This window comes from Streptomyces sp. NPDC093568, assembly GCF_044764945.1.
Lineage (GTDB): Bacteria > Actinomycetota > Actinomycetes > Streptomycetales > Streptomycetaceae > Streptomyces.
Genome location: NZ_JBIWJD010000008.1, coordinates 55,259 through 109,947, shown reverse-complemented (window position 1 = coordinate 109,947; position 54,689 = coordinate 55,259). Strand labels below are relative to the sequence as shown.

Here is a 54,689-nt window from a genome sequence, read left to right as displayed (position 1 = left end):
CCACCGCCGTCCTGCTCGGCTTCCCCGAGACGGACCCGGACGTCGTGGACGCCGTGGTGCTCGGCCACGACCCCCCGCTCGTCGTCGGCCCCCACGGCGTACGGCCGCTGCCGCCCGCCCACGGTCTCCCGCTCGGCATGGGCGAACTCGACCCCGAGGACGGGCCGGCGCCGGTGCTGAGGGCGCCGCTGCGTCCCGGCGAGACCCTGCTGCTGACCACGGACGGAGTGACCGAGGCCCGGGACGGCGCCGGCGACTTCTATCCGCTGGCCGCCGACGTCGCCGCGGCCCTCGCCGCCGACCCGGGCCTCGCCCGGCCCCGCCGGCTGGTCGCCTTCGTACGGGAGCGCACGCTGCGGCACAGCGGAGGGCATCTCGCCGACGACACCACGGTGTTCGCGGTACGGCGCACGCCCGGACCCGGACCGGGCGGCCCGGGCGGAGATGTGGGGAATGGGGATAGAAGCGGACGTTTGCAGGCCTGAGATCCCCCCTTTGCACCCGCAGCGGTTACGGTGCTGCCGTACGTGATCGACGGGGGATGGGGAGGGACCGATGCCCGGAACCGTGCTGCTGCTCGCCGCCTCACCGGCGGGCAAGGGCTGTCTGGTGGACGCCGCCTCCGTGCTTCCCGTCCTCGCCGCCGTGCCGCCCCCGGTGCTCGCGGGCACCGACACCGCGAACGTCGTCGAACTCGCCGACCCCCTGGAGCCGCAGGCCGTCCTGACCCGGCTGCGCGCCGCCGCGGCCGCCCCGGGACCGCTCACGGTCTTCGTCACCGGCCAGCTCCAGCTGGACCGCCGCCAGCACCTGCCCCATCTCGCGCTGGCCCGCTCGACGCCGGCGAGCGTCCGATACACCGGCTTCCCCTGGCACTGGTTCCGGGAGGAACTGCGCCTGCGCACCCCGGACTCGACCTCCCTCGTCGTCGATCTGCACGCCGACGCGGAGAGCTGGGAGTGGCTGCTCGCCCACCCTCTCGACTCGGGCCGCGGCAGTGCGGTGTACGGCCGCATCGCCCCGCCGCCGAACCGCCGTGCGGTGGCGGGCCCGGCGTACATGAAGGCGGTGGCGACCCTGCTGCGCAGCGGTCACCGCCCGCCCCTGGACCAGCTCCATCAGCAGGCGCTGGCCCGTATCTCACCGGAGAGCGGCGTGGGCACGGACATCGTGCTGACGGCGCAGGCGCCCGCGCAGGCGATCGTGCCCGGCCACCGCCCCGGTCCCGGGCGGGCCCCGGTGCCGAGCGACCGCCCCGGTCCGGTGCCGGCCCCGGTGCCGAGCGACCGCCCCGGTCCCGCGCCGGCCCCGATGCCGAGCCACCGCCCCGGTCCCGGGCGGGCCCCGGTGCCGAGCCCCGACCCGGGCTGCCTGCCCAGCGCCCCGCCGACCCTCGTGCTGACCCCCGTGGCGAGCCCGCCGCCCCGCCCCGCCCAGAAGCCCGCCCCCGTCGAGCCGCACGCCGCGATCACCGCCGCCGTGCAGGCCGGGCAGCACGACGACGCGGACGCGCTGGCCGCGCGGGAGGAGCACGGTGCCATGCGGGCGCACGGGCCCGCCTCGTCCGAGGCGCTGCACTGGAGCGAGGTGCGGGCCGACCTCGCGATGCTGGCCGGGGACCCGGTGCGCAGCTGCCGGACCTGGCTGACGGTCGCCTCGGCCCGGCTCGGCGCGGGGCAGGCCCCGGACAGCCCGGCGGTGGAGGACGCGGTCGACCGCGCCCACCACCAGTGGGGTCAGATCCGCGACGCGGAGCCGGCGCGCGAACTGGGCTCCGCTCTCGCGGAGTTGCGGAGCAGGGTTCCGGGGCGCCGCAGGGGCGCCCTGGAGAACGTGCACCGCAGACTGCGGGAGTTGCAGGTCAGCGGGTGAACGTGAAGTACTTCCACGCCCCGTACGTCGTCGCGTTGACATTGTCGCCCGACGCCGTGTCGATGTAGGACGAGCGGATCCGGAAGCGGACGCCCGTCGGCGGGTTGTCGTCGAGCAGGACGGAGTCCTTGCCGTACTGGTCGAGACCGAAGTACTCCGAGGCGGTCGTGTGCCAGGCACCGCTGTAGAACTGCTGGATCTGGAACTGGTACTTGCGGCCCGAGTACATCGTCATCGCCGTGTTGTAGACCGGGTCCTTGGACTGGCGGAAGTAGTAGTACTTCTCGTTCCAGGCGGTGGCCGTCTTGTAGGCGCCGTTCAGCGAGGACGAGACGCTCACCTTGGTGTAGACGGTGTTGGTCGTCGTCTTCGCCGCGTACCGCGTGTCACCGGTGAACTTGGCGCTGATCTTGGCGTCCCGGGTCAGGCGGACCGTCGCCGTCAGATTGCCGTTCGAGTCGACCGTGCCCTTCTTGACCAGGGCGTTGGGCTTGTCGGAGCCGTAGGGGTCGGCCCAGATCTCCACCGTGCGGTTCTTGTAGGTGGTGCCCAGGTGCGCGGTGAAGGTGACGCTGCTGTTGTAGCCGTACACCTTGAGGTTGTTGTTCAGCGTCAGCGTGGTCGCGGACTTGGCGACCGTCACCGAACCGGTCGCGGTGGCGCCCGCGTGGTCCGCGTCGCCGGCGTACGTGACGGTGTACGTCACCTTGCCGCCGGCCTGCGGGGTGTCCGCGAAGGAGTACGAGCCGTCGGCCGCGACCGTCGCCGTGCCCAGCGTCCTGCCCGCGGGGGACTCGTCGTCGGTCCGGGTGACGGAGACCTTGGTGCCGGCCGGGAACGCGGCCGGGGAGGTCAGCGTGCCGGTGAGGGTGAGGGGCTTGGCGCGGGGCGCTGTCGCGGGGACGTTCGCCGTGAGGGTGACAGGGGTCTTGGTCGGGGCGTCGAAGACGCGCAGCGAGTACGCGTCGCTGTTGTTCACCGACACCGCGAACAGCTTGCTCTCGTCCGGCGCCCACGCCAGGCCGCGTGCGGCGAGGGTGTCCGAGCCGCTGCTGCTGCCGGTGTTGGGGAAGTCGTACTGCTTCAGCGGGGTCGACACGCCCTGCTTGAAGACGTGCACGTCCGGGTCGTACCAGGAGCTGGTGCCCGCCGCGACGTCGCCGTTCGGGGCGATGTCCACCGCGTTCGGGTAGGTGTTGGTGACGTACTTGCCGTCCGCCGACAGGTCGGACAGCTTGTAGACCGCCTGGTAGTACGGGGCGCCGCTGGCGGTGACGACATCCTTGCCGTCGGGCGTGACCGCGAGGTCGGCGAGGTTGCCGCCGCCGGTGTTCCCCGGGTCGAAGGCGTACGCGGTGCGGCTCGCGGTGCCCGCCGAGACGTCGTACACGGCGAGGACGACCGGGCTCTGACCCGGCGCGCCCGCGACCAGGGTGCCCGGCGCGCCCGCGGAGGCGTCCAGGATCGGGGCGTCGTAGAAGGTGCGGCCGGTGTCCTGGCCGAGGGCGAGGACCGGGTCGGTGCCGCTCAGGTCGAGCGAGCCGATGTTGCCGTCGCCGCCGGAGCCGTAGCTGAACCAGAGCTTGCCGCCGGTGAGGGCCACGTACTTGGGTGCGGCCATGCCCGTGGACCAGCGGTGGGCCTCGGTCGCGGTCACGGTGTCGATGGCCACGATCGCGTCGGCGTCGCCCACCGCCGCGTAGACGGTGCCCGAGTCGGGGGAGAGCTCCAGGCCGCGGACACCGGGCAGCGAGCCGACGGTGCCGACGACGGCGCCGGCGTAGTCCGTGACGACGACCTGGCCGGCGGTCGGGTCGCTGATGAAGACCCGCTGGTGGGCCCCGTCGACGACGACGTCGCCGGTCGACTTCAGGGGCAGGGTGGTGCTGGAGTCGGCGGCCGCCGACCCGGCGCCGGTCGCGACCAGGGCGACCGAGCCGAAGAGGACCGCGAGTGCCGTCGCGGCCGGGAGAGTGCGTCTGCGCACGGTTTTTCGAACCCCCCGGAACGAAAAAGAGAGAGGGGCGGACGCGGCAGGAAAGGGGGCACGCGTCTCGCCGTAAGTGATCGAAGGGTAGGTCATGGCACTGACAGCCCGGTCAAAGGGGCCGTAAGAGACGGGTGAGAACGCGTGGCCGTGGGACACGCCGGGCCGGGACCCGGAACGCGCCGACCTGATCGGCCGTCACCCGTCCGGCCCGGCGCGCTGGTGGAGGTGCTGACGGGGTGGTGCCTTAGGAGGACGTGCCGATCTTGACCGCGTCCCCGACAGCAGCGCAGGAGGCCCGCGATGCCCCTTTCCCCGGCCCGTGCCGTCATCGTCGCGGCGCTCTCGGCAGGTGCCCTGCTGAGCGCGCCCGCCTGCTCCGTCGTCGGGCCGGACGGCGCGGTCCGCGCCGGGCGCGCCCCGGTCTCCCCCGGCACCGCCACCGGGCCGCGTTCGCCCGCGGCCGCCCCGACGCTGACCGAGGTCCAGGCGCACGCCGCCCTGATCACCGAGGCCGACCTCGGTGAACCCTGGGTGCCCACCGAGGGGTTCGCCACCTGGCGGGAGACCATGCTCAAGGCGAGCGCCAAGTCGCCCGAGTGCCGCCGGCTGCTCGACGCCCTCTACGAGGAGGACCTGTTCGGGCCGGACGCGAGCACCCGCGCGTCGATCGGGCTGGACGACGAGTGGGACGGGGCCCAGCTGCGCTACCAGATCGTGGCCCACCGGCCCGAGGAGGTGGACCGGAGGCTGGCGTGGCTCGGTGCCATGCCGGACGGGTGCGGCCGGTTCACCGCGACCGCGCGCGGCGGGCGGATGGCCGTGGAGGTCACGGAGAGCGAACTGCCCGAGGTCGGGGACGCCCGGCAGGGCCTGCGGATCGTCCTCACCGGCCTCTCCGAGTACGGCGACGCGCCCACCCTCACCCTCGACGTCGCCGCCGTCCGCGTCGGCGACGACACGATCACCGTCACCAACGGCGGACTCGGCGAGGTACCGGCCGAGGCCACCTGGACGGCCGTCGAACTGGGCGCGCACCGCCTGGAAGAGGTCAGGAAGCAGGGCCGCCAGTCGGTGTGACCGACGGGCCGGTCAGGCCCCTCCGGTCATGCCCCCGCGGCCATGGCCTCGACGGCGTCCTTGGCCTCCTTCAGGTCCGCCCCGGTGATCTCGCGGTAGACCTTGATGGCCTGGATCTTCTTGTCGTCCCGCAGCAGCGCGACGACCTCCGCCATCCGGGGGTCGTCCACCCGCAGCCCCAAGTGGTCGATGATCAGGTCGAGTTTGCGCTCGACCCGGGCGACGCGCCGGGCCGTGCGGGAGACCCGGCTGTCGATGGTGAAGACGACGACGAGCGCGACCAGGGCGAGGAAGAGACCTATGGAATCCATGGGCGACGATCCTACGGGCGGGTGTCATGCTCCTGGTCGAAGCGCAGCCGGTGGGCCACCACGTCCCCGGCCACGTCGAGCGCGGTACGCCCCTGCGCGAACGCGTGCGCCCGCAGCCGGGCCAGCGCCTCGTCCGTGCCGACGCCCAGCTGGGCCATGATCATGCCGGTGGCCTGGTACACCTGGTCGTGGTCGGAGGCCAGACCGTTCAGCCACCCCTCGTCGCCGGGGTCGCCCGTCTCCTCCGCGTGCGGCAGCTCCATCAGGGCGACGGTCATCAGCCCGGCCACCAGCCGGGCCGTGCGCAGGTCCCGGTCGGTGAGGTCGCCGGGCCGGTCGCGGTACAGATCGAGGGTGCCCACGCACACCGCCTCGCTGCCGAGCGGCACCGAGTACACCGCGCGTACCCCGGCGGCCGTCGCCTCCTGGGCGAAGACCGGCCAGCGCAGGACGTCCTGCCCGCCCGTCAGGTCGCGGGCGAAAACCGGGGTGCCGCTCTCCGCGGCCGACTGGCAGGGACCGTCGCCCAACGTGGCCTGGATCTCGGTCACGAAGGCGGCCTGCGCGCTGCTCGCGCCGAGCTGGACGGGCAGGCCCTCGCTGTGCAGCGACACGCTCGCGCCGGACACCGGCAGCAACTCCACGGCGACCTCGCACAGCCGCGCCGGGATCTCGCCGGGCGCGGCACCGCGGACGCCTTCGGCGAGTGCGTCGGCGGCACCCGCCCGTTCCCGTCCGGGCTCACCGAGATGATCGTCTCTGGGCTGCACGGCAGCCTCCTCAATCCTCCTCGTCCTGGGCGTGACCGGCCTGGTCCGGGGCCCGGTGGCCACTCACAACCCGCCCCGAACGACGCCCGACTACCCATGGCCCGCCCGGCGAAACCCGCTCGTCAGGGTGGCTGCGGAGCCGCTGGGCCGTGTCCGCGAAGTCCCGCCTGCGCCGGGCGGACGACGCGACTTTGCGGACTCGGCCTAGAGCTTCTCGTACGGATTCGCCGGCTGCGCGATCCGCCGCACCGACCCGGCGTCCAGTACGGGCGGCCAGGATCCGTCCGTGCCGGGCTTCCCCTCGGGGTGCCAGCCTCCCGTGACGGTGACCCAGGTGTCGACGGGCGGGGCGTCCGCGCCGCGGACTTCGACCTTGCCGGTGGCGGCGTCGGCGGCGCAGCAGGCGATGAGGAGGCGGGTGACGTACCAGGTGCCGTCGTCGTCCCGGGTGACGAAGCCGGTCAGCCGGACGCTGCGGCCCGACAGCGACCGCCCGCTGTCGTAGACCGCCCGCGAGCTGAACTCGGCGAGCGTCAGCTCCACCGGGTTCCCGGCCGGCAGCGCGGGAAAGTGCCCGATGCCCTGCGCCGCGCGTTGCGCCGCCTCGCGCTCGGCGCTGTAGGAGCCGAGGGCCGGGGGCGGGAAGAGGAGGAGGGCGAGGGCGGGGAGGGTGAGGAGCCAGGCGACGCGGGGGCTATGGTGACCGCCGTGCTGATCGTGGGTGTGGGAATCGTCGCCGTACTCGTCGTGCTCACCGTGCTCGCGTTGCTGATCGCGGCCGGAGTGTTCGCCGTGCTCTGCGTGCTCGCCCTGCTCGGCGTGCGGGTCCTGTTCCGGTCGCCCGACAAGCGCCGCGGCCACCGCCAGCAGCACCAGCAGGAACCCGGACACCACCAGGTATGGCCGTAGTCCCGCCTGCACGTACCGCAGATACAGCTCGCTGAACAGCGAGATCCGCAGGACCGCCGCGCCCGTCAGGAGCAGCAGAACCGCCGGTCCGTACCGCCTCACAGCAGCCACCACCCCACCAGCACGCTGCTCACCACGGCCACCACCCAGGTCGCGGACGAGAACCGCACGGCGAAGGACCGCCCGAAGGTGCCCGCCTGGAGGGCGATCAGCTTCAGGTCCACCATCGGGCCGACCACCAAGAACGCCAGCCGGGCCGTCGGCGAGAAGCCGCTCAGCGAGGCGGCGACGAAGGCGTCCGCCTCGCTGCACACGCACAGCACCACCGCGAGCAGCGCCAGGAGCAGCACCGACAGCCAGGGCGAGCCGGTGAACAGGTCGAGCACCGAGCGGGGCACGGCGATGTTGAAGGTCGCCGCGGCCGCCGCGCCGAGCACGAGGAAGCCGCCCGCGTGCAGGAAGTCGTGCTGCAGCCCGGCGGTGAAGGCACGCGGGCCGAAGGCGGAAGGTCCGGTGTGCCGCCCCGGCATCCGCAGCCACTCCGCGCGGCCGAACCGGGCCCACAGCCAGCCCATCACCACGGCCGTCGCCAGCGAGGCGACCAGCCGGCCGAGGACCATCTCCGGCTGCCCGGGGAAGGCGACGGACGTGGCCACCAGGACGACCGGGTTGATGGCCGGTGCGGACAGGAGGAAGGCGAGCGCGGCGGCCGGGGCCACCCCGCGCCGCATCAGGCTCCCGGCCACCGGCACGGACGCGCACTCGCACCCCGGCAGGACGACCCCTGCGGCCCCCGCCACGGGCACCGCGAGGGCCTGGTTGCGCGGCAGCAGGCGGCTGAAGACCCGCTCCGGCACGAAGGCCCCGATCGCCGCCGACACGACGGTGCCGAGCAGCAGGAACGGCACGCCCTGCACCGCGATGGCCGTGAACACGGTCCACCACGCGGCGACGGGCGGGGTGTAGAGGTCGAGCGCCAGCATCGGGCCCAGGACCGAGGCGACGGTGGCGATGGTGAGGAGGGCGGCACCGCCGAGCACGGCGTACACGAGCGCGCGTACGACGAGCCGCAGCCCGTCGACCGCGGTCCGCTGGTTGTCCACCGTGCCCGTCCCCACCTGTCCGATTCCTCGGCGAAGGCTAACCGGTGGGAGCTGTGGACCGCCTTGGGTTCCTCACAGAGGGGGCTGTGCGGGCGCCGGACCGAGGGTGGTGGTGCCGGGAGCCGTGCGGTGGCCCAGGCCCGTGCGGTACGCGTCCAGCGCGGCCTCCACCCGGCCGGTACGGCGCAGCAGGTCGCCGAGGAGGCGGCACAGGTCGGCCAGGTCACCGGCCGCGCCCGCGCGCTCCAGCAGGCTCAGGGCGCGGACGTAGTGCTCCTCGGCGGTCTCGGTGTCGCGGGCGTCCTCGGCGATGATGCCGAGGAGGCGGTGCGCGGCGGCGGAGTGCAGGGCGCCGCGCTCGGGGCTGAGGTCGCTGAGCACCCCGCGGAGCAGGTCGGAGGCCTCCTGCGACTTGCCGCGCCGGTGCAGTACGTCGGCGAGTTCGACGGCGACCTGGCTGGTGTACAGCGCGGCGCGCCCCGCGGTGAGCATGGCCTGTGCCTCGCGCAGCTCGGCCTCGGCACGCTCCAGGTCGCCGTTCTGGGCGTAGACGTAGCCGCGCATCCAGTGGCAGTTGGCGAGTTCGGTACGGATCTGGAGCCGCCGGTACAGCTCGGCGGCCTTGGCGAGCGAGGCGTCGGCCTCGGCGACCCGGCCCTCGGCGATCAGGGTGCGTGCGACGGACCGGTGCATCCGCGCGACCAGCGCCGGGTCGCCGGCCTGCGGGGCGAGCGCGAGGGCGAACTCGGCGGCCTGGGCGGCGCGGGCGTGGGCGCCCATGTCCATGTAGGGGCCGATGACGCTGGCGTAGAGCAGCAGGAGGGCGTCGGGGTCGTGCAGCCCGCCGCGGTTCAGCTCGTCGAGGGTGGATTCGAGGAGGTAGACGGCGTACCGCAGCTCTCCGGCGAGATAGTGGGACACGGCCCGGCCGCGCAGGGCCGGGACCCGGGCGGTCAGCGGCGCGCCGGCCTCCGTGAGCACCTGCTCGGCCTGCTCGAAGTTGCGCCGGGCGGAGTCGAGTTCACCCGCGTCGATCCCGCACTCGCCGAGCCCGAGCAGGGCCGCGGCCCGCTCCTCGGGGAACCCGTGCGCCTGTGCCTCCGCGAGCAGCGCGGCGTACTGCTCTCCGGCGGCCTCGGCGTCGCCGGTCGCCAGGACCCGCTGGGCCTCGGTCAGCCGCAGCCGCAGATCCGTGACGAGATGCGCGGGCCGCCCGGTGGCCAGCTCCTCGAAGGCGACGCCCAGCCGCTCGGCGATGTGCCTGAGCGCCTCGTCGGAGGCACGGACCCGGCCCGCCTCCAGCGTGGAGATGTACGCGGGGGTGTACGCCGGTTCCGCCAACTGCCGCTGCGTCAGCCCCCGGTCGGCCCGCAGCTGCTGAACTCTTCGCCCGATGGTCCCGGGATCATCGCGGTCCGACATCGCTCAACTCCCCCAACTACCCCTGTGCCCCTTGCCGTTCGAGCCCGGCCGCCCCTAGGTTAAACCGTGTATTAAACCTGGTTAACCCCTGGCTGTTGCGAGGTCGCCGTGCAGGAACGCACCAGCACCACCGAGCGCTACACCCGAGGCGTGGCGGCCGCGCTGGTCGCCGTGGCGACGCTGATCCTGGCGGCCAACGCGGGGCCGGCCCGGGCGGCGGTTCCGCACGGCCCGAGCGCCGAGTGCGCTCGGCACCTGGCGGTGTCCGGCCCGGAGCAAATCACCGCGACATCCCTGCCCACCCCCTGTTACGGTCCAGGCATGCAGCGCGCCAACCCGTCTCTCACGACGACGCCGGACCCCGTCCCGGCGCGCTGACACCTGAGCGAATTTCCAAGCCCCGGGGCGAGTGCCCCGGGGCTTTGTCGTGGGCGCCCGTCCCTCATCCGGAGGAGCAGCCATGCACGACCACCGCCGCCTCGGCCGCGAGCTCGGCCTCTTCGACACCGACCCCCTGATGGGCGCCGGGCTGCCGTACTGGCTGCCCGACGGCGCCGCCTTGAGGCACGTACTGGAGGAGTACATCCGGGAGGCGGAGCGCGAGGCCGGCTATCGGCACGTGTACTCGCCCGTGCTGGGCAAACGCGAGCTGTACGAGATCTCCGGGCACTGGGACCACTACAGCGACGACATGTTCCCGCCGATGGAACTGGGCGGGGGCGAACAGGTCGTGCTGCGGCCGAGTCTGTGCCCGCACCACGCCCTGATCTACCGCTCCCGCTCCCACAGCTATCGCGAACTGCCCTTCCGGATGGCCGAGCTGGGCGGCATGTACCGCTCGGAGCTGTCCGGTGTGCTCGGCGGCCTCACCCGGGTGAGAGCCATCCAGCTCACGCCCATGTCTTCTGCACCCCCGACCAGGCCGTGGACGAGGCCGCCGCCGCCCTGGAACTCATCCGCCGCGCTTACGCCGATCTGGGGATCCGGGCCGTCCGCCACCGTCTCTCCCTCCCTGGTGAGGGCGGCAAGTACGTCGCCGACCCCGAGCTGTGGAGGCGGGCCACCGTCCTGCTGCGGGAGGTTCTCGACAGCTCCGGCATCGCCTACGAGGCCGTCGAGGGCGAGGCCGCGTTCTACGGCCCCAAGATCGACGTCCAGATCGCCGACCCGGCGGGCCGCGAGGCGACCCTGTCCACCGTCCAGATCGACTTCCACCAGCCCGAACGCTTCGACCTGCACTACATCGGGCCCGACGGTGCGAGGCACCGCCCCGTCATGGTCCACCGCAGCGTCATCGGCAGCGTGGAGCGGGCCGTCGCCCACCTGATCGAGGAGCACGGCGGCGCCTTCCCGGCCTGGCTGGCCCCCGTGCAGCTGCTGATCCTCCCCGTCGCGCAGGGGCAGGCCGGGCACGCGGAGAAAATTCTTCGCCGGGCCCGCCGAATGGGTCTGCGCGCGGAAGTCGCCGGCCCCGAGTACGGCACCCTGGGCGCCCGTGTCCGCGCGGCACGCCTGGTGCCGTACCAGGCGGTCATCGGGGAGCGGGAGGCGGCGGACGGCGATCTCGTGGCCGTACGGCTGCGGGACGGGCGCAGGCCCGGGGCGGTGCCGGCCGGGGAACTGCTCGCCAGGATCGCCGCCCGGGTCGCGGCGCGAGGTGGGGAGCTGTGGGAGGACCCCGACGCCGCATGACGCCGCGCGCACGAAGCCGTGCGGCGACGCCATACGGCGACGCACTCCACCTGAAACACACCGTAAGGTCGCTCACGCACAGCCGCCACCGCACCCGTGAGAGGGGAGCTCCGCCGTGCCGAAGGACGGCCCGCCCATACCGGTGATCATCGACTGCGACACCGGCGTAGACGACGCGCTGGCCCTGCTCCTCGCCGTACGCCATCCGGGGCTCGACCTGCGCGCGGTGACCTGTGTGGCCGGGAACACGGACGTGGACGGCGTCGTGCGCAACACCCTGACCGTCCTGGAGCAGGCCGGCGCCCCCGGGACACCCGTCGCCCGGGGCGCCGGACGCCCGCTGATCGAGCCCCCGCGGGCGGCACGGCACGTGCACGGCGACGACGGCATGGGGGACATCGGCCTGCCCGCCCCGACGCGCGCCCCGGTCGACGTGGACGCGGTGACCCTGCTGCGGCGCGAGATCCTCGCCTCCCCGCGCCCGGTCACCCTGATCCCGACGGCGCCCCTCACCAACATCGCCCTGCTGCTGCGCACCCACCCCGAGGTGACCGCCAACATCGAGCGGATCGTCTTCATGGGCGGCGCGGTTGCCTGCGGAAACGCCACGCCGGTCGCGGAGTTCAACGTGTGGCACGACCCGGAGGCCGCCGCGATCCTGCTCACCGCGGGGGTGCCGATCACCATGTACGGCCTGGACGTCTTCCAGCGGGTCGTGGTGCCCGGCGCGGACGTACGGCGCCTGCGCGCGAGCACGGAACCCGGCACCCGGCTCGCGGGCGAACTCCTCGCGCACCGCCCGGCCGCCCCGGACGTCACCACCGACCCCGAGGCCGGCGGCATCGGCGACGCGGGCGCGGTCTGCGCGGTCGTGGACCCGGCCGGCATCACCACCCGCCTGCTGCCCGTCGAGGTCTCCCTCGCCCCCGGCCCGACCCGGGGCCAGACGATCGTCGACCGCCGCCGCCGTCCCGGCGAGTCCGAGATCCACGCCGGCCCGCGCGAACAGCATCTGGTGGACGTGGCGTTGGACGTCGACGTGGACCACTTCGTGAGGCTGTACCTGACGACGGTGGAGCGGCCCTAGGCCGGACACGACCCAGCCGCGCACGCCGACCGAATGCCGCGCACCACGACCAGGGGCCCGGGGTGACCAGCACCCCGGGCCCCTTCGTCGGCCTCGGCTCAGGAACGTGCCGTACGGCGCCGCTTCGACGCCACGACGAACGCCGCGCCGCCCGCGACCAGGACGACCGCGCCGATCGCGATCGGGCCGGTCGCGCTGCTGCCGCCCGTCTGGGCGAGGTCGCCGCCGCCGTTCGGGGAGGGCGCCGGGGCGGACGTCGACTCGGAGGGCTGCGGAGTCGGGGTCTCGGTCGACGGGGTCTCGGAGGCCGGCGGGGTCGTCTCCTCGGCCGGGGTCGAGGGCTCGTCGGTCGCCGGCTCCGAGGGCTCGGCCGGCGGCGTGGTCGGCGGCTCCTCGGTGGCCGGCGGCTCGGACGTGCAGTCCTTCGTGCCGCCGTTCCAGGCCGCGATCAGCTTGTCCTTGATGACCGGGCGGTCCGGACCCTTGGGCAGGTCGCCGTGCTCGAAGCCGTCGTTCGCGTCCGGCTTGCCGTCGAACTTCACGGCACCGCGGTACAGGTCGATCTGCGCGAAGCAGCCCGCGTCGGGGACGGCGATGTCGAGGGTGTCGGTCGCGCCCGGCTTCACCGTGACCGTGTCGAAGTCGACGAAGACCTGCTCGCCGGAGGTCGCGAAGGTCGCCCCGTGGGCGAGGTAGGAGGCGAGCGAGGCGGTGCAGGTCGTGGCGTCGGCGGCGGCGCGGACCGTGACATGGACCTTGCCGTCGTCGGTGACCTTCAGGTTCTGGTCGTCGACCTTGACCGAGTCGTAGAAGTTCGTGCCGTCCAGCGAGAACTGGCAGCGGTCGGTGGCGGTCTCCGTGCCGGCGCCGGTACCGGGCTGGTAGGCGCCGCCGGACTTCCAGCCGTCGCCGCCGGGCGTGCCGTTGGCCCAGGCGCCGGAGGCGGAGGCGACGGTGGCCGCGCAGAGGGCGAGCGACGCGGCGCCCGCCCCCAGCAGGCGCCGTGCGATGACACGTCTCGCTATGGACATGCGTATCCCATCGTGGGGTGAGTGGTCGAAGCAGAAACACTGGGCTCATTGGTCGCATGCGCCACAGAGTGAGCACATCGTCGGGGGACCGGGGAAACGCTGTCAACCTGCGTAAACGCAAGGGAAGTTCAAAAGGCAATCACAATTTCGTCACGCGGGGAACGATCCGCTCCGCTCTTCGCGGTGTTCGCTTTTCCGGCCAAGTGGACAGAGTTCTCACTGTCGCCCGTTCGCACTCACGAGGAGATCGCGTGACCGTCCGCACCACCACGCCCGACCTCTCGTCCAGCAACCCCGACTGGTGGCGCCAGGCCGTCATCTACCAGGTCTACCCCCGCAGTTTCGCCGACGCCGACGGTGACGGGCTCGGCGACCTCAAGGGCGTCGCCCAGCGCCTGCACCACCTCGCCGGCCTCGGCGTGGACGCCCTCTGGCTCAGCCCCTTCTACCCCTCCGAACTGGCCGACGGCGGCTACGACGTCGCCGACTACCGCGACGTCGACCCGCGCCTGGGCACCCTCGACGACTTCGACGCCATGGTCGCCGAGGCCCACCGCCTCGGCCTGAAGGTGATCGTCGACCTGGTCCCCAACCACACCTCCCACCAGCACGTCTGGTTCCAGGAGGCGCTGCGCTCCGGCCCCGGCTCCGCCGCCCGCGACCGCTACGTCTTCCGCGACGGCCGCGGCCCGCACGGCGAACTCCCGCCCAGCGACTGGCAGTCCGTGTTCGGCGGCAGCGCCTGGCGCCGGGTCCCCGACGGGCAGTGGTACCTGCACCTGTTCACCCCGCAGCAGCCCGACCTGAACTGGGCGAACGACGAGGTCCGCGCCGACTTCCGCACCACTCTGAGGTTCTGGTCCGACCGCGGCGTCGACGGCTTCCGCGTCGACGTGGCCCACGCGCTCGCCAAGGACCTCGGCGAGCCGCTGCGCGACTTGGGCGCCCCCGACCTGAGCCACGAGGACGCGCTCACCGCCTTCCCGCCGGGCACCCACCCCTTCTACGACCGCGACGAGGTCCACGAGATCTACCGCGACTGGCGCAAGATCTTCGACGCCTACCGCCCGCCCCGCATGGCCGTCGCCGAGGCCTGGGTGAACCCGAGCGCCCGCCGCGCCCTGTACGCCCGCCCGGACGAACTCGGCCAGGCGTTCAACTTCGAGTATCTCCAGGCGGGTTGGGACGCGGGGGAGCTGAGGCAGGTCATCACCGACTCCCTCGCCACGGCCCGCGCGGCAGGAGCCTCCGCCACCTGGGTGCTGTCCAACCACGACGTGGTACGCCACACCTCCCGCCTGATGCTCCCGCCCGGCACCGACGACAACGCCTGGCTGCTGTCCGGCGGCCACGCCCCGGCCGTCGACGAGCCGGCGGGCCTGCGCCGCGCCCGCGCCGCGACCCTCCTGATGCTGGCGCTGCCCGGTTCGTCGTACGTCTACCAGGGCGAGGAACTCGGCCTGCCCGAGGTCGCCGACTTGCCCGCCGAGGTGCTCCAGGACCCGATCTGGGAGCAGACGGGACGGGTGCGCAAGGGCCGCGACGGCTGCCGGGTGCCGCTGCCGTGGACGACGACCGGGCCGTCGTACGGCTTCGGCGCGGGCGGTTCCTGGCTGCCGCAGCCGTCGGGCTTCGGGGCGTACGCCGTCGAGGCGCAGGACGGGGTGGAGGGTTCGACCCTGGAGCTCTACCGCCGCGCCCTGCGCCTGCGCCGCAAGCTGCTCCACGGCGAGGAGCTGGAGTGGGCGCCCGGCGCCGCGGCCGGGGTGCTGGACTTCGCGCGGCACGACGGCTGGCGCTGCGTGGCCAACCTGTCCGGTACGGCCGTGGAGTTGCCGCCGGGCGAGGTGCTGATCACGAGCGCGCCGCTCGAGGGCGGGCTGCTCGGCCCGGACACGACGGCCTGGCTGGCGTAGGCCGGGCGCGTCTCACGGATTCAGGGTGACCTGCGGTTCGCCCGCGGCCGGAGGGGGCGGTCCGTGCGGCCGAACGCGGGTGCCGGCCGCCGGAGCGGCCGGAACAATCGCCGGCGGGGTGGCGGTCAGGCGGGCTGCCACAGCTCGATCCGGTTGCCCTCGGGGTCGGTGACCCAGCCGAACCGCCCGACGCCCGCCATGTCCTGCGTCTCCTCGGCCACGTCGGCGCCCCTGGCCCGCAGTTGCGCGAGCATCGCGTCCAGGTCGCGGACCCGGAAGTTGAGCATGGTCCGCTGGGCGCGGGAGCCGAAGTAGTCGGTCCCGGACTCGAACGTCGCGAACGCCGTGGGTCCGCTCTCCTGCCGCCACAGGCCGTTCTCGTCGGCGTCCAGGCCCAGGCAGTCGCGGTACCAGGCGCTCAGGCCCGCCGGGTCGGCGGCCCGCAGGAAGTACCCACCGATTCCCAGCACACGTTCCATGCCGCCATCGTGCCAGGGCGCGGACCGCCGGGCTCGCGCGCGGTCGTCAGTAGCGCACGGCCCGCGCCACCTCCGCCCGCACGTCCCCGCTGAGGTCGCGGGTGCTGCGTGCGGTGGCCCTGCCCGACTTGTCCGCCGCCACGTCCGACACCGTCACCACCGTGGCGTCGAGGAGGTTGCCGTTCTCGTCCTGGAAGTTGACCTGGACGGCGAAGGACCTGGTCGCGTCGCTCTCGTTGTCCGCCGTGACCTCGACCGTCGCACGGCCGTCGGAGTCGGTCGTGGGGTCGCCCAGCTTCACGTCGTCCTTGACGTCGATGCCGCCCTTGATCTCGTCCAGCTGGCGGCCCGCCTCCGCCGTGGCCGATGCGTAGGCCGACGCCGCCTTGCTGGCCACCGAGGAAGGGGTGTCGTCGTCCGAGCAGGAGGTGAGGGCGGTGACGGTCAGGGCGGCGGTGGTCAGGAGGGCGGTGGTGGTCGTCCACCGGGTGCGGGGACCGGGCATGGGGACTCCAAAGGGTGGGATCCGGTCTCCCCAGTGAAGTTCGCGCCGCCCGCGACCGCATTCCGGGCGTCACCCGATCGGCCCGCTCCCCGTGGTGGGCGTCCCCGGGCCGCCCCATCGTCGTACCGACCGCATAACCCGATCGCGCCACGCGCGAGAAGTGGGGTACGGCAGCCATGAGTCAGCAGCAGTCGCAGCCTCAGCCGCATGCGAGCGATGCCGCCCACAGCCCTCCTGGGTCACCGGCGTCCGGAACACCCGGCATCTCCCGGTCCGCGTGGACCTCCCGCGAGGCGGAGACCACCTCCGAGACCACCTCCGACTGGGGGCCGGGGGCCCTCCTCTTCGCCGGGGTGCTCCTCCTGGTGAACGGGCTGCTGGCCATCTTCCAGGGCATCTCCGCCATCGCCGAGGACGACGTCTACGCCAGCGTCGGCCACTACGTCTTCGAGGCCAACCTCACGGCGTGGGGCTGGATCCTGCTCGCCATCGGCGTGGTCGCCGTCGGCGTCGGCTACGGCGTCCTCCAGGGCGCCTGGTGGGCCAGGATCACGGGCATCTTCCTGGCGTCCCTGAGCATGGTCGCCCACTTCCTGTTCCTGCCGTACACGCCGGTCTGGTCGGTGGTCATGGTGGGGATCGACTTCTTCGTGATCCTCGCACTGGCCATGGCACCGGACCCGGCTAGCGCTTCAGGGCGCGGTAACGCCTCAGCAGCTCGCTGATCCGGCCCGGGTCCTTGCGGCCGTTCAGCTCGGTCAGCAGGTCGTCGGGGCACAGCTCGTAGAGCTCGCCCCAGAAGCGTCGGCCGTGGTTGTCCCAGATGCGGTAGCCACCGGGCACGCCCCTGGCGACGTAACGGCGTCTGCTCAATCGGCCCCCCAGCCGCCCACCGGTCCGCCCGTTCCGCGCGTTCCGTCCGGAGACGGACACCCTCGGTCCGCCCGGACAGGGTGGCATCCGGTGGCCGGCCCCGTCGCCCGTATTTCCGGCGGGGCCGGCCACCGCCGCTCAGGCGTGCCCGATGCCGCCCCCGCCGAAGGAGCCGCTCTTGCCGGGCAGCCAGCGTTTGCGGTGCTGGTCCTCGCTGCGCCTGCTGCCCGCGTGGTGCAGCTCGTGCGGCAGGAGGCGCTCGCGCCCTGTCGAGTGCGGGACCTCGTCCGGCTCCCGCACTTCCCGTTCCTCATGGACCGGGCCGGTGTCGGGCAGGTGCGGATGCTCGTCGGCGTGGGGCCGTGGCAGTTCCCGGTCCCGGACCCGCATGCCGAACTGCACCGCCCAGATCAGACCGCCGGCGATGACCATTCCACCCACGAAGGCGGCGATCACGTTGAGTACTTCGCTCGACGTGGCCGCTAGTTCAAGCGCTGTCGTACTCATGCCCCAATTATCACCGAAACGGGCGAATAAGCTCCCGTAGGAACGAGCGGTTCCGGCGGGCCCCACGCTGACGGGGGTCTACGCGCGTCTACGCGGTTTCCTCCCCCAGCTCCGTGAACAGCGTCAGCTGGAGGGCGCCGGGGGCTTCGAGGCGGGCGTTGAGGGAGTTCCAGGGCGTGCGGGTGGGCTCCGCCAGGACCTCGGCCCCGGCCTGCGCGAGCCGTGCCGTGGTGGCCGTGGAGTCGTCCACCTGGAAGGCGACCCTGATGTGCCCCGCCACCCGCCGGCCGACCTCCACCTCGTCGATGAACTCCGCGTGGTTCGGATCGGTCAGCTCCAGAGTGGCCCGCCCGGCCTCCAGGATGGTGACCCGGCCGTCGGGGGAGGAGAACGCGGCGCGTTCCGGGAGGCCGAGCACGTCCCGGTAGAAGCGCAGCGCCTCGTCGTAGTCGGGCGCCGTGACCACCAGGCGGAGCTCGTGGACGCGGGCGGGGGGTTCGGCCGGTGCGTGGGACATGACGTACTCCTCTTCGACGGTCTCGACGGCTCAACCCGCGCGCCCGGCACGGTGATTCCCGCCCGCGGGGTCCGCTGCCCTCACGGCCGTACCCCTCGCACCGCCCAGGCCAGTGCCGTCAGCGGGACGGAACCGTCCGGCGCGGTGGGGACCGCCGCGCGCAGGGCCGTCCGCAGGCGGTCGCGGGCGGCCGGGGCGAGGGAGGCGACGTAGCCCGGCGCGGGGCCCTGGCCGGCGAGGAAGGGCTCCCACAGGTCGGCGAAGTCCGCGAAGACCGTCGGCACTTCGATCGGGGCCGTCGAGACGTCGGTGAGTCCCGCGTCGGTCCACAGCCTGTGGAGGGGTTCCGGGCGGCAGTCCGGGAAGCGGCGGCCCTCGTCCAGCGCGGCGGCGGCCGGGTCGGTGTCGGCGGCGGCGGTCCAGAAGTGGTGCAGCAGGCCCATGCCGGTGCCGTACTCCCAGACGTACGCCGCGACGAGCCCGCCGGGACGCACGGCTCGCGCCAACTCCCGCACCGCGAGCGCCGGTTCGGGCACGAAGTTCAGCGTCAGGCCGCTGACCGCCACGTCGAACACGCCGTCGCGGACGGGCAGGGCCAGGGCGTCCGCGACGACGAAGCGCGGCGCACCCGAGGCCGTGGCCGTGGCACGGGCCGCCGCGCCGACGAAGCCCTCGGAGCGGTCGCACCCCACCACCTCGCGGGGGTGGCACCGCGACGCGACCAGCGCCGACAGCACCCCCGTGCCGCACCCCACGTCCAGCCAGCGCAGCCCGCGCGGGCGGTCGAGCCGGGTCAGGAACTCGCGGGCGACGACCCGGCTCCAGCGGCCCATGTAGCGCTCGTAGGCGGCCGCGGACGCCCACACGTCGAATCGCCCCTCTGCCATGGACCCAACGATCCTCCGCGGCACCGCCGTACGAAACCTCCGTAGGCCGCACAGGCGACCAAAGACGCACCGCCGGCGACGATCGGCCGACGCGCGGCGCCCCACCGCCCCTCGACCATGGACGGGTCCGGCGAACGGGAGGAGCGGGAACATGGCGGACCTGCGGGTCGGGGCGGTCGTGTCGGCGATGGCGGTGGCGCTGTCCGGTGGCTCCTGGGCGGCGGCCGCACCCCCGGCGGTCGTACCGGCGAGGGTTGGGGCTGAGGCTGAGGTGAGAAGCGGGTGGCGGCCCCGGGCGCGGGCCGCCACCCGCCTCAGCGTCAGCCGCCGGTCTTGCCGAGCAGCTTGTTCATCTCCTCGATCTCGGCGGTCTGGGCGGTGACGACGGCGTCGGCGAGCTTCGTCGCCGGGCCGTACCGCCCCTTCGCCTTCTCGGTGCCGGCCATCTCGACGGCGCCCTCGTGGTGTTCGACCATCAGGGTGAGGAACAGGGTGTCGAAGGCCTTGCCGGACGCCTTCGACAGCTCGTCCATGTCCTTGTCGTCCATCATCCCGGCCATCCCGGAGCCGGCGGAGTGACCCCCGCCGTGGTCCATGCCGGGGGCGGACGACGGGACGTCCTCACCCCAGGCCTCCAGCCACCCCGACATGGTCCGGATCTCCGGGTCCTGGGCCTTCTGGATCCGCGCGGCGAGGTCCTTCACCTCGGCGGAGGAGGCCCGTCCGGCGGCCATCTCCGCCATCTGCACCGCCTGCCGGTGGTGCGGGATCATGCCCTGCGCGAAGGAGACGTCCTGGTCGTTGTGGGCGCCGGCGTCGCTCGCGGCGGACGAGGCGGGGGTGTCGGCGGCGGCGTCGGTGCCGCCGTCGCCGCCGCACGCGGCAAGGACGAGGGCGGCGGTCACGGCCGTCGCGGCCAGGGCGGCGCGGCGGACGAGGGTACGTGAACTGGTCATGCGGAGAACTCCTGCGGTGTACGTGAACTGCCGCGCCCTCGAAGGGGCGTGGCACGGGCATGGCTGAGCGCCGTACGCCCCGGCGACGGGGGGAACGGCTCGGCCTTGTCCTAGGTCCGCAGGATCTGCAGTTCGGCGAGTGAGGGAGGGGCCCGCCCGCCGTCCGGCGCCGTGGCCGGGGAACGGGGGGCGAGGGCGCCGGTGATGCCGGTCCCGGCCGGGTCGGGCAGCAGGGCCGGGAGCACGGGACCGGAACCGACGGCTCCGGAGGCGCAGGTCGGGTCGGCGTGCTGGGCGTGCCCGCCGCCCGTGTCGCCGCCGTGGCAGACGGACTCGTCGGCCGGGTCCGGCGTATGGGCGGCGTTCATCGCACGCGCGTGGGAGTGGTGGGACGCGCCCATGACCACGTCACCCGACGCGAGCGCGTGCATCCCGAACAGTCCGGCGAACAGCCCGAGCAGCAGAAGCAGGCGCCACGGTCCCGGGATCGGGAGCCGCGGCGCACGGGAGTGCTGTGAGCGGGCTGTCACGCCCTCATCGTACGGATGCGACGGGCAACCGGTTCACCGGGCCACGGGCGGCGCATGGCGGCGGGCCGCTCGCCCCCCGAGCGACTTTGCCATCTCTTTACAACCCGCCCCACCCCTGCCTCGTCTCTCCGCTCGACCGTCACCCAGCCCGCCGCGTACGGCAGTACCGGCGGACCGACGAAAGAGAGCGAGTCCATGCGCCGAACCATCCTCAGCGCCCTGGCCCTGACCTGCACCGCCCTGCTGGCGAGCGCCACGCCCGCCCTCGCCGACTCGGCCACGCCGAGCCCGGTGCCCAGCGCGACCGAGGTCCCCGCGGAGACGGCCACTCCCGCGCCGACCGAGCCGCCCGCCTCCGCCACCCCCACGACGGCACCGTCCGAGCCGACTCGGGTGCCTTCGGCCGAGCCGACCCGGCCGCCGTCCGAGCGCGGCCAGGTCTCCGTCGTACCGTCCGGAGCGCCCGACACCGGCGTGACGCCGGCCTCGGACAGCGGTACCGGCCGGGGCGGTCTGATCGGCGGCGGCGCCGCCGCGCTCCTTCTCGCCGGGGGCGCTACGACGTTCGTCGTGCGGCGTCGGCGGGCGAACGGGGCATGACGGCGCTCTCCAGGCGCGCGTTCGGCGCGGCGGCCATGGCGCCCCTGCTGGTGGGGTGCGGTGGCCGGGCGGACGAGCGGACCGCGGGCGCGCGGCGCAGAAGCGACGGGGACCGGGCACGGCAGAACTCGTCCACGTCGCAGTCCGCGAACTCGGCGCGTGCCCTGGGCCGTTCGGCTCCGGTCCGGCTGCTGATCCCGGCGATCGACGTCGACACGCCCGTCATGCGGCTCGGTCTGGCGGCGGACGGCACCGTGGAGGTGCCGCCGATCGCGGCGGACGACCGGGCCGGCTGGTACCGGAACTCGCCGACGCCGGGTCAGGTCGGCCCGTCGGTGATCCTCGGTCACGTCACCGTGGGCGGCTACGGGGACGGGGTCTTCCGCCGTCTCAAGGAGCTGCGCGAGGGCGACCGGATCGTGGCGCGCCGGCAGGACGGCACGTCGGCGGAGTTCGCGGTCGGTGCCGTACGGACGGTGGCCAAGGCCGAGTTCCCGGCGCGGGAGGTCTACGGGGACGTGAGCGGCCCGGAGCTGCGGCTGATCACGTGCGGGGGGCCGCGCTCGGGTGACGAGTACCGCGACAACGTGATCGTGTTCGCGAAGCTGAGCGCCACGAGCCCGTGACGCACGAGACGGATCCCGGGCCGGCAGGGGGAACGCGAGCCGACGGCCCGGCATCCTCTCCCCCGAGTGGCAGGTCCCAAGACGGTCGTCCTCGACCATGGAGAGCGTTGAAACGGTCCCGAGACAAGGCAGCGTCCGAGCTGTTCGCCGTCCTGTACCCGCGGCTGGCCGGCTGGTGCCGCCGGCTCGTCGACGACGACGAGACGGCCCACGAGATCGCCTCGGAGGCCTTCACCCGGCTGTGGGCCCGCTGGAGCCGCGTGGAGGAACCGCGCGGCTTCCTCTACGTCACCGCCGCGAACCTGGTCCGGGACCACTGGCGCAAGCTGGAGCGCGAGCGCCGGGCGATGCGCCGGGCGAAGTCGGAGGCCGCGGTCAACGCGCACACGGAACAGGCCGATCCGTCGGTCCGCCTGCTGGTCCAGTCCCTCCCCGAACGCCTCCGGACCCCGATCCTCCTCCACTACTACGCTGACATGCCGATCCGGGAGGTGTCCGTGCTGACCGGACGCAAGGAAGGAACCGTCAAGGCCGACCTGCACGCGGCCCGCGAACTGCTCCGCGTCCACCTGAGGAGAAGCCTTGACCACACGCTTTGACGACGAGGACCCGGACGGCCCGGAACTCGCCCCCGACGACCCCCTCGCGGTCATCCTCCGCCCACCCGCGGACCACCTTGCCCCGCCCCCCGGCCACTACGACACGCTCCGCCGCCGCGCGTCCCGCCGACGCCTGGTGCGTACGGCGGCCGGGGCGGGCGTGACCTGCGCGGTGGCGCTGCTGGCCGTACTGCAGTTCAACCTCGGCCCCTCGGACACACCGACGCGTCCGACGCCCCCGCTGGCGCCGCCGCCCGCGACCGACCGCACGCCCGCGCCGGTCTCCCCGTCGCCGGTACCGTCGGAGGCCCCGACCCGTACGACGTCCCAGACACCGACGCCGACGCCGACGGACCGGCCCGGGGCCGCGACCTCGGAACCCACCAGGAATCCCCGGCCCGAGGCCTCCCGCACCCCGACCGCCACAGCGGTCCCGACCGTCCCGCCTGCCGCGACGACGGCCCCGCCGTCGGAACCGTCGGTGGCACGGACCGCGCCGTGACGTCCGGTCAGGCCTCCAGGATCCTGCGCTTCTGCTCCTCGAACTCGGCGTCGGTGAGCACACCCTCGGACCTGAGGTCGCCGAGCTGCTTCAGCTGTTCGATCTTGTCGGTCATCGTGGGGGTGGGGGCCGCCGGTTCGGCGTAGGACGCCGGTTGTGCCGGCTGCGGCTCCTGGGCCGCGTACGGGTACTGCTGCTGCTCTGCCTGGGCCGCCCATCGGCCCTGCTGACGGCGGGAGACACGGTTCGACACGGCCGTCGCCGTCCCGGCGACGACAGCGGTGCGCGCGACCCCGCGGAGAAGACCTGGCATGACTGATCCCTTCTGTCCGTCCGCTCTGTCCGTCAGCTCTGTCCCTCGGACTCGGTCGCGTCCAGCGCGGCGGCGAGCACGGGCACCGGGATCCGCCCGGAGGCGACCAGCCTGCCGCCGCCACGGCGCAGGGCGGCGGCGAAGGGCGCGGCCCACCGGTTCTCGTAGACCAGGATCCCGGCGGAACTGCCCGGCTCCAGCGCGCCGGCCGCCTCCTCGATGTCGTCCTGGCCGAGGAGCCCGGACGAGGCCCCCTCGAAGACGGTCAGGTCGAGTTCGCCGTCGCCGGTGAGGTCGGCGATCTCCATGCCGGAGACGGTGCCGTCGGCGTCCTTCCTGACGAACACCAGGTCCATGATCCGGATGATGCCGCGGTCCACGAGGTCGACCAGGAGAGGGAACCCCTCGCCCGTCATCCGGTTGCCGGGGAACTCGACGACCAGGTAGTCGATCGGGCCGACTTCTTCCACTTCGTCGCTCACGGTGTCACCCCTGGTGCTGACGACTGCTGCCCCCAGTGCGCCCCTGAGCCCAATTGCATCACCGGGCCCCGTCCTTCGCACGTCGGTGCGCCGGTCACCCGCTTGGTCCTCCCCCGGTCGCGCCCCCCGCCCCGCCCGCATCTGCTGGTGGCCATGAGTGACGCCGGAGACGCCGAGCTCTCGCCACGGGAGCGCGTCGAGCTGGACGAACTGCGCCGCCGGGTGAGTGCCCTGGAGACCAAACCTCCGGCGCACCATCCGTTCCGCTCGCTCGGCTCGTTCCTGCTGATCCTGCTCGCCGCGCTGCTCTCGCTGCTCTCGGTCGTCGCGGTGTGGGCGAACAGCATCGTGCAGGACACGGACCGCTACGTCGCCACGGTCGGGCCGCTGGCGAGCGATCCCGATGTGCAGAAGGCCGTCACCAACCGGGTCACCGACGTGGTGCTGGAGCGCATCGACGTGGACGCGCTGGTCGATCAGCTGACGGACGCGGCGGAGCAGCAGGGTGTGCCGCCGCGGGCGGCCGAGCTGCTGAAGAACCTGGACGGTCCGATCGAGAGCGGTCTCAAGCAGCTGGTCAGCGGCACGGTGCAGCGGGTGGTCTCCAGCAGCGCCTTCGACAAGGTCTGGGTGGACGCCAACCGCCGGGTGCACGCGACGCTGGACGAGGCACTGACGGGCGAGGGCGAGGGCGCGGTCCAGCTGAAGGACGACAAGGTCGTCATCGACGTCGGGCCGATCGTCGAACAGGTCAAGGACCGGCTGGTCGCGGCGGGCTTCTCGCCGGCGTCGAAGATCCCGGAGGTCCACACCGAGTTCGTGGTGTTCGCCTCGGAGGACGTCGGCAAGATCAGGACCTATGTGCGGGTGCTGGAGATCCTCGGCGGCTGGCTGCCGGTCATCGCGCTGCTGGTCGCGGGCGCCGGCGTGTACGTGGCGTTCAACCGCCGGCACGCGGTCGTCGGGGTGGCCGTGGCGGTCTTCGTCGCCATGCTGGTCCTCGGTATCGGCCTCACCGTCGCCCGGGACGTCTACCTCGACCACCTGCCGCGCGGGACGTCCCAGGCGGCCGCCGGCTCGGTGTACGACGCGCTGGTCAAGTTCCTGCGGGCCGGTGTGCGCGCGCTCGGCGCCACCGCCCTCTTCGTCGCCCTCGCCGCCTTCCTCTCCGGCCCGTCCCGGGTCGCCGTGCTCACCCGCACGGGCTGCCGCAGGAGCATCGGCGCCCTGCGTGACGTGGCCACCTCGGCGGGGTTCCGTACCGGCCCGGTCGGGCCGTTCGTCCATCGCTACAAGCGCTGGATCGGCGCTGCCATCCTGCTGATCGCGGCGATCGTCCTGTTCACCTGGACCTACCCGACCACGGCGGTCGTGGTGTGGACCGCGCTGATCACGCTGGCGGGCTTCGCGATCCGAGAGTTCCTCGACGACCCCTCGACCCCGCGGGCCGCCTCCCGGCCGGACACGGCGACGGGCTGACGCCGGATCAGTCACGCACGGATGCCTCAGGCCTCCTCCAGCGCCTCACCGAACTCGCGCAGCATCCGGCCGTGCCGGCTGTGGGCGAGCTGGTGTCCGACGCCGAGGACCAGCGCGACCGGCCACTCGATGATCTCCAGGGCGGCCAGCACACCGACGCCGCCGAGGAAGGCGAGCTGGTCGGGAGGGGGCAACTGGATGTGCACGCCGAACACGTCGAGTTGCACGCTGTGCCGGGCGACGACGTCCTCGGCGGCCTCCCCGGCCGACCTCGCGGACGCGCCCCGGGCCTCGTGCGGAAGTGGCGGTGCCTCGTGCGCGGAAACGGTCGATGCGGTCATGGTCGCCATCCGATCCACCGTCGGCCGTGTCCCGCCGGCGATGAGTTCTGGCAGGTGTGGGCTCGTTGTCCACCGTATCTCGGCAAGGGATCCGTATCTCGGCAAGGGCTCCGACGCCCTGTCCGCTCGTCCTCCCGGCTGACCCGCCCCCCGCCCCGTACTGCAATCTCAGTACCGGCGATTGTCGGCAGCCGCACGACGACACGGCACCCCTCTCCCCGAGAACCTGGGCAGACGTTCGAGTCCCAGATGCGGAGACCCCCTGTCGTGGCTACTTTCCTTTATCGCGTGGGCCGTCTGGCCTTCCGGCGGCGCTGGTACGTCGCCCTGGTCTGGGCGGCCGTGCTGGCCGCCGTCGGTTTGGGCGCACTGAAGGCACCGGGAGCCTCCGACGAGGAGTTCTCCATGCCGGGCATCGAGTCCCAGAAGGCGTTCGACCTGATGGAGGAGCGCTTCCCGGGGGCGACGGCCGACGGGGCGAGCGCGCGGGTCGTCTTCGTCGCGCCGGGCGGCCAGAAGGTGACCGCCGCCGAGAACAGGAAGGCCGTCGAGGAGGCCGTGTCCGAGCTGGGCGACGGCACGCAGGTGGCGTCCGTCGTCGATCCCTTCCAGGCGAAGGCGGTCAGCGCGGACGGCGCGACGGCCTATACGACCGTCACCTACAAGGTGGCGGCCAACGACCTCACCGACGCCGGCAAGAGCCACCTGGAGCGGACGCTCGGCGAGGCCCGGGACTCCGGGCTGACCGTCGAGGCCGGCGGCAGCGCGATGGACGACGGGGGCGGCGCGGGCGGGGCGGCCGAGGTCATCGGCATCGCGATAGCCGCGGTCGTCCTGCTCGTCACCTTCGGCTCGCTCGCCGCCGCCGGGCTTCCGCTGCTGACCGCCGTCATCGGCGTCGGCGTCAGCATGGCCACCATCCTCGCCCTGGCCGACGCCCTCGGCCTGTCCACCACGACCGGCACGCTCGCGATGATGCTGGGCCTCGCCGTCGGCATCGACTACGCCCTGTTCGTCGTCTCGCGGTACCGCGAGGAGCGCCGCCGGGGCCGTACGCCCCAGGAGGCGGCCGGGTTGGCCGTCGGCACGGCCGGCTCCGCGGTCGTCTTCGCCGGGCTCACCGTCGTCATCGCCCTGGCCGGGCTCTCCGTGGTCGGCATCCCGATGCTCACCAAGATGGGCCTGGCCGCGGCCGGCGCGGTCGTCGTCGCCGTGTTCATCGCGCTGACGCTGGTCCCCGCCTTCCTCGGCTTCTGGCCGAACGCCGTGCTGCCGAGGAAGGCCCGCAGGAGCGGCCGCGTGGAGGAGACGGCGGGCGACAACGGCGGTACGCGCTGGGCCCGGTTCGTGCTGCGCCGGCCGCTGCCCGTGCTGCTCCTCGGGGTCGTCGGCCTCGGCGCGCTCGCCCTCCCGGCGACGGACCTCCAGCTGGGCATGCCCGGCGACGAGGCCAAGTCGACGTCCACCACCGAGCGCCGCGCCTACGACGCGCTCGCCGAGGCCTTCGGGCCGGGCTTCAACGGGCCGCTGACCGTGGTCGTGGACGCCAAGGGCGACACGGACCCGAAGGGCGCCGTCACGAAGGTCACCGACCGGATCGGCGGGACGAAGGGGATCGTGTCCGTCTCCCCGGCCCGCTTCAACGAGGCCGGTGACACCGCCGTCTTCTCGGTCGTGCCGTCCACCGCGCCGACCGACGAGAAGACCAAGGACCTGGTCACCGTCATCCGGGACGAGCGTCCGGGCGTGGAGGCCGGGACCGGGGCGACCTTCGAGGTCACCGGCACCACCGCGATGAACATCGACATCGCCGACAAGGTGCAGGCCGCGCTGATCCCGTATCTGATCATCGTGGTCGGGCTGGCCGTGGTGCTGCTGCTGGTGGTCTTCCGGTCGCTGCTCGTCCCGCTGAAGGCGGCCCTCGGCTTCCTGCTGTCGGTGCTCGCCTCCCTCGGCGCGGTCGTCGTGGTCTTCCAGCAGGGACACGGCGCCGAGCTGCTGGGCGTGGAGCAGACCGGGCCGATCATGAGCCTGATGCCGATCTTCCTGGTGGGCATCGTCTTCGGGCTCGCCATGGACTACGAGGTCTTCCTCGTCTCGCGGATGCGGGAGGCGTACGTCCACGGGGAGCGGCCGGGGCAGGCGGTGGTCTCCGGGTTCCGGCACAGCGCCCGCGTCGTCGTGGCCGCCGCGCTGATCATGATCGCGGTGTTCGCCGGGTTCATCGGGGAGAGCGACTCCATGATCAAGATGATCGGCTTCGGACTCGCCTCCGCCGTCCTGTTCGACGCCTTCGTCGTCCGGCTGGCCATCGTGCCCGCGGTGCTCGCCCTGCTCGGCGACAAGGCCTGGTGGCTGCCGAAGTGGCTGGACCGGATCCTGCCCCGCGTCGACGTGGAGGGCGAGGCGCTCAGCCGGCGGCCGGAGGTGGAGCGGGAGCCGGCCGGCACGACCGGTCTGGAAGTGGCGCGCACCTGATCAGGACGTCCGTCCCGCGGGGGCCGCCCGTGACGAAGGACACGGGCGGTCCCCTCGGCCGTGCCCGCCCGCGGGCGGTCACCATGGACCCAGCCCAGCGACCGGAGAGCACCATGACCACCAGCCAGGAGCGCCGCTACGCGGACCGCCTGGAGGGGTTCGCGGACCGCCGCCCCTTCCTCATCGACCTAGTCCTGGCCGCCGCGCTGATGGGCTGCGCGTCCCTCGGCACCATGCTCACGCTCCCCGGCGCCGCCCCGCCGGACCAGGACGCGACCAGCACCGTCCTGCTGGGAGTGGCCTGCCTCGCCCTGCTCAAGCACCGCGAGCACCCACGGGCGACCGTCGCCGTGACCGCCGTCTGCACGGTCGTGGTGGTGGCGCTCGGGTACCTGGTCACGCCCCTCCTGCTGGCGCCGATCATGGCGGCGCTGTACTGGCTGTCCGCCCACACCGACCGCAGGTCCACCCGGGTCTGCGGCCTCGCCACCATGGTGGCGCTGATCCTCGCGGCCGCGTTCTCGCACTCCATGGAGCATGTCTCGCTGCTGCTGAGGACGATCGGCCCGTTCTTCTGGCTGCTGCTCCCGGTCGCCGCCGGCAAGATGACCCAGCTGCGGCGGGCCTATGTGCGCTCGGTCCAGGCCCGCGCCGAGCACGCCGAGCGCACCCGCGAGGAGGAGGCGCGGCTGCGCGTCACCGAGGAGCGCATGCGCATCGCCCGCGAGCTGCACGACGTCGTCGCCCACCACATGGCGCTGGCCAACGCCCAGGCCGGCACGGCCGCCCACCTGGTGCTCACCAACCCGCGGCAGACGCAGAAGATCCTCACCGACCTGACCGGCACCACCTCCTCCGCGCTGCGCGAGCTGAAGGCCACGCTGGGGCTGCTGCGGCAGAACGGCGACCCGGACTCCGCGCCCCTGGAGCCGTCGCCCGGCCTGGCCCGGCTGCCCGAGCTGGTCTCGGCGTGCGCCTCCGCCGGGGTCGCCGTCACGGTCAGCACGGACGGGGAGGCGCAGCCGCTGTCCCCCGGCGTGGACCTGACGGCGTTCCGGATCGTGCAGGAGGCACTCACCAACGTCACCAAGCACGCCACCACGGAGGCGGCGTCCGTACGGCTCGTCTACTCCGGCTCCCGGCTGCTGATCACGGTCGTCAACGACGGCCCCGCCGGCCCGGCGGCGGCGTACGCGAGCGGGGACCGCCGCGGGTTCGGCGTCATGGGCATGCGCGAGCGCGCCCACTCCGTAGGCGGCGAACTCCAGGCGGGGCCCCGCCCCGAGGGCGGCTTCACGGTCACCACGGCCCTGCCCCTCCAGCCGTACGTTGCGGGGGAGGAGACGACCACGTGAGGGTGCGGAGCCGCCGTGCGAGAATCCGCGTACGCGTATCCGCACCGATCCATCGAGGTTCCCGTGAGCAAGGCCGTCGCCCGTGAGCCGCTGCGTCGCAATGCGCGGGCCAACCGGGCGCGCATCCTGGCCACGGCCCGGCGGGAGCTGGGGCGGAACCCGGACGTCACGCTGGAGGAGCTGGCGCGGGCCGCCGGGGTCGTACGGCGCACCCTGTTCGGGCACTTCCCCGGGCGGGAGGCGCTGCTGGAGGCGCTCGCCGAGGAGGCCTCCGAGTCGCTGCGCAGCGCGATGGCGGACGGCGAGCGGTTCGTGGAGACGCACCCTGCCGACCTGGCGTTCGCCGGCTTCGTGTTCTCGATCTGGCCGGTGGGCGACCGCTACCGGCTGCTGCTCGCGCTGGCCAGGCGCGACCTGGGCGCGGAGCGCGTCGCCGAGGTGCTGGCACCGGCCCGCGCGAGGGCCACGGCGATTCTGGAGCGGGGCCAGCGGGACGGCGTCTTCCACGCCTACCTGCCGGCCGAGGCGCTGAGCGCGGGCCTGGAGGCGATGACGGTCGCCCTGCTGGAGTCGGTCAACACCGGTGTGCTGGAGGACGACGGCAACCGGGTCGCCGTCGCCACGCTCATCGCGGCCGGGGTGCCGCTGGAGCGGGCACGGGCCGTGGTCGAGGAGGTCGCGCCCCAGTTCCCGGCCGGTGTGTCCGAGGCCGACGACTGAGCCGCTGAGCGGAAGAGGGACGGTGCCGGGCGTCCCCTCCCGGCACCGTCCGGGGCCGTGCGCCGCTCAAGGCACGGCCCGTTTCGGGGGTGGCGTCCGCTCAGGCGGTGCCCGAGGGGGCCTTCCGCGGGGCGTCCGTCTCCTGCGGCGCGTCCGCCGACTCCGCCCGGACGTGCCCGCCCTTCTCCCGGCGGCCCGGCAGCACCGCGAGGACGAGCATCGTCCCGGCGGCCATGATGATCCCGCCGACCAGGCTGGTCTGCGCCACACCGTGGGCGAAGGACTCGTGGACGGCGTCGACCAGGGCCTGGGCCTGCTGGGCACCGCCCGCCGGGTTCTTCGCGACCTCCTCGGCCACCGCGAGTCCGCCGCCCACCGAGTCCTTGGCCGTCTCCAGCGCGCTGTGCGGGAGCTGACCGCCGATCAGGTCGGTGAGCCTGTCGCGGTAGGCGGTCCCGAGCAGCGAGCCGAGGATCGCGATGCCCAGGGCGCCGCCCAGCTCCAGCGAGGTGTCGTTGGCGCCGCCGCCGACGCCCAGTTCGGACTCGGGGAAGGAGTCCATGATGGTGTCGGTGGCCGGGGACACGCTCAGGCCGATCGCGAAGCCCAGCATCAGCAGCGACGGCAGGAAGTCGGTGTACGCGGAGCCCTTGTCGACCTGCGTGAGCAGGAAGACGCCGACGGTGCCGATCAGCATGCCGGTGCCGACCATGGCCTTCACACCGAGCTTCGGCGTCAGCCGTCCGGTCACCGCGGCGCCGACGAAGACGGCACCGGCCAGCGGCAGCAGCCGTACACCGGTCTCCAGGGCGCCGTAGCCGAGGACGAACTGCAGGAACTGGGTGGCGTAGTAGAGCGCCCCGAACGTGCCGAAGAAGAAGAACAGCACCGCCAGCATCGAGCCGCTGAACGGCCGCCGGGCGAACTTGCGCACGTCCAGCATCGGGTGCGGGTGGCGCAGCTCCCAGGCGACGAAGCCGAGCAGGCCGACGCCGGCGACGACGGCCGCGGCGATCGGGCCGGTGCCCCAGCCGAAGTGCGGGCCCTCGATGGCCGCGTAGACCAGTGAGCCGACCGAGACGATCGACAGCAGACCGCCGACGTAGTCGATCCGGCCCATGCCCTGCGCCTTCGACGGCGGGACGAGCGTCAGCGCGCCGACGACGGCGACGACCGCGATGGGGACGTTGATCAGGAAGGTCGAGCCCCAGGCGTGGTCCTCCAGGAGCCAGCCGGCGACCAGCGGGCCCACCGCGATGGCGAGGCCCGAGGTGGCGGTCCAGCCCGTGATGGCCTTGGCCCGCTCCTCGCGCGGGAAGATCGCGACCAGCAGGGACAGGGTGGCCGGCATGACGACGGCGGCGCCGACGCCCATGATCGCGCGGGCGGTGATGACCAGGCCGGTCTCGTCGACCAGGCTGCCCATCACCGAACCGCCCGCGAAGATCACCAGGCCGGTGACGAGGGCGCCACGGCGGCTGTACTTGTCGCCGATCGCGCCCAGGACGAGCATCAGCGCGGCGTAGGGGACGGTGTAACCGTCGATGACCCACTGCAGGTCGCTGCTGCTCAGGTGCAGATCCCGGGTCATGTCGGGCGCGGCCACGATCAGTGAGGTGTTCGCCATCACGACGATCAGCAGGCTCAGGCACAGCACGAGCAGTGCCCACCAGCGCCGCGAGTACGGCCCGGTCATCTTCTCGACGGGTGTGTTGGCAAGGAAGGGCACGGGGACTCCCGGAGGGCTGCGAGTTATTTGCACATTAGTGAGCAGGCTAGTTTCTTGCTCGGCGATGTGCAAATATCGCGGTCAGCCCCCCATCAACCCCCTCCGCACCGGAGTGCCGACGTGAGCAGCCCGACACCCCCGTCACCGGCGCGCACCCGCCGGACGACGCGGATCACGCGCGCCCGCATCCTGGCGGCGGCCCTGCGGGAACTGGGCCGCAACCCCGACAGCAGCCTCGGTGACATCGCCGAGGCCGCCGGGGTCGCCCGGCGCACGCTGTACACGCACTTCGCGGGCCGGGCGGCGCTGGTGAAGGGCCTCGCCGACGACGCGGTGGAGGCGATACGGCAGGCGGTGGCCGCCGCGAGCGCCCCCGACCCGGGGTGTGACCCGGCGAGTGCCCTCGCCCGCTTCGTCCTCACCCTCTGGCCGGTCGGTGAGGCCTATCGCACGCTGATCGGCCTCGCCCGCCAGGACCTCGGCCACGACCGGGTGGGCGAACTCCTCGCCCCCGCGCGCGAGACGGTCGCCGGCATCCTCGTCGAGGGCCAGGACCGGGGCGTGTTCCACACCGCCGTCCCGCCCGGCCCGCTCAGCGTCGCCATCGAGGCCCACCTGCTCGCCCTCCTGGGCGCGGTCGACGCCGGGATCTGGGCCGACGACGGCACGAGGGCCGCGACGGCCGCGCTGATCGCCGCCGGCGTCGAGGGCGACGTGGCCGCCGCGACGGTCCTCCGGCAGCGCGGGACGATCGGCACCCCGCCCCGCCCTTGACCCGCGCGGCCGCCGGTCGGCACTGTGTGGGAGCGCTCCCGTGATCGACCCGCACCCGCCGCCGAAAGCGTGCCTCCATGCAAAGTCAGACCAAGCGCCGCCTGTCCCCCGAAGCCCTCGACGCCCTGCTCCTGCGCTCCGCCGGGGTCGGGTGCCGGCTGGAGGCCGAGCTGACCGACGGGTGGTTCAACACGGCGTACCGCGTGGTGCTCGACGACGGTCGTGCCGCCGTCGTGAAGCTGGCCCCGCCGCCCGAGGTCCCGGTCCTGCGCTACGAGCGCGGCATCCTCGGCACGGAGGCCATGGTCTACCGGCGGCTCGCGGAGCACGCGGACGGCGGTGTGCCGACGCCCGAACTGCTGCACGCCGGCGAGGAGTTCCTCGCCGTCGCCGTCCTGGAGGGCACTCCGTGGGACAAGGCGGCCGGCCTTCTGCCCCCGGCCGCCGAGCGGGCGCTGCGCCGCGAACTGGGTGCCGTCGCCGCCCGACTGCACACCCTGACCCCGGCGGACGGCAGGTTCGGCTACCCGGCCGCCGAGTCCGCGCTGTCCGCCCCCGACTGGCGGACCGCCTTCACCGCCATGGTCGACGCGCTCCTGGACGACGCCGAGCGCTGGGGCTCCCCGCTGGACGTGCCGCCCGCCGAGATCCGGACCCTGGTGGCCGAGGGCGCCCACGCGCTCGACGAGGTCACCGAGCCCCGGCTGGTCCACTTCGACCTGTGGCCGGGCAACATCTTCGTCGACGCCGGCACGCCCGAGGGCGGGGACCGGCGGCCGCGGATCACCGGACTCATCGACCACGAGCGGGCGTTCTGGGGCGACCCGGCCGCCGAACTGGTCTCGCTGGCCTTCGGCGGCGACACCGGCCCGGACAGCGACCTCGTCGCCGGCTACACCGAGGCCGGCGGCACGCTCGACCTCACCCGTCCCGCCCTTCGGTACCGCCTGGCCCTGTACCGGCTCTATCTGGGCCTCGTCCTCGTCGTCGAGTGCGGCCCGCGCGGTTACGACGCCGGTCATCTCGCGTTCTGCCGCCGCACCTTGGCCGGGTATCTCGCGGAGGTGAAAGCGCTGGGGTAGCGCCGGGGCGGCCGCACATAAGTGACTTTTCCACGGGTACCGTGGCGCGGGACGCACCGGCGCCTTCACCGCCGCCGCACGGAAGGACCCGACCCTGAACACCCCGCTCGCGGAGACCCTGTCCGTGGCCATGCTCGTGCTCGTGCTGGTCTGCGCCGTCGTCCGGCCCTTCAACTGGCCGGAGGCCGTGGTCGCCGTGCCGGCCGCGGTGCTGGTCGTGGCCACCGGGGCGATCTCGCTCGGCGACGCGCTGGACGAGGCCGAACGGCTCGGGCCGGTGATCGGCTTCCTCGCCGCCGTACTGGTCCTCGCCCAGCTCTGCGACGACGAGGGGCTGTTCCAGGCCTGCGGGGCGTGGATGGCGCGCACGGCGAAGGGCCGGCCGCGCCGGCTGCTGGCGCAGGTGTTCGTCGCCGCCTCGGCGATCACGGCCGTACTGAGCCTGGACGCCACGGTCGTGCTGCTCACCCCGGTGGTGTTCGCCACCGCGGCCCGGCTCGGCGCCCGCCCCAAACCGCACGTCTACGCCTGCACCCACCTCTCCAACACGGCCTCCCTGCTGCTGCCGGTCTCCAATCTGACCAACCTGCTGGCGTTCGCGGCCAGCGGGCTGAGCTTCACCCGGTTCGCCGCGCTGATGGCGCTGCCGTGGCTGGCCGCCATCGCCGTCGAGTACGTCGTCTTCCGGCGCTTCTTCGCCACCGAACTGGACGCCGGGGCGCAGGAGCAGGCCGGCGGCGAGACGCCCGAACTGCCGCTGTTCGCCCTGCTGACCGTGGCGGGCACGCTCGCCGGGTTCGTGCTGACCTCGGCCGTCGGCATCGACCCGGCCTGGGCCGCCCTGGCCGGAGCGGTGGTCCTCGCGGTGCGGGCCCTGCTGCGCCGCCGTACGACACCGAAGGCGCTGGTGCGTTCGGCCTCGGTGCCGTTCCTGGCGTTCGTGCTGGCGCTCGGGGTCGTGGTCCGCGCGGTCGTGGACAACGGGCTCGACACGGCCCTCGGGCAGCTGATCCCCGACGGCACCGGGATCGCGGCCCTGTTCGGGATCGCCGCGCTGGCCGCCGTACTGGCCAATGTCATCAACAACCTGCCGGCGGTGCTCGTGCTGCTGCCGCTGGCCGCGGACTCCGGCGCCGGTGCCGTGCTCGCCGTGCTGCTCGGGGTGAACATCGGGCCCAATCTCACCTATGCCGGTTCGCTGGCCACCCTGCTGTGGCGGCGTATCGTCCACGCCCATGACGCCGAGGTGGAGTTGGGCGAGTTCACCCGGCTCGGGCTGTACGCCGTGCCCGCGAGCCTGTGCGCCGCCGTCTTGGCGCTGTGGGCCTCACTGGCCGTGATCGGAGGAGGCTGATCCCATGGCCGTGGTCGTCTGGATCGTCGAGGGCACCTGGCCCGCCTGTGTGGACGCCGCGCGTACGCACGCGCCCGACTACGCCGAGATCGTCCTGCTGCACGTCACCGGGCACGATGTCGCGGACGCCGCGCACGGCGCGTTCGCCGGGCTGCTCGGCCGCGGGCACCCGGAACGTGATCCCGGCACCCGTGTCGAGCACCTCGCCGCCGCCTCCGCCGAGACGCTGCTCGGGGCCGCCGCCGAGCGGCTCGGGCGCCCCTGCACCCGGGTCGAGCGCACCGGCCGCGTCGAGCGCGAGGTCGTCGCCGCGACCGAGGACGCCGACCTGCTCGTGCTGGCCCGCGACGGCGACCGGTCCCGCCTCGGCCCGCACAGCCTCGGCCCGGCGAGCCGCTTCGTCGTCGACCACGCCCCCTGTCCGCTGCTGCTGGTCTGGCCCGAACCGGCGCCCGGTCTGACGACGATGCCGCCCCCGCCCCCGCCGCACAGGTGAGGGGAGACGGGGGCGGCGGGCGGTCAGCCGGACTGGGACGGAACCTGCTTCATCTCGTCGACGATGGCCCGCTTCATGACCGCGCTGGTGTAGGTGACCGTGCCGGGCGTGATCAGCGCGTCCGTGCCGGTGTTCTCACGCACCTGGACCGTGCGCTCGCCGAGGAAGACATGGCTCTTCCGGTCGAAGATCCACTCCTCGCGCTCCCCGCTGGTCTCGTCGAGCCGGGCCACCGCCACGCCGTGCCGGCCGGCGGCGTCCACCGCGTCGTCGACCACGACGACACCAGGGATCTTCGCGGCCGCCTTGAACAGCGCCGAGTACAGCTCCGCCGGGGGGTAGCTCTCGCCGAGCAGGTCGCCGATGGTGGTGAACGCCTGCTGGTCGGGGGTGTTGCCCATCCCCTTCGTCTCCGCGTAGATCTTGGCGAGCAGCGCGTCGGGGTCGGTGGTGAGCTTGGCGAGGTAGTCGTACGAGGGGCCGTTGAGGGTCGCCTTCGGGGTGTTGCCCAGCTCGTCGGGCAGGCTCAGGGTCTCGCCCTCGGGACTGTCGTTGACCGAGGGGTCGATCAGCCAGCCCTTGGTGCCGTCCGGCGACTTCCACACCTGACGGGTGTGCAGCGCGTGGCTGGCGAGGCTCGACTCGTCGCCGACGGTTTTGATGAAGGTGTCGGCGGACTTGGACTCGACGTAGACGTACTGCCCCGGCTTGACGTCCGGGTGGGACACATCGGCGGCCGCCAGCGAGATCTCGCCGAGCAGCTGCGGTACGCCCGCGCTGCTCGCGGCGCCGATCCGCGTGGTCAGCGCCGGACCGGTGGCGACGCCGCCGTCCCTGACCCCCCCGGTGCCACCGCTCTGCCACACCCCGGCGACGACCGCCGCCGCCACGCCGACCGCCGTCACGGGCAGCGCTATCGCCGGACGCGGCAGCCGCGACCGCCAGGTCCTCGCGGGGGCCGGTGCCGCCGTGCGCTCGTCCCGCCGCATGTCGTTGATCTGGGCCATCAGACGCTCCTTGTGGAACTCGTGGCGGCCCGCCGGCAGGTCGCGCGCCGTCCGGGAGAGCAACTCGGCAGTGCTCTGATCCCGTTCGGCCGGGTGCTGCCGGGACGTGTTCGCGTTCATCGGTTTCCTTCCTGCGCGGGCCGGATCACGCTTGTGTGATCACCTCTTGTCTGTCGGGCGGGACGGCCGCCTTCCCGATTTCCGCGAACTTTCTCGTACGACGTCCTGGCCGCGGCGCGCACCGGCCGGTCCTCGGCGTGCGCGCGCAGCTTCTTGCGGGCCCGGGACAGCCGGGAGGCCACCGTGCCGACGGGGATCCCGAGCGCGACCGCCGCGGCCTCGTAGTCCAGGCCCTCGACCAGGCAGAGGGTGACGACCTCGCGCTCGGGTGCGCGCAGCCCGGCGAGGGCGCCGAGGGCCGTCGCGACCCGGTGGTGGTCGTCGATCCGGCCGGCCACCTCGTCCGCGTGGTCGGGCACCGACAACTCGGCCGCCGCGGCGGCCTGGGCGGCGGCGCGGTAGCGGCGGTTGCTGCGGTACTGATTGCGGGCCGTGTTGGTGGCGATGCCCAGCAACCAGGGCCGCAGCGAGCCGCCTTCGGGCTCCACCCGGTCACGCAGCCGCCACGCCTCAAGGAATGTCGCGGCCATCACGTCCTCGGCCACCGACCAGTCGGCGGTGAGCCGGAAGGCGTGGTTGTAGACCGCGCGGGCGTAAGCGTCGAAGAGCTCCGCGAACGCGCTCGATTCCCCGGCCCGTACCCGGGTTCGCATATGAGTGCTCACCTCAATGAGCTGTCCGGCACCCCGGACCGCCTTCCCGTGACCTGCGTCACGTCTGGGAAGGGTGTGTGCATCCGGCGGGACCACGCGGGTCCCGCCGGTGCCGTCATCGCCCTCGCTTCAGAGGCCGAACTCCTGCGGGGAGAGGTTGAGCACCGAGCACGCCTCGCGCAGCACCTGCTCCTCGGCCGGCGCGATGTACCCGTCGGCGCCCGCCACCACGAAGCCGGTCTGCACGACCGCGCGGGCCTCCGTCGGCTTCTTGGCGGCCTTGGCGATCTCCTGGAGGGCCTCGGCCTTGCCCTGCTGGAAGTTGAACGCCATCTGGTCGACATGCTTGTTGAAGCGCTGGCGCAGCTGCTCCGACGGGAAGTTCTGCAGGACGTCGTTGTTCAGGATCAGCGACTCCACATGCTGGCGCTCGGCCGGGTCGACCTGCCCGTCGGCGGCGGCGACCAGGGCGCACATGGCCATGCTGGCGTCCCGGTAGGCGCCGCTCTTCAACTCCGTCTTGAGCGAGGTGAGCTGGGACTTCAGCGCGCCGACCAGCTGGGCCTTGGACCCTGAGCCGGACCCGCCGGGCCGCCCGTGCCCGCCACCGGCGCCCCGCGCGCCCTGGGCCTGCTGCTGCAAGCCCTTGGCCTGGTCCTTGATCCGATCCCACATAGCCATTCGTGCCACCTCGGCTTCAGCCCGTGTCGTTCAGGTCGTCCGTGCGCGCTTCGCGTGTCACTCGGCCAACGTCCGCCCCCGGCGGGGAGTTCCACGACCCGCCGATTCACTCCCCGGGCGGGCGGAAGCCCACCTGGCGGCGGGCCGCCTCGTCGATCTGCTCCAGGGTGAGCAGCGGGGTGGCCCGGGTGTGGAGGGCGCCGCTGGCCTTGACGGTGAGGCTGACGGCGGCCATGGAGACCGGGTCGGGGAAGTCCACGATGAGCACGATGTCGTCCTGGCCGAACGCGAAGTACATCGCCTCGACCGTGCCGCCGAGGCCGCTGACAACCTGGTCGACGGCGGCCCGGCGCCCGCTCGCACCCTCTCTGAGCAGCCCTTGGGTGCCCTCGGGCGTGTAGGTCGCCTGAATGAGGAACTTCGGCATCGGGACGCTCCCTGCCCATCGCTTGCATCACGGGTCCGCTACGCGCAAGGGCCTTCCCGCTGCCGGTCCGGCCGCACCGGAGCCCGTCCGGATTCACCCGCCTGGGCGGTGACAGGGCCAGTACCTCGCGGCGGGCCTCATCGACGAGTCGCAGCTGCACGTCGTGCCCGCCCTCCTCGGCGCCGGGCTGAGGCTCTTCGACGGCCCGACCGCCGGGCAGCAACGACGCCTAGAGCCGCTCAGGGTCGTCGACACGCCCCTCGCGACCCACCTGAAGTACCGCTTCGTACGGCCGTAGCCCTCGCCGGGGCGCTACCGGGCAGCCCCCCAGACCCCCGCGGCGACCCCCTCCGCGAACTCGACCGGTGACGGCTCGTTCGGCAGCTGGGCCGGTGCCCTCGTGCCCTTCCCGGTGCCCGGCCGGTCGGCGAACAGGGTGACCGTCAGGGTGAGCCGGGGGTCGTACGCGGTGGTCCAGACGGTACGGCGGGTGATGCCGCCGCCCGCCCCGCCGGTCGCGAACACCTTCCCGGCCGCCGCTCCGACGGCCTCGGCGGGGACCGGACCGGCCCCCGTGCGCGCGCCCGCCACCATCGCCTCCTTCTCGTCCAGCACCCGCCGCACGTCCGGCCGCGCCTGGTAGACGGTGCGGCCCTCACGGGTGATACGGGCGACGGTGTACGGCGCCGCGTACGTGCCGTCCGCCGCGAGCGTCGCGTACGCCGACGTCAGGTTCAGCGGGGTCGGCGCGGGGGTCCGCAGCAGCCGGCGCAGCGGCTCGCCCGCGCTCCGCAGCTCGGCGAACGGCTCCAGGACCGTGCCCGCCTCCACCGCCCCGCTGACCGCGTCGTTGAACGGCTGGCGCGCGTAGTCCGAGCCGCCGTACAGCAGCCGCACCGCCCCGTCGCCGGGCACCATCCCCACCACGGCCGTGTGCACCCGGACGCCGCCCTTGCCGCCGGGATGGCCCTGGACCAGCTGGGTGGCGCTGTCCTGGAGGGCCAGGTCGAAGGTGGTCGTCACGTTGTAGCCGCCGCTCGCCAGCTGGTCCTCGGTGATGCCGAGCCGGTCGGCGGCCTCCTTCGCGGCGACGTCGATCAGATACTGCCGCTGCCCCTCGGTCTCACCCGGCGGATAGAACCGGAACGCCGGGAAGCGCGCCGCCGCCCGCTCCCGCGGAGTGATGGTCCCGCCCGCCGCCATCGCGTCCAGCACCCACTCCCAGCGGTCCCGCAGCTTCGCGGTCACCTTCGGATCGGAGCCCGCCTTCTCGTAGTACGACGGGATGTTGACGATGGACGCGAGCGCGGCGCCCTGCGCGACCGTCAGCTGCCGGGCGTCCACGCCGAAGTAGTTGCGCGCGGCGGACTGGATCCCGGCGGCGCCCCGGCCGAAGTACACGGTGTTGAGATAGCCCTGGAGGATCTCGTCCTTGCCGCGGGTGCGGTCCAGCTTGATCGCGATCAGCGCCTCGCGCGCCTTGCGGGACAGCGAACGCTCCGGGCTGAGCAGGGCGTTCTTCACGTACTGCTGGGTGATGGTGGAGCCGCCCTGCTGCTCCCCGCCGGTCAGGGTGGCGAGCGCGGCCCGCGCGATGGCCCGCGGCGAGATCCCGCTGTCCGTGCGGAAGGAACGGTTCTCCGCCGCGATCACCGCCTCCTGCACATGCCGGGGGACCGCCGAGAGAGGGACGTCCTGCCGGTCGACCGGGCCGCGCCGGCCGAGGTAGGCGCCGTCGGTGTCGAGGAACACCGTGCTCTGGGTGACGGTCTCGGGGTGCGGCCGCGGGATGGTCGTCAGCTGGTACGCCACCACGGCCGTCGCGCACAGCGTCGCGAGCAGGGCGAGGAGGGCGTAGCAGAGCTGGCGCAGCCGGCGGGCCCGGGTGCGGCGCAGCCGGATCCGCAGGGGGGCGCGCTCGCGGTGCCGGGGCGCGGCCGGCGTCCCGGGCCTGCCCGGCCGGAGGGTGCGGAAGGGGTTCATGCGCGCCACCACTCACGGTCCGACCGCGCGGCGACCTCGCCCGCGGTGTCGTACACGGTGACGATCCGCTCGTCCCCCTCGGTGGACAGCACGGCCTTCATGTCCCGCTCGGGCACGGGGGCGCTCGCGTACCACAGGCCCCAGCCCGGACTGCCGGCCAGGACGAGGACCTTCGCGGTGGCCCTGCCGCCGCCGGTCCGCACCTCGACGCGGCCCGGCTCGCCGTCCAGCCCGCGGAACAGGCCCGACAGGAAGTACCCGCCGTCCACGGTGTCGATCCGCACGTCCACGCCCGGTTCGTCGAGCGGCGGCCGGCCGTTGTCCCCCGGGAGGGCAACCGGCACCGACCAGTGCCCGCCGTCGGCCGTCAGCCACAGCCGCACCCCCGGCCCGGCGGTCACCCGCTCGCCCGGCGCCACGACCTGGACCGGGCTGGTCGCCGAAGGGGCGCCGCTCCCGGAACTCCCCTCCCCCGTATCGCTGTTGCCGAGCCGCCCGGCGCCGAACAGCAGGGCCGGCACCAGCACCGCCGTACCGGCGGCCCAGGTCACCGTGGCACGACGGCGCCGCCGCATCCGGCCCTCCGCCTCCATGCCGGCCAGCGGCACCTCGGACGGCACGACGTCCTCGACGGCACGGGCGTACACCTCGCGCAGCCGCTCCGGGGCGGCGCCGGCCGCCTTGAGGCCGGCTCTGGCGTCGGCCCGCACCGCGCCCGCCGAGCGGCCCAGCAGCTGGGCGGTCTCCGCGTCCCCGAGCCCCTCCCAGAAGCGCAGCACCAGAACGGCCCGGCGCCGCGCGGCCCGCCGTCCGCGCAGCGGCCGCAGGTGTTCCCGCACCAGACAGCGCCGGACGTGGAAGTCCACGTCGTCGCGCGGCACGCGCCGCCACCGCGCGCACATCCGCGCCAGCGTTCTCCGCACCAGCTCATCGGCCGCACCGGGGTCGTCGGTGAGCAGCCGCGCGGTCACGACCAGCCGGGGCCAGTTGGCTCTGGCGTACGCGGCGAAGTCGTGGCCGGCGGGGAGTTCGGTGGGGGTGGGTGGCACGTGGGTGGTCCTTCGGTCGGCAGCAACTTCTCGGTGGTGCGGGTAGGTTGAGCGGCCGGCGAGCCGACACCGACCGGGAAAGGGAGCCAGGAACGCCGCTGAGCCGTCTTCCCGGTGGGTTGCACCGCGCCGGGTGCGACCTACGGGACCTGTACGCACGGCGGAGGTGGCCGGGTTGCACGGAGAGAACACGGAGTGCGGGGGAGGCATGACCGAGGACGAGTTCGACGCCTTCTACGCGGCCGCGTTCCCGCGGCTGACCGGCCAGTTGTACGCCTTCACCGGCGACCACGGCGAGGCCCAGGACGTCGTGCAGGAGGCGTTCGTCCGGGCCTGGGACCGGCGCCGGCAGTTCCTCGCGGACAGCGCGCCCGAGGCGTGGATCCGCACGGTCGCCATGCGGCTGGCGGTGAGCCGCTGGCGGCGCGCGAAACGCTGGCTGGAACTGGTACGGCGCACGCCGCCGCCCACGTCCACCCCGGGGCCGGACCCCGAGCGCACCGCGCTCGTGGCCGCCCTGCGCGAACTGCCGGAGGCACAGCGGATGGCGATCGTCCTGCACCATTTGTGCGACCTGAGTGTGCAGCAGGTAGCCTCCGAGACGGGTGCGCCCGTCGGCACCGTCAAGGCCAGGCTGGCGCGGGGCCGGGCGGCCCTCGCGAAGCACCTCGCGGTGGACGAGGCCGACGGGGCGGTACGGGAGGGGAGCGGCCGTGTCCGATGAACTCTCCGCCGCACTGCGCGAGTTGGCCGCAAGCCGGGCCACCCAGCCGGTCGTCGACGGCGCCGGGATCCGGGCCCGCGCGACGCGCCGCAGGCGCCGCCGAACCGTCGCGTTCCTCGGCACGGGGACCGCGGCCCTCGTGCTGGTGGGCCTCACGCTGACCCCCGTCCTCGACGGGCACCCGGACCGGCCGGCCGCGCCCCGGATCCCGGCGTCCGACGGGACCCCGAGCGGCCCGGCGCAGTCCGTGCCGCCCTCGCCCTCCCCCACCCCCTCGCCCGTCACCGGCACGCTCCGCCCGGCCGAGCGCCTCCTCACGGTCGACCGCCGGAAACTGCCGATCGTCTCGCTGCCCGACGGCCGGATCGGGGTCACGGGCCCGCTGACGGTGACCGCCAGGCACACCGCCCTGGCCCTGCCCGCCGAAGCGTCCGCCAAGGACGCCGTCAAGGCGGACGTCCCCTACGTGGTCGAACTGCGCGACCCGATGGACCGCAGCCTCTACATCGGCACCTACACCAAGGAGCAGGCCCTCGGTGTGTACGGAATCTCCGGCGACTGGATCGGCCTCGACGCCGGGGACGCCAAGTGGTTCTACTCCCGCGTCCGCCCCGGCGACCGCATGGCGCTGACGACGGTGGTCGCACCGGGCGACGACCCCTCCGCGCGCGCGTCGGCCACCAGGAGGCGGCCGGGCGCGTGAGGGTCAGGAACGGCGCAGCCGGGCCACCGCCCCCAGGGCCGCCGCGCCGGTCAGCGCGGCGGCACCCGCGGTGGTCGCCCAACGGGCCCCGCGGGAGGGAGGGGCACTGCGCCGGGCCAGCCGCTCGGGACGGTCGGCGGGCAGGTCGCCGTCGAGGCCGAGAGCCAGTGCCTCGGCGAGGTGCAGGGCGCGGCGGCCGGTGTCGCCCTGCTCGATCTGGGTGCGGCAGCTGAAGCCGTCGGCGAGCACCAGGTCACCGGGCGGGGCGGCGCGCACGGCGGGCAGCACGCCCAACTCGCCCACCGCCATCGACACTTCGTGGTGCCCGCGCTCGAAGCCGAAGTTCCCGGCGAGTCCGCAGCAGCCCTCGTCGAGGACATCGGCGTTCAGCCGGGCGCGGCGCATCAGCTCGCGGTCGGCGTCGAAGCCGAGGACCGCGTGCTGGTGGCAGTGCGTCTGCACGGTCGCGCCGCGCGACAGCCGGGGCGGGCGCCAGCCGTCGGGCGCGTGGTGCACGAGCTGCTCGGCGAAGGTACGCGTCCGCTCGGCGAGCCGTCGTACGTCCTGGTCGTCGGGGAGCAGTTCGGGGCCGTCGGAGCGCAGCACGGCGGTGCAGGACGGTTCGAGGCCGACGACCGGGGTGCCCGCGTCGAGGTACGGCCGCAGGACCCGCAGGCCACGCCGCAACACCCGCTTGGCCAGGGCCGGCTGGCCGGTGGAGATCCAGGTCAGCCCGCAGCAGACCGGCTCCTCGGGCACGGCGATCCGGAAGCCGGCGTCCGTGAGGATCCGTACCGCGGAGATCGCCACGGCGGGGTGGAAGTGGTTGGCGAACGTGTCCGGCCACAGCAGCACGGTCGCCGGGTCTGCCGGGTCGGGCGGCTCGGTGCCGAGGGCACGCCACCAGCGGGCGAAGGACCGCTCCGCGAAGACCGGCGCCTGCCGGGCCGGATCCACTCCCGCGAGCCGCCGTCCGGCCCGGCCGAGGCCGGGGGCGCTCAGCAGACCGTTCGCCAGGCGCGGGGCACGCTCGGCCAGCTGGGCCCACAGCGGCAGCCAGCCCATCGAGTAGTGCGCGGCGGGGCGTGGCCGGCCGGCGTAGTGGTGGGCGAGGAACTCGGCCTTGTAGGTGGCCATGTCGACACCCGTCGGGCAGTCCGACTTGCAGCCCTTGCAGGCCAGGCAGAGGTCGAGGGCGTCACGGACCTCGGTGGAGCGCCAGCCGTCGGTGACCGGGGATTCGGGATGCCCGTCGAGCATCTCGAACAGCAGCCGTGCCCGGCCGCGCGTCGAGTGCTCCTCCTCCCGGGTGGCCCGGTAGGAGGGGCACATCACGCCGCCCCGCTCGGTGCGGCAGTTGCCGATGCCGACGCACCGCAGCACCGCCCGGCCGAAGGAGTGGTCGTCCTCGGGGTAGCCGAAGTGGGTGCCGGGCGTGGCCGGGCGCCAGGCGGGGCCCAGCCGCAGCTGCCCGTCGACCGGGTTCGGGTCGACGACCTTGCCCGGGTTCATCAGATCGCCCGGGTCGAACAGCGACTTGAGCTCGCCGAACGCGGTCACGAGCCGCTCGCCGAACATCCGCGTCAGCAGCTCGCCCCTGGCCTGACCGTCGCCGTGCTCGCCGGACAGCGAGCCGCCGTAGGACGCCACGAGGTCCGCGGCCCGCTCCAGGAAGCGGCGGAAGTCCGCCACGCCCGCGGCCGAGGTCAGCCCGAAGGGGATCCGGGTGTGCACACAGCCCTGCCCGAAGTGGCCGTACAGGGACGGGTGGTCGTAGTCGAACTCCGCGAACAGCCGTTTCAGGTCGCGCAGATAGTCGCCGAGCCGCTCGGGCGGCACAGCCGAGTCCTCCCAGCCCTCCCAGGTCTCCCGGTCGTCCGGCGGGCGGGCGGTCACCCCGAGCCCGGCCTCGCGGGCCTTGAGCATCCGCTGCTCGCGTGCGGGGTCGTCGGAGAAGGCGACCGAGGGGTCCTTCTCGCCCCGGCCGACGGCCGCCAGCAGCGCGTGCGCCTGCTCGTCGACGTCCTCCCGGCTGTCGCCGCCGAACTGCACCAGCAGCCAGCTGTCGCCCTCCGGCAGTGTGTCGAGGGAGTCGAGATGAGCGTGTTCCTCACGCATCAGCTGCGCCATCCGCCCGTCCAGGGCCTCCAGTTGGGTGGGGGAGCAGTGCTCCAGGAGCCGCGGTACGGCGTCGGCGGCCCGGCAGATGTCGTCGTACCCGAGGACCAGCAGCGACTGGAACGGCGGGACCGGCACCAGATCGAGTTCGGCGCGCAGCACGGTGACCAGGGTGCCCTCGCTGCCGACCAGGGCGCGGGCGACGTCGAAGCCGTTCTCCGGGAGCAGCGCGTCGAGGTTGTAGCCGGAGACCCGGCGCGGCAGCTTCGGGAAGCCGCGCCGGATGTCCCCCAGATACGTGGTGACGAGGCGGTCGAGGCCGGCGTAGAGCTCGGCCCGGCGTCCGCCCGCGGCGGCGATCCGCGCCCGCTCGTCGGGCGAGGTGGGCCCCACCCACATGCGCAGCCCGTCGGCGGTGAGGACCTCCAGCCGGCGGACGTTGTCCACGGTCTTGCCGTACGCCTGCGCGGACGCCCCGCACGCGTTGTTGCCGATCATCCCGCCGAGGGTGCAGTGGCTGTGCGTCGAGGGCCTCGGCCCGAACTGGAGCCGGTGGGCGGCGAGTCGCCGGTCCAGTTCGTCGAGGACGACGCCGGGCTCGACGACACACGTCCGGGCATCGGGGTCGACGTGGGCCACGGCGTGGCAGTACTTGCTCCAGTCGATCACCACGCCCGTGTTCGTCGCCTGCCCGGCCAGGCTCGTCCCGCCGCCCCGGGCCGTCACGGGGACGCCGTGCCGGGCACAGACCTCCACGGCACGGGCGCCCGCGTCCACACTTCGGGGGACGACGACACCGAGCGGGACCTGCCGGTAGTTGGAGGCGTCGGTGGCGTAGGCGGCCCGGCTGCCGGGATCGAAGCGGACCTCGGCGTCGGTCTCGGCGCGCAGCGCGGCCACCAGGGAGTCGGGAGGTGTTCCGGGGGCGCGCCGGCTCATGATCGGGCCTCCGAGGTCCGCGGGGTCGGTCGGGTGCCGCCCCGGGTACCCGCGTGCGGCGCGCGTAACGGCCGCGCGCTACCGGGAGGGCGGGCCGAAGTCGACCGCCTTCGCCGCCACGACCCGGGCGCCCATGTTGCGTTCCATCATTTCCAGGGCGGCTTCCGCCAGGTGCGGATGGATGGATGCGACGGCGTCGTCCGGCACGGTGACCCCCAGATGCCGGATGTGCGCGTCCAGCGCCGAGTACAGCACGCACTGCTCGGTCACCTGACCGCACAGCACCACGTGCCGCACGCCCAGTTTCCACAGCAGGTAGGACAACGGCGTCTCGTAGAAGATCGAGTGACGGGCCTTCACCACGAACAGCGAGTCGTCGTCGGGCTTGATCGGTTCGATCAGCTCGGCGTGCGATCCCGCCAGGGCGGTCTCGACGAGTTCCCCGTGGTGGGAGCGCCAGCTCCCGAAGTTGTCGTTCGCGTAGATCACGGGTACGTCCGCCTCCCGTGCCCTGCCGATGAGGTCCACCAGGACCGGAACGACCCGCCGGGCGGACGGTTCGAGCAGCTCGGCGTCCTCGTGATCGTAGGTGTTGATCATGTCGATCACGACGAGGGCGAGTTTCCTCGTGTCCGCCGACCCGGTCACGGTCTTGCCTGCCTTCGAGCGCCTGTCAGCCGCGCAGGGCCGGCAGGATCTTGGTCCGGTAGAAGTCGAAGAAGCCCTGCTGGTCCTTGCCGATCTGGTTGACGTACACGGTGTCGAACCCGGCGTCCGCGAACGCCGTCAGGGCCCGCAGATGGTCGTCCGGATCGTCACCGCACGGCACGGCGTCCGCCATCCGCTCCTCGGTGACCAGCGTCGACGCCTGCTCGAAGTGGCTGGGGGTGGGCAGGATCTGCGGGAGCTCCCCGGGCAGCTGCTCGTTGGCCCACAACCGGTGCGCGGTGCGCAGCGCCTCGCGCCGGTCCGGGCCCCAGCACACCTTGAGTCCGCCGTACACCGGGTTGGCGCCGCCCCCGCCGCGGCGGAAGCGCTCGACCATGGTGACGTCGGGCGTCATGGTGATCAGCCCGTCGCCGATGCGCGCGGCGACCTCGGCGGCCTGCGGACCGAAGGCGGAGACGTCGATGGGCACCGGGTCGTCGGGCACCGTGTAGAGACGGGCGTTCTCGACCGTGTAGTGCTTGCCGCGGTGGCTGGTCCGCTCGCCGGTGAGCAGCTGCCGGATGATCTGCAACGCCTCCTCCAGCATCTCCAGGCGGACCGACGCCTCGGGCCAGTGGGTGCCCAGGATGTGCTCGTTGAGGGCCTCCCCGGTGCCGACGCCCAGCCGGAAGCGGCCGCCCAGCTGTACGGCGCTGGTGGCGGCGGCCTGGGCGATCACGGCGGGATGCGTGCGGACGAGGGGACAGGTCACCGCCGTTTCGACGGGCAGTGAGACGGCCTGCGAGAGGGCGCCGATCACGGACCACACGAACGGGCTCTGGCCCTGGGCGTCGTTCCAGGGATGGAAGTGGTCGGAGATCCACAGCGAGTCGAAGCCGGCCTGCTCGGCCATCCGGGCCTGTTCGACGAGCTCTGCCGGGCCGTGCTCCTCGCACGACAGGAAGTATCCGACGTCGGCCATGCGCGTTCTCCCAGCTGAGGCGGGTGTGTGCGGTCCGCGGTCGCCGCGCCGGGTACCCGGTGGCCCGGCCGGGCTAACGGGATAACGGCCGGGTATTCGCCGGGGCCGGGCGGGTACTGGGACGCGGACCACGGGACATGGACGACATTCACGGGAGGCCCCCATGGCGTCACGGACCCTGCCCCGCCTGACCCGGCGCACCGCCGCGCCGGAGCCGCCGGTCCCCTCGGCGGACGTCGAGGACGCCGCCCGCCGGTTCCTGCTGCTCGGGATCCTCCCGCTCTGGGTGGTGCCCGGACTCGCGGACTGGTGGATGCACCGGCGGACCCGCATCGAGCACACCAGCGGGGTGAAGGAGTCCGCCGTCCACGCGCTGATGATGACCGAGGCCGGAGTGCCGGTCGTCATGGGACTGCTGGCCCGGGTGAACCCCCTGGTGCTCACCACGATGGGGGCGGCCGCGGTGGCCCACGGCGCGACGGCCCTGTACGACGTGTCGCTGGCCACCGGTGAACGCGAGATCAAGCCGATCGAGCAGCACATCCACAGCTTCCTGGAGGTGCTCCCGCTGACGGCGCTGGCGTTCACCGCCTGCCTGCACCCCGACCAGGTCCGCGCGACGCTGCGCGGCGGAACGCGGCCCCAGGACTGGCGCCTGCTGCCCAAGGAGCGCCCGCTGCGCGGCGCGTATCTCGCGGGGCTCGGCGCCGTCATCGGGCTGGGGGTCGCCCTGCCGTACGCCGAGGAGCTGTGGCGTTGCGTACGGGTGCGGTCCGGACGGTAGGCCCTTCGGTCGGGACACCGGCCGGGTGCGGGCCCTTCGGTCGGGACACCGACCGGGTCCAGGATCCCGCCGGTCGGGACACCGGCTGGGTGCGGGTCCCTGCTGGTCGGGATACCGGCCGGGTGCGGGCCCCGCCGGTCAGGACACCGGCCAGGTGAGGGCCCCGGCGGTCAGGACACCGACGTCGGCTTCGCCACCCGCAGCGGCCGTGGGCCGACCGGCACCCCGTCCACGCCCGAGCCGACGCCGTCGTACCGCTCCAGGTCGGCCCACCAGTCGGCGCCCTCCTCCAGATAGCGCAGGAGGATGCCCTCGCGCAGCGCCCAGGGGCACAGGACGAGGGTCTTCACGCCGCTGAGCTTCATCGCCGAGTGCCCGATGATCGCTCCCGCCAGGCTCTGCCGGGCCCGCGGCGCGGAGATGCCGCGCAGTCCGGCCCGTTCGGCGACGGACAGCCCGACCATCCGGTCGACCGCCTGGCGCAGGTCGCGGCGGTCCAGGACCCGCTCCATGAACGGTCCGTGCCGCCCCGGCGCCGCGCCGCACAGCCGCGCCAGCTGCTGGAGCGTGCGGGATGTGGCGACGGCGGTGTGCGGATGCTCCCAGCGGATCCGCGCGGAGACGTCCCGCAGCTCGTGCCGCACCTTGCGGCGCAGGGCGCTCACCTCGGACGCCGTCGGCGGGTCGGTCGTACGGAAGAACTCGTTGGTCAGCCGGTTGGCGCCGAGCGGCAGGGAGGCCGCGAACTCGGGTGTCCGGCCCCGTCCGAAGGCCACTTCCAGGCTGCCGCCGCCGATGTCGAAGAGGGCCAGCGGGCCCGAGCGCCAGCCCATCCAGCGCCGGGCGCCCAGGAACGTCAGCCGGGCCTCCGCCTCCCCCGGCAGCACGCGCAGCCGCAGTCCGGTGCGGCTGTGCACCGCCCGCAGGACGTCCGCCCGGTCGGGCGCGTCCCGCACCACGGCGGTGGCGAAGGCCAGCGGCTCCGGCGCGTCCCACTGCCGGGCCATCTCGATCGCCGAGTGCAGTGCCTTGATCAGGTGCTCGGTGGCCGCCTCCCCCAGGCGGCCGTCGTCGTCGACCTGTTCGGAGAGCCGCAGTTTCCACTTCGCGGTGTGTACCGGGAGCGGCACCCCGTCCCCCACGTCACACACGGCCAGTCGGACCGTGTTGGAACCCGTATCCAGCACACTTATTCTCACTGCGGCTGCGTACCCGGCGGGCGGCGTTTGATGCTCAGGGCCTCAGTCGTCGCCCCGGACGATGTTCCACTCGGCGCTCGCGTGGGCCGAGTTCGTGGAGCTTCTCTCCTCCACGGCGGCCAGGCAGGTGCGGATCGGCTTGCCTCGTCGCTGACGGGCCTTCGTCCAGCCCGTCTCCGGTACGTGCAGTACTTCCCTCTTGGCGGTGCGCGCGGTCACGGCCCTTCAACTTCTCTCTGGCTTCGTTGGAGCCCCTTCGGACTCTCGGTGACGTCCCGGACGGGTTCCCCGAGCCGCGGCCCGAAAACGCGGCATCCCTCACACCCCGTGCCCCGGGAAGCCGCCACCCCGACGATCTTTCACCCCGGGCAACCCGGGTACCCGGCGCCTTGTACACCCACGACCAAGGAGGGATCGATGAGCACGGTCAAGGAAACGGTCGAGGTGGAGGTCCCGCTGAGCAGGGCCTACAACCAGTGGACCCAGTTCGAGGACTTCCCCCAGTTCATGGAGGGCGTCGACGAGGTCACCCAGCTCGACGACCGGCACAACCACTGGACCACCAGCATCGGCGGGGTGCGGCGCGAGTTCGACACGGAGATCGTCGACCAGCTCGCGGACGACCGGATCACCTGGCGGACCATCGGCGGCGACACACGCCAGCGCGGTTCGGTCCGCTTCGAGCGGCTGGACGACTCGCACACCCGGGTGGAGCTCACGATGGACGTCGAGCCGACCGGCGTCGCCGAGAAGGGCGCGGACGCGCTCGGCATGATCGACCGCCGGGTCAAGGGTGACCTGCGCCGCTTCAAGGACTACGTCGAGGGCGGCGGGCCCACCGGCGGCTGGCGCGGCCGCATCCGCCCGCAGGACCCGGGCGCCGGTTTCTGACCGGCACCCGGCACCCGGCAGCCGCGAAGGCCAACCTGCACCCGGCCCCGCGGACGCCTCACGAGCCCGGCGCCGCCGACAGGAACCCGGCGAGCCCGTCCAGGAAGCGGTCCACGTCGTCCTCGGTGTTGTAGGGCGCCAGGCCCGCCCGCAACGCGGGGTCGTCGAGCTTCAGCGCGGTGAAGGGCTCGTACGCGTAGAACGACCCCGCCGGCGCCACCACGCCCCGCGCGGCCAGGTGGGCCTGGGCCGCGCGGGCGTCGCGGCCGGCGAGGCTCATCAGGAGCGTCGGGGTGCGGTCGGCGGCCTTCGAGTGCACGGTGAGCGCGTCGCCCAGGTCCCGCAGGCCGTCCTGGAGCCGGGACCGCAGCGACCGCTCGTGCTCGTGCAGGGCGGCCAGCGAACGCGCGAGCCGTTCCCTGCGCCCGGCCGCCGGGCCCGCGCCCGGGTCCATCGCCGCGAGGAAGTCGACGGCCGCGGTGGTGCCCGCCAGGACCTCGTACGGCAGCGTGCCGAACTCGAAGCGCTCCGGCACGGTGTCGGGGGAGGGCAGCAGCTTGTCCGGGCGCAGGGTGCCGAGGAGTTCGGGCGCGGCCCCGAGCACCCCGCAGTGCGGTCCGAGGAACTTGTACGGCGAGCAGACGAACAGGTCCGCGCCGAGCGCGGGCACGTCCACCAGGTGGTGGGCGGCGTAGTGGACACCGTCGACGTACACCAGGGCGCCCGCCTCGTGGGCCAGGTCGGCGATGCGGCGCACGGGCGGCTTGGTGCCGAGCACGTTGGAGGCCGCCGTCACCGCGACCAGCCGGGTCCGGGGCGTCAGGGCGCGTGCGTAGGAGTCGAGGTCCAGCTCCGTCGTCTCCGGGTCGACCTCGATCCAGCGGACCGTCACCCCGGCGCGCTCGGCCGCCTGCGCCCAGGGGCGGACGTTGGAGTCGTGGTCCAGCCGGCTGAGGACGATCTCGTCGCCCGCGCGCCAGTCCTTGGCCAGGTGGCGGGAGAAGTCGTACGTCAGCTGGGTGGCGCTGCGTCCGTGGACGACGCCGTTCGCGGGCACGTTCAGCAGGTCCGCGCAGGCGGCGCGGAAGCCGGCGACGGCGCGCTCGGCGTTGAGCTCGGACGGGCTGACGGCGCCCCGGTTGGACAGCGGGCCGGTGAGCGTCGCGGCGATGGCGTCGGCGACCGGACGCGGTGTCTGCGTCCCGCCCGGACCGTCGAAGAAGGCGAGGCCGCTGTCGAGGGCGGGGAAGTGGGCCCGCAGGGCGGTGACGTCGATGGCCATGCTCTCGGCTTTCTGTCGGACGGGGTCGTTCGGCACCGGGCGGCACCCGGCGTCGTCGGGGGTGCCCCTACCCTCGCGGCGGCCCCGCGCCACGCGCAGCCGGCGATCCCGTTGGGAAAGCTAGGATCCGGCCCATGGCCCTGACCCTGAACGACGTGGACCGGTTCGAGGCGGCGCGACCCCGGCTGGGCGCCATCGCCTACCGCCTGCTCGGCTCCGCGAGCGAGGCCGAGGACGCCGTACAGGAGACGTTCCTGCGCTGGCAGGCCGCCGACGTCGACCGGGTCGAGGTCCCCGAGGCGTGGCTGACGAAGGTCCTTACCAACCTGTGCCTCAACCAGCTCACCTCGGCCCGCGCGCGCCGCGAGACCTACGTGGGCCAGTGGCTGCCCGAGCCGCTGCTCGAGGGCGACCCGATGCTCGGCCCGGCCGACACCGCCGAGCAGCGCGAGTCGGTCTCGTTCGCGGTCCTCGCCGTGCTGGAGCGCCTGTCCCCGGGCGAGCGGGCGGTGTACGTGCTGCGCGAGGCCTTCGGTTACGCGCACCGCGAGATCGCCGAGATCCTCGACCTCACCGAGGCCGCGAGCCAGCAGATCTTCCACCGGGCCAGGAAGCACGTCGCGGCGGGCAAGGCCCGCACCGAGGTCGACGAGGCCGCCGCCCGGCGGATCGTCGAGGAGTTCCTCGCCGCCGCCACCAGCGGCCGTACCGAGCCGCTGGTGGCGCTGCTCACCCAGGACGCCGTCTCGATCGGCGACGGCGGCGGGAAGGTCCCGGCCCGGGCCAAGGCGTTCGAGGGCGCGGTGGCGGTCGCGAAGTTCATGCGGGGTCTGTTCAAGCCCAGCGCGGCCAAGCGCTCTCTCGTCGGCGGGTCCATGGAGGTGTACGCCACCACCGCCAACGGCGACCCGGCCGTGGTCGCGGTCGTCGCCGGGCGGGTCGTCGGCATCATGTGCCTGGAGGTGACCGCGGACGGCATCGCCGGGTTCCGCAACCAGGTCAACCCCGACAAACTCGACCGCGCGACCGAGCGATGGGCGGCGACGGACCACGGGGAGCCCCTGTTCCTCGCGTTCTGACCATGATGTGACGTGCTTCACACCCGGTTCCTGTCAGGAAACGGCGGGCCGTCCGGTTCAAGGGGCGAACCCGATGCAGACAGGAGCCGGACATGCAGCACCGCATCGTCGTCCTCGGAGCCGGATACTCCGGAGCCATCGCCGCCGGTCGCCTCGCCAGGCGGCTGCACCGCGAGGATGTCGCCATCACCCTCGTCAACGCCGAACCCGACTTCGTCGAGCGCGTGCGGATGCACCAGCTCGCGGTCGGCCAGGACCTCAAGGCCCGCCCCTTCAGCGAGATGTTCGCGGGCACCGGCGTCGAACTGAGGCTCGCCAGGGTCACGGGCGTCGACGCCGACCGCAGGAGGGTCCACGTCGTCGACACGCACGGCGGCGAGGGGGCCGATCCCGAGGAGCTGGAGTACGACACCCTCGTGTACGCCCTCGGCAGCGACTGGAACGACCACGGCGTCCCCGGCGCCGCCGAGCACGCCCACCAGATCGCCGGGCGCGCCGGAGCCCTCCGGCTGCGCGAGCGCCTGGCCCAGCTGGCCGCCGGACAGTCCGTGCTCGTGGTCGGCGGCGGTCTCACCGGCCTGGAGGCCGTGACCGAGATCGCCGAGGCCCGCCCCGACCTCGACGTCGCGCTGGCCGCCCGTGCCGGTCTCGGCGACTGGCTCTCGCCCAAGGGCGCCCGGCATGTGCGCAAGGTCTTCGACCGGCTCGGCATCACGGTCCACGAGCACACCGAAATCACCGCCGTCGACGCCGACCGCGTGACCACCGCCGACGGCACGGCCATCCCGGCCGCGGTGACCGTGTGGACCGCCGGCTTCGCCGTACACCCGATCGCGCGGAACACCACCCTGGAGGTCACCGACACCGGCCGGATCGTGGTCGACGGCACCATGCGCTCGGTCTCGCACCCGGAGGTGTACGCCGTCGGCGACGCCGCCCTGGCGATGGGCCCCGGCGACAAGCCGCTGCGGATGTCCTGCGCCTCGGGCACCCCCATGGCCTGGCAGGCCGCCGACTCCATCGCGGCCCGGCTGACCGGCGGCAAGCTGCCGGACGCCCCCCTGCGCTACTTCAACCAATGCGTCTCGCTCGGCCGCAAGGAGGGCCTGATCCAGTACGTCACCGCCGACGACCGCGCCGTGAACGCGGCCCTGACCGGCCGGTTCGCCGCCGGCTACAAGGAGCTGGTCTGCAAGGGCGCCGCCTGGGGAGTCGCCAACCCGATGCTCGGCATCCCGACCCGACGCCGCCGTGTCGTGCGACAGCCGGCGAAGGCGGGTTCGGCGGTCGGGACGGCGGCCTGATCCGCCCGCCGCGGCGGGTGCCCGTGCCGCGGGCGCCCGCCGCGGCGGACCGCTTCCTACCGCCCGTCCTTCCGACGCACCATCTCGTTGATCCACTCCGGTGCGAACGGGGACGTACAGCCCGGGGGAGTCGGATAGTCCTTCAGCACCTCCAGGCGCTCACCGATGTCGAGCGCACGGGCGCGGTGCGCCGGGTGCTCGATCCCGATCTGGGCCAGGCAGTGGTTCATGGCCCACTGCAGCCGGTCCGGGGCGTCCTTCATCCGGGCCTCGACGATGTCGAGCAGCCCCCCGAGGTCGAGGCCCTCGGGCTTCTTCGCCACGCGTTCGGTGGTCAGCGCCCACCCGGCACTGGCGACCACCGGATCCGGATCAGCGAACCACGCCTGCCGCAGCTCCTCGCAGTGCGGGCTCTTCTTCACCACGTAGTTCACGAGCCAGTCGTGCACCTTGGGCGTGCGGGCCTCGCGCAGCATGCCGTCCAGCTCGTCCCGCCCGAAGGCCTTCGGCCGGCACACCAGCAGGGCGAGCAGCCGAGCCGCGCTGTCCCCGGTCCCCCAGAGCCGGACCGCGAGCTCCTGCTGGGTCTTCAGCCGCTTGGCGAGCGCCCGCAGCTTGCCGAGGTTCACCCCGTGATCGTCACCGTGCCGCTCGTTCACGGCCCGCGCCTTGGGATCCTCCAGCCCGGCCAGCTCCGCCATGACCTCGGCCAGCATGGCGTCGATCGACGTCGGTACGGCCATGTGGGCCTC

57 protein-coding genes and 2 pseudogenes (1 of these 59 cut by a window edge) are annotated in these 54,689 nt (G+C 73.5%); 27 read left to right on the top strand and 32 right to left on the bottom strand.

The features are described from left to right. Both ACIRD7_RS29615 and ACIRD7_RS29610 read left to right on the top strand, forming a co-directional pair. Nucleotides 1-485 carry the 3' end of a PP2C family protein-serine/threonine phosphatase gene (locus ACIRD7_RS29615; protein ID WP_403458394.1) on the top strand. 733 nt of this gene lie to the left of the window's left edge, so the window shows 485 of its 1,218 coding nt (coding positions 734-1,218); its start codon lies beyond the left edge, outside the window; the stop codon is at nt 483-485. Nucleotides 486-555: 70 nt separating this feature from the next. Further along, the gene (locus tag ACIRD7_RS29610) at nt 556-1,872 is read left to right on the top strand and encodes a hypothetical protein (protein WP_403458393.1); all 1,317 of its coding nucleotides are present in this window, start codon (nt 556-558) and stop codon (nt 1,870-1,872) included. On the opposite strand, the gene ACIRD7_RS29605 is transcribed toward ACIRD7_RS29610, so the two are convergent. Continuing rightward, nucleotides 1,862-3,859, bottom strand: a complete 1,998-nt coding sequence (locus ACIRD7_RS29605; protein WP_403458392.1) for an Ig-like domain repeat protein — start codon at nt 3,857-3,859, stop codon at nt 1,862-1,864. The two genes, ACIRD7_RS29610 and ACIRD7_RS29605, sit on opposite strands and share 11 nt — an antisense overlap. Nucleotides 3,860-4,162: 303 nt before the next feature. On the opposite strand from ACIRD7_RS29605, the gene ACIRD7_RS29600 reads away from it, so the two are divergent. Beyond that, the gene (locus ACIRD7_RS29600; protein WP_403458391.1) at nt 4,163-4,939 is read left to right on the top strand and encodes a hypothetical protein; all 777 of its coding nucleotides are present in this window, start codon (nt 4,163-4,165) and stop codon (nt 4,937-4,939) included. 26 nt (nt 4,940-4,965) lie between these two features. Here the strand turns inward: ACIRD7_RS29600 and ACIRD7_RS29595 are convergent, their stop codons facing one another. The 5 genes from ACIRD7_RS29595 to ACIRD7_RS29575 all read right to left on the bottom strand — a co-directional run bounded on the left by ACIRD7_RS29595 (nt 4,966) and on the right by ACIRD7_RS29575 (nt 9,454). Beyond that, nucleotides 4,966-5,250, bottom strand: coding sequence for a ribosomal protein L7/L12 (locus tag ACIRD7_RS29595; RefSeq protein ID WP_403458390.1), 285 nt, complete (start codon nt 5,248-5,250; stop codon nt 4,966-4,968). Nucleotides 5,251-5,261: 11 nt separating this feature from the next. Next, nucleotides 5,262-6,020, bottom strand: a complete 759-nt coding sequence (locus ACIRD7_RS29590; RefSeq protein WP_403458389.1) for a GAF and ANTAR domain-containing protein — start codon at nt 6,018-6,020, stop codon at nt 5,262-5,264. 204 nt (nt 6,021-6,224) lie between these two features. After that, nucleotides 6,225-7,031, bottom strand: a complete 807-nt coding sequence (locus ACIRD7_RS29585) for a TIGR03943 family putative permease subunit (RefSeq protein WP_403458856.1) — start codon at nt 7,029-7,031, stop codon at nt 6,225-6,227. Further along, a complete protein-coding gene (locus ACIRD7_RS29580) occupies nt 7,028-8,047 on the bottom strand; it encodes a permease (protein ID WP_403458388.1) in 1,020 nt (339 codons plus the stop codon). The genes ACIRD7_RS29585 and ACIRD7_RS29580 overlap by 4 nt, the downstream gene beginning before the upstream one ends. 57 nt (nt 8,048-8,104) lie before the next feature. Beyond that, a complete protein-coding gene (locus tag ACIRD7_RS29575; RefSeq protein WP_403458387.1) occupies nt 8,105-9,454 on the bottom strand; it encodes a tetratricopeptide repeat protein in 1,350 nt (449 codons plus the stop codon). A gap of 108 nt (nt 9,455-9,562) precedes the next feature. On the opposite strand from ACIRD7_RS29575, the gene ACIRD7_RS29570 reads away from it, so the two are divergent. The 3 genes and pseudogenes from ACIRD7_RS29570 (at nt 9,563) to ACIRD7_RS29560 (ending at nt 12,233) form a co-directional block, all read left to right on the top strand. After that, nucleotides 9,563-9,832 carry a hypothetical protein gene (locus tag ACIRD7_RS29570; protein ID WP_403458891.1) on the top strand — a complete coding sequence of 90 codons (270 nt, stop codon included), beginning with the start codon at nt 9,563-9,565 and terminating at the stop codon, nt 9,830-9,832. Between the two features lie 82 nt (nt 9,833-9,914). Continuing rightward, nucleotides 9,915-11,146, top strand: a pseudogene (thrS, locus tag ACIRD7_RS29565) (threonine--tRNA ligase). A 115-nt stretch (nt 11,147-11,261) separates the two neighbouring features. Beyond that, nucleotides 11,262-12,233 carry a nucleoside hydrolase gene (locus tag ACIRD7_RS29560; protein ID WP_403458385.1) on the top strand — a complete coding sequence of 324 codons (972 nt, stop codon included), beginning with the start codon at nt 11,262-11,264 and terminating at the stop codon, nt 12,231-12,233. A 98-nt stretch (nt 12,234-12,331) separates the two neighbouring features. On the opposite strand, the gene ACIRD7_RS29555 is transcribed toward ACIRD7_RS29560, so the two are convergent. Next, nucleotides 12,332-13,264 (bottom strand): LAETG motif-containing sortase-dependent surface protein, encoded by a 933-nt coding sequence (locus ACIRD7_RS29555; RefSeq protein ID WP_403458384.1) that lies wholly within the window; start codon nt 13,262-13,264, stop codon nt 12,332-12,334. Between the two features lie 251 nt (nt 13,265-13,515). On the opposite strand from ACIRD7_RS29555, the gene ACIRD7_RS29550 reads away from it, so the two are divergent. Continuing rightward, nucleotides 13,516-15,180, top strand: coding sequence for a glycoside hydrolase family 13 protein (locus ACIRD7_RS29550; RefSeq protein ID WP_403458383.1), 1,665 nt, complete (start codon nt 13,516-13,518; stop codon nt 15,178-15,180). Nucleotides 15,181-15,305: 125 nt separating this feature from the next. Here ACIRD7_RS29550 and ACIRD7_RS29545 read toward each other — a convergent pair whose 3' ends face one another. Both ACIRD7_RS29545 and ACIRD7_RS29540 read right to left on the bottom strand, forming a co-directional pair. Further along, a complete protein-coding gene (locus ACIRD7_RS29545; RefSeq protein WP_403458382.1) occupies nt 15,306-15,659 on the bottom strand; it encodes a VOC family protein in 354 nt (117 codons plus the stop codon). A 46-nt stretch (nt 15,660-15,705) separates the two neighbouring features. Then, nucleotides 15,706-16,164, bottom strand: a complete 459-nt coding sequence (locus ACIRD7_RS29540) for an FxLYD domain-containing protein (protein WP_403458381.1) — start codon at nt 16,162-16,164, stop codon at nt 15,706-15,708. A gap of 176 nt (nt 16,165-16,340) precedes the next feature. Between ACIRD7_RS29540 and ACIRD7_RS29535 the strand changes: the two genes are divergently transcribed. Then, nucleotides 16,341-16,889: a hypothetical protein gene (locus ACIRD7_RS29535; RefSeq protein WP_403458380.1), complete on the top strand. Its 549-nt coding sequence runs from the start codon at nt 16,341-16,343 to the stop codon at nt 16,887-16,889. On the opposite strand, the gene ACIRD7_RS29530 is transcribed toward ACIRD7_RS29535, so the two are convergent. From ACIRD7_RS29530 to ACIRD7_RS29505, 6 genes are all read right to left on the bottom strand, one after another. After that, nucleotides 16,849-17,037 carry a hypothetical protein gene (locus tag ACIRD7_RS29530; protein ID WP_403458379.1) on the bottom strand — a complete coding sequence of 63 codons (189 nt, stop codon included), beginning with the start codon at nt 17,035-17,037 and terminating at the stop codon, nt 16,849-16,851. The genes ACIRD7_RS29535 and ACIRD7_RS29530 overlap by 41 nt on opposite strands. Before the next feature lie 138 nt (nt 17,038-17,175). Then, nucleotides 17,176-17,544, bottom strand: a complete 369-nt coding sequence (locus tag ACIRD7_RS29525; protein ID WP_403458377.1) for a DUF6479 family protein — start codon at nt 17,542-17,544, stop codon at nt 17,176-17,178. 88 nt (nt 17,545-17,632) lie between these two features. Then, entirely contained in the window at nt 17,633-18,061 is a 429-nt protein-coding gene (locus tag ACIRD7_RS29520) for a VOC family protein (RefSeq protein WP_403458376.1), read from the bottom strand. A gap of 80 nt (nt 18,062-18,141) precedes the next feature. Next, complete coding sequence (locus ACIRD7_RS29515; RefSeq protein WP_403458374.1) at nt 18,142-18,948, bottom strand: class I SAM-dependent methyltransferase; 807 nt, start codon at nt 18,946-18,948, stop codon at nt 18,142-18,144. Nucleotides 18,949-19,268: 320 nt separating this feature from the next. Further along, complete coding sequence (locus ACIRD7_RS29510; RefSeq protein ID WP_403458373.1) at nt 19,269-19,904, bottom strand: DUF305 domain-containing protein; 636 nt, start codon at nt 19,902-19,904, stop codon at nt 19,269-19,271. A 110-nt stretch (nt 19,905-20,014) separates the two neighbouring features. Next, on the bottom strand, nt 20,015-20,434 hold the full coding sequence (locus ACIRD7_RS29505) for a DUF6153 family protein (protein WP_403458371.1): 420 nt from the start codon (nt 20,432-20,434) through the stop codon (nt 20,015-20,017). Between the two features lie 195 nt (nt 20,435-20,629). On the opposite strand from ACIRD7_RS29505, the gene ACIRD7_RS29500 reads away from it, so the two are divergent. The 4 genes from ACIRD7_RS29500 (at nt 20,630) to ACIRD7_RS29485 (ending at nt 22,761) form a co-directional block, all read left to right on the top strand. Further along, nucleotides 20,630-21,034 carry a sortase-dependent protein gene (locus ACIRD7_RS29500; protein WP_403458370.1) on the top strand — a complete coding sequence of 135 codons (405 nt, stop codon included), beginning with the start codon at nt 20,630-20,632 and terminating at the stop codon, nt 21,032-21,034. Further along, nucleotides 21,031-21,660 (top strand): class F sortase, encoded by a 630-nt coding sequence (locus ACIRD7_RS29495; protein ID WP_403458369.1) that lies wholly within the window; start codon nt 21,031-21,033, stop codon nt 21,658-21,660. Before ACIRD7_RS29500 ends, ACIRD7_RS29495 begins: the two co-directional genes overlap by 4 nt. Before the next feature lie 107 nt (nt 21,661-21,767). Next, nucleotides 21,768-22,259, top strand: a complete 492-nt coding sequence (locus ACIRD7_RS29490; protein WP_403458367.1) for an RNA polymerase sigma factor — start codon at nt 21,768-21,770, stop codon at nt 22,257-22,259. Continuing rightward, nucleotides 22,243-22,761 (top strand): hypothetical protein, encoded by a 519-nt coding sequence (locus tag ACIRD7_RS29485; RefSeq protein ID WP_403458365.1) that lies wholly within the window; start codon nt 22,243-22,245, stop codon nt 22,759-22,761. Before ACIRD7_RS29490 ends, ACIRD7_RS29485 begins: the two co-directional genes overlap by 17 nt. 7 nt (nt 22,762-22,768) lie before the next feature. Here the strand turns inward: ACIRD7_RS29485 and ACIRD7_RS29480 are convergent, their stop codons facing one another. Both ACIRD7_RS29480 and ACIRD7_RS29475 read right to left on the bottom strand, forming a co-directional pair. Continuing rightward, complete coding sequence (locus ACIRD7_RS29480; RefSeq protein WP_403458364.1) at nt 22,769-23,074, bottom strand: SHOCT domain-containing protein; 306 nt, start codon at nt 23,072-23,074, stop codon at nt 22,769-22,771. A 32-nt stretch (nt 23,075-23,106) separates the two neighbouring features. After that, on the bottom strand, nt 23,107-23,556 hold the full coding sequence (locus ACIRD7_RS29475) for a DUF6325 family protein (RefSeq protein WP_403458363.1): 450 nt from the start codon (nt 23,554-23,556) through the stop codon (nt 23,107-23,109). A 153-nt stretch (nt 23,557-23,709) separates the two neighbouring features. Here ACIRD7_RS29475 and ACIRD7_RS29470 point away from each other — a divergent pair, with 153 nt between their 5' ends. Next, nucleotides 23,710-25,035, top strand: coding sequence for a hypothetical protein (locus tag ACIRD7_RS29470; protein ID WP_403458362.1), 1,326 nt, complete (start codon nt 23,710-23,712; stop codon nt 25,033-25,035). 26 nt (nt 25,036-25,061) lie between these two features. On the opposite strand, the gene ACIRD7_RS29465 is transcribed toward ACIRD7_RS29470, so the two are convergent. Continuing rightward, complete coding sequence (locus ACIRD7_RS29465; RefSeq protein WP_403458361.1) at nt 25,062-25,376, bottom strand: hypothetical protein; 315 nt, start codon at nt 25,374-25,376, stop codon at nt 25,062-25,064. Nucleotides 25,377-25,643: 267 nt separating this feature from the next. On the opposite strand from ACIRD7_RS29465, the gene ACIRD7_RS29460 reads away from it, so the two are divergent. From ACIRD7_RS29460 to ACIRD7_RS29450, 3 genes are all read left to right on the top strand, one after another. Then, nucleotides 25,644-27,854: an MMPL family transporter gene (locus ACIRD7_RS29460; protein WP_403458360.1), complete on the top strand. Its 2,211-nt coding sequence runs from the start codon at nt 25,644-25,646 to the stop codon at nt 27,852-27,854. A gap of 113 nt (nt 27,855-27,967) precedes the next feature. Continuing rightward, complete coding sequence (locus tag ACIRD7_RS29455; protein ID WP_403458359.1) at nt 27,968-29,209, top strand: sensor histidine kinase; 1,242 nt, start codon at nt 27,968-27,970, stop codon at nt 29,207-29,209. A gap of 63 nt (nt 29,210-29,272) precedes the next feature. Beyond that, the gene (locus ACIRD7_RS29450; protein ID WP_403458358.1) at nt 29,273-29,929 is read left to right on the top strand and encodes a TetR family transcriptional regulator; all 657 of its coding nucleotides are present in this window, start codon (nt 29,273-29,275) and stop codon (nt 29,927-29,929) included. A 100-nt stretch (nt 29,930-30,029) separates the two neighbouring features. Here ACIRD7_RS29450 and ACIRD7_RS29445 read toward each other — a convergent pair whose 3' ends face one another. Further along, nucleotides 30,030-31,658 carry an MFS transporter gene (locus ACIRD7_RS29445; RefSeq protein WP_403458357.1) on the bottom strand — a complete coding sequence of 543 codons (1,629 nt, stop codon included), beginning with the start codon at nt 31,656-31,658 and terminating at the stop codon, nt 30,030-30,032. Between the two features lie 120 nt (nt 31,659-31,778). Between ACIRD7_RS29445 and ACIRD7_RS29440 the strand changes: the two genes are divergently transcribed. From ACIRD7_RS29440 to ACIRD7_RS29425, 4 genes are all read left to right on the top strand, one after another. Beyond that, nucleotides 31,779-32,432 carry a TetR/AcrR family transcriptional regulator gene (locus ACIRD7_RS29440; protein ID WP_403458356.1) on the top strand — a complete coding sequence of 218 codons (654 nt, stop codon included), beginning with the start codon at nt 31,779-31,781 and terminating at the stop codon, nt 32,430-32,432. A 77-nt stretch (nt 32,433-32,509) separates the two neighbouring features. Beyond that, nucleotides 32,510-33,514 (top strand): phosphotransferase family protein, encoded by a 1,005-nt coding sequence (locus tag ACIRD7_RS29435; protein ID WP_403458355.1) that lies wholly within the window; start codon nt 32,510-32,512, stop codon nt 33,512-33,514. 94 nt (nt 33,515-33,608) lie between these two features. Then, nucleotides 33,609-34,868 (top strand): SLC13 family permease, encoded by a 1,260-nt coding sequence (locus ACIRD7_RS29430; RefSeq protein ID WP_403458854.1) that lies wholly within the window; start codon nt 33,609-33,611, stop codon nt 34,866-34,868. Nucleotides 34,869-34,872: 4 nt separating this feature from the next. Next, on the top strand, nt 34,873-35,364 hold the full coding sequence (locus ACIRD7_RS29425; protein ID WP_403458354.1) for a universal stress protein: 492 nt from the start codon (nt 34,873-34,875) through the stop codon (nt 35,362-35,364). 23 nt (nt 35,365-35,387) lie between these two features. Here the strand turns inward: ACIRD7_RS29425 and ACIRD7_RS29420 are convergent, their stop codons facing one another. The 4 genes from ACIRD7_RS29420 to ACIRD7_RS29405 all read right to left on the bottom strand — a co-directional run bounded on the left by ACIRD7_RS29420 (nt 35,388) and on the right by ACIRD7_RS29405 (nt 38,252). Beyond that, entirely contained in the window at nt 35,388-36,491 is a 1,104-nt protein-coding gene (locus tag ACIRD7_RS29420; protein WP_403458353.1) for a CU044_5270 family protein, read from the bottom strand. Then, nucleotides 36,488-37,144, bottom strand: coding sequence for an RNA polymerase sigma factor (locus tag ACIRD7_RS29415; protein WP_403458351.1), 657 nt, complete (start codon nt 37,142-37,144; stop codon nt 36,488-36,490). Before ACIRD7_RS29415 ends, ACIRD7_RS29420 begins: the two co-directional genes overlap by 4 nt. A gap of 129 nt (nt 37,145-37,273) precedes the next feature. Next, entirely contained in the window at nt 37,274-37,825 is a 552-nt protein-coding gene (locus ACIRD7_RS29410; protein WP_403458350.1) for a tellurite resistance TerB family protein, read from the bottom strand. Nucleotides 37,826-37,931: 106 nt separating this feature from the next. Beyond that, on the bottom strand, nt 37,932-38,252 hold the full coding sequence (locus tag ACIRD7_RS29405) for a GYD domain-containing protein (protein WP_403458348.1): 321 nt from the start codon (nt 38,250-38,252) through the stop codon (nt 37,932-37,934). A gap of 127 nt (nt 38,253-38,379) precedes the next feature. On the opposite strand from ACIRD7_RS29405, the pseudogene ACIRD7_RS29400 reads away from it, so the two are divergent. Beyond that, nucleotides 38,380-38,550 (top strand): annotated as a pseudogene (locus ACIRD7_RS29400) (dihydrofolate reductase); the annotation flags it as partial. Nucleotides 38,551-38,564: 14 nt separating this feature from the next. Here the strand turns inward: ACIRD7_RS29400 and ACIRD7_RS29395 are convergent. Both ACIRD7_RS29395 and ACIRD7_RS29390 read right to left on the bottom strand, forming a co-directional pair. Further along, nucleotides 38,565-40,235 carry a transglycosylase domain-containing protein gene (locus ACIRD7_RS29395; RefSeq protein ID WP_403458346.1) on the bottom strand — a complete coding sequence of 557 codons (1,671 nt, stop codon included), beginning with the start codon at nt 40,233-40,235 and terminating at the stop codon, nt 38,565-38,567. After that, nucleotides 40,232-41,284, bottom strand: a complete 1,053-nt coding sequence (locus tag ACIRD7_RS29390) for a sigma factor-like helix-turn-helix DNA-binding protein (RefSeq protein ID WP_403458344.1) — start codon at nt 41,282-41,284, stop codon at nt 40,232-40,234. Before ACIRD7_RS29390 ends, ACIRD7_RS29395 begins: the two co-directional genes overlap by 4 nt. A gap of 208 nt (nt 41,285-41,492) precedes the next feature. Between ACIRD7_RS29390 and ACIRD7_RS29385 the strand changes: the two genes are divergently transcribed. Together ACIRD7_RS29385 and ACIRD7_RS29380 are read left to right on the top strand one after the other, a co-directional pair. After that, on the top strand, nt 41,493-42,008 hold the full coding sequence (locus tag ACIRD7_RS29385) for a SigE family RNA polymerase sigma factor (RefSeq protein WP_403458341.1): 516 nt from the start codon (nt 41,493-41,495) through the stop codon (nt 42,006-42,008). Further along, nucleotides 41,998-42,711, top strand: coding sequence for a hypothetical protein (locus ACIRD7_RS29380; protein ID WP_403458340.1), 714 nt, complete (start codon nt 41,998-42,000; stop codon nt 42,709-42,711). The genes ACIRD7_RS29385 and ACIRD7_RS29380 overlap by 11 nt, the downstream gene beginning before the upstream one ends. A 3-nt stretch (nt 42,712-42,714) precedes the next feature. Here ACIRD7_RS29380 and ACIRD7_RS29375 read toward each other — a convergent pair whose 3' ends face one another. From ACIRD7_RS29375 to ACIRD7_RS29365, 3 genes are all read right to left on the bottom strand, one after another. After that, the gene (locus tag ACIRD7_RS29375) at nt 42,715-45,768 is read right to left on the bottom strand and encodes an FAD-binding and (Fe-S)-binding domain-containing protein (protein WP_403458337.1); all 3,054 of its coding nucleotides are present in this window, start codon (nt 45,766-45,768) and stop codon (nt 42,715-42,717) included. 78 nt (nt 45,769-45,846) lie between these two features. After that, complete coding sequence (locus tag ACIRD7_RS29370; RefSeq protein WP_403458335.1) at nt 45,847-46,416, bottom strand: cysteine hydrolase family protein; 570 nt, start codon at nt 46,414-46,416, stop codon at nt 45,847-45,849. Nucleotides 46,417-46,441: 25 nt separating this feature from the next. After that, nucleotides 46,442-47,398, bottom strand: a complete 957-nt coding sequence (locus ACIRD7_RS29365) for an LLM class F420-dependent oxidoreductase (protein WP_403458333.1) — start codon at nt 47,396-47,398, stop codon at nt 46,442-46,444. Nucleotides 47,399-47,561: 163 nt separating this feature from the next. Between ACIRD7_RS29365 and ACIRD7_RS29360 the strand changes: the two genes are divergently transcribed. Then, complete coding sequence (locus tag ACIRD7_RS29360) at nt 47,562-48,182, top strand: diguanylate cyclase (RefSeq protein WP_403458332.1); 621 nt, start codon at nt 47,562-47,564, stop codon at nt 48,180-48,182. 170 nt (nt 48,183-48,352) lie between these two features. Here ACIRD7_RS29360 and ACIRD7_RS29355 read toward each other — a convergent pair whose 3' ends face one another. Next, nucleotides 48,353-49,381, bottom strand: a complete 1,029-nt coding sequence (locus ACIRD7_RS29355) for a Ppx/GppA family phosphatase (RefSeq protein ID WP_403458330.1) — start codon at nt 49,379-49,381, stop codon at nt 48,353-48,355. Nucleotides 49,382-49,423: 42 nt separating this feature from the next. Continuing rightward, nucleotides 49,424-49,600 (bottom strand): hypothetical protein, encoded by a 177-nt coding sequence (locus ACIRD7_RS29350; RefSeq protein WP_403458328.1) that lies wholly within the window; start codon nt 49,598-49,600, stop codon nt 49,424-49,426. Nucleotides 49,601-49,798: 198 nt separating this feature from the next. Between ACIRD7_RS29350 and ACIRD7_RS29345 the strand changes: the two genes are divergently transcribed. Continuing rightward, nucleotides 49,799-50,272 carry an SRPBCC family protein gene (locus ACIRD7_RS29345; RefSeq protein WP_403458325.1) on the top strand — a complete coding sequence of 158 codons (474 nt, stop codon included), beginning with the start codon at nt 49,799-49,801 and terminating at the stop codon, nt 50,270-50,272. Between the two features lie 58 nt (nt 50,273-50,330). Here the strand turns inward: ACIRD7_RS29345 and ACIRD7_RS29340 are convergent, their stop codons facing one another. Continuing rightward, nucleotides 50,331-51,554 (bottom strand): cysteine desulfurase-like protein, encoded by a 1,224-nt coding sequence (locus ACIRD7_RS29340; protein ID WP_403458324.1) that lies wholly within the window; start codon nt 51,552-51,554, stop codon nt 50,331-50,333. Between the two features lie 134 nt (nt 51,555-51,688). On the opposite strand from ACIRD7_RS29340, the gene ACIRD7_RS29335 reads away from it, so the two are divergent. Continuing rightward, on the top strand, nt 51,689-52,633 hold the full coding sequence (locus tag ACIRD7_RS29335; RefSeq protein WP_403458321.1) for an RNA polymerase sigma-70 factor: 945 nt from the start codon (nt 51,689-51,691) through the stop codon (nt 52,631-52,633). A 92-nt stretch (nt 52,634-52,725) separates the two neighbouring features. Then, a complete protein-coding gene (locus tag ACIRD7_RS29330; protein WP_403458320.1) occupies nt 52,726-53,937 on the top strand; it encodes an NAD(P)/FAD-dependent oxidoreductase in 1,212 nt (403 codons plus the stop codon). A gap of 56 nt (nt 53,938-53,993) precedes the next feature. Here ACIRD7_RS29330 and ACIRD7_RS29325 read toward each other — a convergent pair whose 3' ends face one another. Continuing rightward, a complete protein-coding gene (locus ACIRD7_RS29325) occupies nt 53,994-54,680 on the bottom strand; it encodes a DNA alkylation repair protein (protein ID WP_403458317.1) in 687 nt (228 codons plus the stop codon). Between the last annotated feature and the right edge of the window lie 9 nt (nt 54,681-54,689).

Coding starts and splice junctions, on each gene's coding strand:
- ACIRD7_RS29420 (WP_403458353.1), bottom strand. CDS start 36,491: ATGAACGCGAACACGTCCCGGCAGCACCCGGCCGAACGGGATCAGAGC.
- ACIRD7_RS29470 (WP_403458362.1), top strand. CDS start 23,710: ATGAGTGACGCCGGAGACGCCGAGCTCTCGCCACGGGAGCGCGTCGAG.
- ACIRD7_RS29455 (WP_403458359.1), top strand. CDS start 27,968: ATGACCACCAGCCAGGAGCGCCGCTACGCGGACCGCCTGGAGGGGTTC.
- ACIRD7_RS29405 (WP_403458348.1), bottom strand. CDS start 38,252: ATGCCGAAGTTCCTCATTCAGGCGACCTACACGCCCGAGGGCACCCAA.
- ACIRD7_RS29415 (WP_403458351.1), bottom strand. CDS start 37,144: ATGCGAACCCGGGTACGGGCCGGGGAATCGAGCGCGTTCGCGGAGCTC.
- ACIRD7_RS29395 (WP_403458346.1), bottom strand. CDS start 40,235: ATGAACCCCTTCCGCACCCTCCGGCCGGGCAGGCCCGGGACGCCGGCC.
- ACIRD7_RS29425 (WP_403458354.1), top strand. CDS start 34,873: ATGGCCGTGGTCGTCTGGATCGTCGAGGGCACCTGGCCCGCCTGTGTG.
- ACIRD7_RS29335 (WP_403458321.1), top strand. CDS start 51,689: ATGGCCCTGACCCTGAACGACGTGGACCGGTTCGAGGCGGCGCGACCC.
- ACIRD7_RS29555 (WP_403458384.1), bottom strand. CDS start 13,264: ATGTCCATAGCGAGACGTGTCATCGCACGGCGCCTGCTGGGGGCGGGC.
- ACIRD7_RS29575 (WP_403458387.1), bottom strand. CDS start 9,454: ATGTCGGACCGCGATGATCCCGGGACCATCGGGCGAAGAGTTCAGCAG.
- ACIRD7_RS29515 (WP_403458374.1), bottom strand. CDS start 18,948: ATGGCAGAGGGGCGATTCGACGTGTGGGCGTCCGCGGCCGCCTACGAG.
- ACIRD7_RS29540 (WP_403458381.1), bottom strand. CDS start 16,164: ATGCCCGGTCCCCGCACCCGGTGGACGACCACCACCGCCCTCCTGACC.
- ACIRD7_RS29375 (WP_403458337.1), bottom strand. CDS start 45,768: ATGAGCCGGCGCGCCCCCGGAACACCTCCCGACTCCCTGGTGGCCGCG.
- ACIRD7_RS29500 (WP_403458370.1), top strand. CDS start 20,630: ATGCGCCGAACCATCCTCAGCGCCCTGGCCCTGACCTGCACCGCCCTG.
- ACIRD7_RS29520 (WP_403458376.1), bottom strand. CDS start 18,061: ATGTCCCACGCACCGGCCGAACCCCCCGCCCGCGTCCACGAGCTCCGC.
- ACIRD7_RS29495 (WP_403458369.1), top strand. CDS start 21,031: ATGACGGCGCTCTCCAGGCGCGCGTTCGGCGCGGCGGCCATGGCGCCC.
- ACIRD7_RS29480 (WP_403458364.1), bottom strand. CDS start 23,074: ATGCCAGGTCTTCTCCGCGGGGTCGCGCGCACCGCTGTCGTCGCCGGG.
- ACIRD7_RS29365 (WP_403458333.1), bottom strand. CDS start 47,398: ATGGCCGACGTCGGATACTTCCTGTCGTGCGAGGAGCACGGCCCGGCA.
- ACIRD7_RS29535 (WP_403458380.1), top strand. CDS start 16,341: ATGAGTCAGCAGCAGTCGCAGCCTCAGCCGCATGCGAGCGATGCCGCC.
- ACIRD7_RS29435 (WP_403458355.1), top strand. CDS start 32,510: ATGCAAAGTCAGACCAAGCGCCGCCTGTCCCCCGAAGCCCTCGACGCC.
- ACIRD7_RS29410 (WP_403458350.1), bottom strand. CDS start 37,825: ATGGCTATGTGGGATCGGATCAAGGACCAGGCCAAGGGCTTGCAGCAG.
- ACIRD7_RS29600 (WP_403458391.1), top strand. CDS start 4,163: ATGCCCCTTTCCCCGGCCCGTGCCGTCATCGTCGCGGCGCTCTCGGCA.
- ACIRD7_RS29465 (WP_403458361.1), bottom strand. CDS start 25,376: ATGACCGCATCGACCGTTTCCGCGCACGAGGCACCGCCACTTCCGCAC.
- ACIRD7_RS29340 (WP_403458324.1), bottom strand. CDS start 51,554: ATGGCCATCGACGTCACCGCCCTGCGGGCCCACTTCCCCGCCCTCGAC.
- ACIRD7_RS29330 (WP_403458320.1), top strand. CDS start 52,726: ATGCAGCACCGCATCGTCGTCCTCGGAGCCGGATACTCCGGAGCCATC.
- ACIRD7_RS29360 (WP_403458332.1), top strand. CDS start 47,562: ATGGCGTCACGGACCCTGCCCCGCCTGACCCGGCGCACCGCCGCGCCG.
- ACIRD7_RS29345 (WP_403458325.1), top strand. CDS start 49,799: ATGAGCACGGTCAAGGAAACGGTCGAGGTGGAGGTCCCGCTGAGCAGG.
- ACIRD7_RS29385 (WP_403458341.1), top strand. CDS start 41,493: ATGACCGAGGACGAGTTCGACGCCTTCTACGCGGCCGCGTTCCCGCGG.
- ACIRD7_RS29525 (WP_403458377.1), bottom strand. CDS start 17,544: ATGAGTACGACAGCGCTTGAACTAGCGGCCACGTCGAGCGAAGTACTC.
- ACIRD7_RS29325 (WP_403458317.1), bottom strand. CDS start 54,680: ATGGCCGTACCGACGTCGATCGACGCCATGCTGGCCGAGGTCATGGCG.
- ACIRD7_RS29545 (WP_403458382.1), bottom strand. CDS start 15,659: ATGGAACGTGTGCTGGGAATCGGTGGGTACTTCCTGCGGGCCGCCGAC.
- ACIRD7_RS29595 (WP_403458390.1), bottom strand. CDS start 5,250: ATGGATTCCATAGGTCTCTTCCTCGCCCTGGTCGCGCTCGTCGTCGTC.
- ACIRD7_RS29610 (WP_403458393.1), top strand. CDS start 556: ATGCCCGGAACCGTGCTGCTGCTCGCCGCCTCACCGGCGGGCAAGGGC.
- ACIRD7_RS29510 (WP_403458373.1), bottom strand. CDS start 19,904: ATGACCAGTTCACGTACCCTCGTCCGCCGCGCCGCCCTGGCCGCGACG.